At 69.8% G+C, this 54709-nt stretch carries 50 protein-coding genes; 24 read left to right on the forward strand and 26 right to left on the reverse strand.

Translation table 11 applies throughout. The features are described 5' to 3' along the window. On the forward strand, positions 1-1255 hold a 1255-nt coding region (locus M1M07_RS21310), incomplete at its 5' end, for a hypothetical protein (protein WP_248675475.1). Here M1M07_RS21310 and M1M07_RS21315 read toward each other — a convergent pair. The 3 genes from M1M07_RS21315 to M1M07_RS21325 all read right to left on the reverse strand — a co-directional run bounded on the left by M1M07_RS21315 (position 1178) and on the right by M1M07_RS21325 (position 4478). Then, positions 1178-2395 (reverse strand): glycosyltransferase family 4 protein, encoded by a 1218-nt coding sequence (locus M1M07_RS21315; RefSeq protein ID WP_197253536.1) that lies wholly within the window; start codon positions 2393-2395, stop codon positions 1178-1180. The genes M1M07_RS21310 and M1M07_RS21315 overlap by 78 nt on opposite strands. 125 nt (positions 2396-2520) lie before the next feature. Beyond that, positions 2521-3819: an MFS transporter gene (locus tag M1M07_RS21320; protein ID WP_248675476.1), complete on the reverse strand. Its 1299-nt coding sequence runs from the start codon at positions 3817-3819 to the stop codon at positions 2521-2523. Then, complete coding sequence (locus tag M1M07_RS21325; protein WP_248675477.1) at positions 3816-4478, reverse strand: GntR family transcriptional regulator; 663 nt, start codon at positions 4476-4478, stop codon at positions 3816-3818. Before M1M07_RS21325 ends, M1M07_RS21320 begins: the two co-directional genes overlap by 4 nt. A gap of 86 nt (positions 4479-4564) precedes the next feature. Here M1M07_RS21325 and M1M07_RS21330 point away from each other — a divergent pair, with 86 nt between their 5' ends. The 5 genes from M1M07_RS21330 (at position 4565) to M1M07_RS21350 (ending at position 9945) form a co-directional block, all read left to right on the forward strand. Further along, positions 4565-5344, forward strand: a complete 780-nt coding sequence (locus tag M1M07_RS21330; protein ID WP_197253441.1) for a class I SAM-dependent methyltransferase — start codon at positions 4565-4567, stop codon at positions 5342-5344. A gap of 53 nt (positions 5345-5397) precedes the next feature. After that, positions 5398-6282, forward strand: coding sequence for an ROK family protein (locus tag M1M07_RS21335; protein WP_197253443.1), 885 nt, complete (start codon positions 5398-5400; stop codon positions 6280-6282). A gap of 56 nt (positions 6283-6338) precedes the next feature. Next, positions 6339-7238 (forward strand): dienelactone hydrolase family protein, encoded by a 900-nt coding sequence (locus M1M07_RS21340; RefSeq protein ID WP_197253444.1) that lies wholly within the window; start codon positions 6339-6341, stop codon positions 7236-7238. Positions 7239-7325: 87 nt separating this feature from the next. Further along, positions 7326-8465 carry a phosphotransferase family protein gene (locus M1M07_RS21345; protein WP_197253447.1) on the forward strand — a complete coding sequence of 380 codons (1140 nt, stop codon included), beginning with the start codon at positions 7326-7328 and terminating at the stop codon, positions 8463-8465. Positions 8466-8496: 31 nt separating this feature from the next. Then, the gene (locus M1M07_RS21350; protein ID WP_197253449.1) at positions 8497-9945 is read left to right on the forward strand and encodes an aldehyde dehydrogenase; all 1449 of its coding nucleotides are present in this window, start codon (positions 8497-8499) and stop codon (positions 9943-9945) included. A 56-nt stretch (positions 9946-10001) separates the two neighbouring features. Here M1M07_RS21350 and katG read toward each other — a convergent pair whose 3' ends face one another. The 8 genes from katG to M1M07_RS21390 form a co-directional block, all read right to left on the reverse strand. Next, positions 10002-12182 (reverse strand): catalase/peroxidase HPI, encoded by a 2181-nt coding sequence (gene katG / locus M1M07_RS21355; protein WP_248675478.1) that lies wholly within the window; start codon positions 12180-12182, stop codon positions 10002-10004. A 39-nt stretch (positions 12183-12221) separates the two neighbouring features. Continuing rightward, positions 12222-12665 carry a Fur family transcriptional regulator gene (locus M1M07_RS21360; RefSeq protein WP_248675479.1) on the reverse strand — a complete coding sequence of 148 codons (444 nt, stop codon included), beginning with the start codon at positions 12663-12665 and terminating at the stop codon, positions 12222-12224. A 118-nt stretch (positions 12666-12783) separates the two neighbouring features. Beyond that, positions 12784-13368, reverse strand: a complete 585-nt coding sequence (gene epsC / locus M1M07_RS21365) for a serine O-acetyltransferase EpsC (RefSeq protein WP_197253455.1) — start codon at positions 13366-13368, stop codon at positions 12784-12786. A gap of 7 nt (positions 13369-13375) precedes the next feature. After that, entirely contained in the window at positions 13376-14311 is a 936-nt protein-coding gene (gene cysK, locus M1M07_RS21370; protein WP_197253456.1) for a cysteine synthase A, read from the reverse strand. A 218-nt stretch (positions 14312-14529) separates the two neighbouring features. Beyond that, on the reverse strand, positions 14530-16362 hold the full coding sequence (locus M1M07_RS21375) for a phosphoenolpyruvate carboxykinase (GTP) (protein ID WP_197253458.1): 1833 nt from the start codon (positions 16360-16362) through the stop codon (positions 14530-14532). 276 nt (positions 16363-16638) lie between these two features. Further along, positions 16639-16962, reverse strand: a complete 324-nt coding sequence (locus M1M07_RS21380; protein WP_248675480.1) for a DUF6802 family protein — start codon at positions 16960-16962, stop codon at positions 16639-16641. 93 nt (positions 16963-17055) lie between these two features. Continuing rightward, complete coding sequence (locus M1M07_RS21385; protein ID WP_248675481.1) at positions 17056-18483, reverse strand: hypothetical protein; 1428 nt, start codon at positions 18481-18483, stop codon at positions 17056-17058. Beyond that, positions 18480-19070: a hypothetical protein gene (locus tag M1M07_RS21390; protein ID WP_248675482.1), complete on the reverse strand. Its 591-nt coding sequence runs from the start codon at positions 19068-19070 to the stop codon at positions 18480-18482. The genes M1M07_RS21385 and M1M07_RS21390 overlap by 4 nt, the downstream gene beginning before the upstream one ends. Before the next feature lie 134 nt (positions 19071-19204). On the opposite strand from M1M07_RS21390, the gene trmB reads away from it, so the two are divergent. The 3 genes from trmB to M1M07_RS21405 are packed head-to-tail and all read left to right on the forward strand — an operon-like array spanning position 19205 to position 24067. Next, positions 19205-19960 carry a tRNA (guanosine(46)-N7)-methyltransferase TrmB gene (trmB, locus tag M1M07_RS21395; protein ID WP_248675483.1) on the forward strand — a complete coding sequence of 252 codons (756 nt, stop codon included), beginning with the start codon at positions 19205-19207 and terminating at the stop codon, positions 19958-19960. Further along, positions 19957-20649, forward strand: coding sequence for an NYN domain-containing protein (locus M1M07_RS21400; protein ID WP_248675484.1), 693 nt, complete (start codon positions 19957-19959; stop codon positions 20647-20649). Before trmB ends, M1M07_RS21400 begins: the two co-directional genes overlap by 4 nt. Positions 20650-20659: 10 nt before the next feature. Further along, positions 20660-24067, forward strand: coding sequence for an MMPL family transporter (locus M1M07_RS21405; RefSeq protein ID WP_248675485.1), 3408 nt, complete (start codon positions 20660-20662; stop codon positions 24065-24067). Between the two features lie 73 nt (positions 24068-24140). Here M1M07_RS21405 and M1M07_RS21410 read toward each other — a convergent pair whose 3' ends face one another. After that, the gene (locus M1M07_RS21410) at positions 24141-24785 is read right to left on the reverse strand and encodes a DUF1707 domain-containing protein (protein WP_197253472.1); all 645 of its coding nucleotides are present in this window, start codon (positions 24783-24785) and stop codon (positions 24141-24143) included. Positions 24786-24975: 190 nt separating this feature from the next. Here M1M07_RS21410 and M1M07_RS21415 point away from each other — a divergent pair, with 190 nt between their 5' ends. Both M1M07_RS21415 and M1M07_RS21420 read left to right on the forward strand, forming a co-directional pair. Further along, positions 24976-25353, forward strand: a complete 378-nt coding sequence (locus tag M1M07_RS21415) for a YciI family protein (RefSeq protein WP_248675486.1) — start codon at positions 24976-24978, stop codon at positions 25351-25353. Continuing rightward, on the forward strand, positions 25350-26558 hold the full coding sequence (locus M1M07_RS21420; RefSeq protein WP_248675487.1) for an RNA polymerase sigma factor: 1209 nt from the start codon (positions 25350-25352) through the stop codon (positions 26556-26558). Before M1M07_RS21415 ends, M1M07_RS21420 begins: the two co-directional genes overlap by 4 nt. Before the next feature lies 1 nt (position 26559). On the opposite strand, the gene M1M07_RS21425 is transcribed toward M1M07_RS21420, so the two are convergent. Both M1M07_RS21425 and macS read right to left on the reverse strand, forming a co-directional pair. After that, positions 26560-27189 carry a response regulator transcription factor gene (locus M1M07_RS21425; protein ID WP_197253538.1) on the reverse strand — a complete coding sequence of 210 codons (630 nt, stop codon included), beginning with the start codon at positions 27187-27189 and terminating at the stop codon, positions 26560-26562. 25 nt (positions 27190-27214) lie between these two features. Beyond that, a complete protein-coding gene (gene macS, locus M1M07_RS21430) occupies positions 27215-28369 on the reverse strand; it encodes a MacS family sensor histidine kinase (protein ID WP_248675488.1) in 1155 nt (384 codons plus the stop codon). A gap of 167 nt (positions 28370-28536) precedes the next feature. Here macS and M1M07_RS21435 point away from each other — a divergent pair, with 167 nt between their 5' ends. From M1M07_RS21435 to M1M07_RS21455, 5 genes are all read left to right on the forward strand, one after another. Further along, positions 28537-29994, forward strand: coding sequence for an adenylate/guanylate cyclase domain-containing protein (locus M1M07_RS21435; protein ID WP_197253480.1), 1458 nt, complete (start codon positions 28537-28539; stop codon positions 29992-29994). Positions 29995-30027: 33 nt separating this feature from the next. Further along, complete coding sequence (locus M1M07_RS21440; RefSeq protein ID WP_197253540.1) at positions 30028-31185, forward strand: YbhN family protein; 1158 nt, start codon at positions 30028-30030, stop codon at positions 31183-31185. A gap of 94 nt (positions 31186-31279) precedes the next feature. Then, positions 31280-31837, forward strand: a complete 558-nt coding sequence (locus M1M07_RS21445) for a YceI family protein (protein ID WP_197253482.1) — start codon at positions 31280-31282, stop codon at positions 31835-31837. A gap of 100 nt (positions 31838-31937) precedes the next feature. Further along, positions 31938-32321 carry a DUF3054 domain-containing protein gene (locus tag M1M07_RS21450; protein WP_248675489.1) on the forward strand — a complete coding sequence of 128 codons (384 nt, stop codon included), beginning with the start codon at positions 31938-31940 and terminating at the stop codon, positions 32319-32321. A 62-nt stretch (positions 32322-32383) separates the two neighbouring features. Next, positions 32384-33850, forward strand: coding sequence for a peptide MFS transporter (locus tag M1M07_RS21455; protein WP_197253486.1), 1467 nt, complete (start codon positions 32384-32386; stop codon positions 33848-33850). A 32-nt stretch (positions 33851-33882) separates the two neighbouring features. On the opposite strand, the gene M1M07_RS21460 is transcribed toward M1M07_RS21455, so the two are convergent. The 4 genes from M1M07_RS21460 to M1M07_RS33065 all read right to left on the reverse strand — a co-directional run bounded on the left by M1M07_RS21460 (position 33883) and on the right by M1M07_RS33065 (position 39807). After that, on the reverse strand, positions 33883-34620 hold the full coding sequence (locus tag M1M07_RS21460; protein WP_197253488.1) for a sulfite exporter TauE/SafE family protein: 738 nt from the start codon (positions 34618-34620) through the stop codon (positions 33883-33885). Positions 34621-34676: 56 nt separating this feature from the next. After that, complete coding sequence (locus M1M07_RS21465) at positions 34677-36353, reverse strand: NTF2-like N-terminal transpeptidase domain-containing protein (RefSeq protein WP_197253490.1); 1677 nt, start codon at positions 36351-36353, stop codon at positions 34677-34679. Between the two features lie 83 nt (positions 36354-36436). Further along, positions 36437-38257: a penicillin-binding transpeptidase domain-containing protein gene (locus tag M1M07_RS21470; protein WP_248675498.1), complete on the reverse strand. Its 1821-nt coding sequence runs from the start codon at positions 38255-38257 to the stop codon at positions 36437-36439. Positions 38258-38442: 185 nt separating this feature from the next. Beyond that, the gene (locus M1M07_RS33065; RefSeq protein WP_248675490.1) at positions 38443-39807 is read right to left on the reverse strand and encodes a wax ester/triacylglycerol synthase domain-containing protein; all 1365 of its coding nucleotides are present in this window, start codon (positions 39805-39807) and stop codon (positions 38443-38445) included. 164 nt (positions 39808-39971) lie between these two features. Here M1M07_RS33065 and M1M07_RS21480 point away from each other — a divergent pair, with 164 nt between their 5' ends. Both M1M07_RS21480 and M1M07_RS21485 read left to right on the forward strand, forming a co-directional pair. Further along, on the forward strand, positions 39972-41510 hold the full coding sequence (locus M1M07_RS21480) for an ABC-F family ATP-binding cassette domain-containing protein (protein WP_197253494.1): 1539 nt from the start codon (positions 39972-39974) through the stop codon (positions 41508-41510). Continuing rightward, entirely contained in the window at positions 41507-42310 is an 804-nt protein-coding gene (locus M1M07_RS21485; RefSeq protein ID WP_197253502.1) for an alpha/beta fold hydrolase, read from the forward strand. Before M1M07_RS21480 ends, M1M07_RS21485 begins: the two co-directional genes overlap by 4 nt. 42 nt (positions 42311-42352) lie before the next feature. On the opposite strand, the gene M1M07_RS21490 is transcribed toward M1M07_RS21485, so the two are convergent. Continuing rightward, a complete protein-coding gene (locus tag M1M07_RS21490; protein ID WP_197253512.1) occupies positions 42353-42745 on the reverse strand; it encodes a VOC family protein in 393 nt (130 codons plus the stop codon). Between the two features lie 141 nt (positions 42746-42886). Here M1M07_RS21490 and M1M07_RS21495 point away from each other — a divergent pair, with 141 nt between their 5' ends. Continuing rightward, a complete protein-coding gene (locus tag M1M07_RS21495) occupies positions 42887-43963 on the forward strand; it encodes a trans-aconitate 2-methyltransferase (protein WP_248675491.1) in 1077 nt (358 codons plus the stop codon). Between the two features lie 51 nt (positions 43964-44014). Here the strand turns inward: M1M07_RS21495 and M1M07_RS21500 are convergent, their stop codons facing one another. Together M1M07_RS21500 and M1M07_RS21505 are read right to left on the reverse strand one after the other, a co-directional pair. Beyond that, a complete protein-coding gene (locus tag M1M07_RS21500) occupies positions 44015-44653 on the reverse strand; it encodes a carboxymuconolactone decarboxylase family protein (protein ID WP_197253516.1) in 639 nt (212 codons plus the stop codon). Between the two features lie 20 nt (positions 44654-44673). After that, a complete protein-coding gene (locus M1M07_RS21505) occupies positions 44674-45240 on the reverse strand; it encodes a VOC family protein (RefSeq protein ID WP_197253542.1) in 567 nt (188 codons plus the stop codon). 96 nt (positions 45241-45336) lie between these two features. Here M1M07_RS21505 and M1M07_RS21510 point away from each other — a divergent pair, with 96 nt between their 5' ends. Genes M1M07_RS21510 through M1M07_RS21530 form a run of 5 tightly spaced genes read left to right on the forward strand, consistent with a single transcriptional unit; the run spans position 45337 to position 49893 of the window. Then, complete coding sequence (locus M1M07_RS21510; RefSeq protein WP_197253518.1) at positions 45337-46005, forward strand: TetR/AcrR family transcriptional regulator; 669 nt, start codon at positions 45337-45339, stop codon at positions 46003-46005. 13 nt (positions 46006-46018) lie between these two features. Beyond that, positions 46019-46411 (forward strand): nuclear transport factor 2 family protein, encoded by a 393-nt coding sequence (locus M1M07_RS21515; RefSeq protein WP_197253520.1) that lies wholly within the window; start codon positions 46019-46021, stop codon positions 46409-46411. Positions 46412-46430: 19 nt separating this feature from the next. Continuing rightward, on the forward strand, positions 46431-47615 hold the full coding sequence (locus M1M07_RS21520) for an acyl-CoA dehydrogenase family protein (protein ID WP_248675492.1): 1185 nt from the start codon (positions 46431-46433) through the stop codon (positions 47613-47615). Beyond that, the gene (locus tag M1M07_RS21525) at positions 47612-48982 is read left to right on the forward strand and encodes a phosphotransferase family protein (protein WP_248675493.1); all 1371 of its coding nucleotides are present in this window, start codon (positions 47612-47614) and stop codon (positions 48980-48982) included. The genes M1M07_RS21520 and M1M07_RS21525 overlap by 4 nt, the downstream gene beginning before the upstream one ends. Before the next feature lie 17 nt (positions 48983-48999). Further along, positions 49000-49893, forward strand: coding sequence for an oxaloacetate decarboxylase (locus M1M07_RS21530; protein WP_248675494.1), 894 nt, complete (start codon positions 49000-49002; stop codon positions 49891-49893). Positions 49894-49972: 79 nt separating this feature from the next. Here the strand turns inward: M1M07_RS21530 and M1M07_RS21535 are convergent, their stop codons facing one another. The 5 genes from M1M07_RS21535 to M1M07_RS21555 form a co-directional block, all read right to left on the reverse strand. After that, positions 49973-51052, reverse strand: a complete 1080-nt coding sequence (locus M1M07_RS21535) for a branched-chain amino acid ABC transporter permease (RefSeq protein ID WP_248675495.1) — start codon at positions 51050-51052, stop codon at positions 49973-49975. Continuing rightward, the gene (locus M1M07_RS21540; protein ID WP_197253530.1) at positions 51049-51933 is read right to left on the reverse strand and encodes a branched-chain amino acid ABC transporter permease; all 885 of its coding nucleotides are present in this window, start codon (positions 51931-51933) and stop codon (positions 51049-51051) included. The genes M1M07_RS21535 and M1M07_RS21540 overlap by 4 nt, the downstream gene beginning before the upstream one ends. A 15-nt stretch (positions 51934-51948) precedes the next feature. Beyond that, positions 51949-52656 (reverse strand): ABC transporter ATP-binding protein, encoded by a 708-nt coding sequence (locus tag M1M07_RS21545; RefSeq protein ID WP_197253533.1) that lies wholly within the window; start codon positions 52654-52656, stop codon positions 51949-51951. Further along, positions 52653-53459: an ABC transporter ATP-binding protein gene (locus M1M07_RS21550; protein WP_248675496.1), complete on the reverse strand. Its 807-nt coding sequence runs from the start codon at positions 53457-53459 to the stop codon at positions 52653-52655. Before M1M07_RS21550 ends, M1M07_RS21545 begins: the two co-directional genes overlap by 4 nt. Then, positions 53456-54709: ABC transporter substrate-binding protein (locus M1M07_RS21555; RefSeq protein WP_248675497.1), on the reverse strand; the 1254-nt coding region annotated here is incomplete at its 5' end. The genes M1M07_RS21550 and M1M07_RS21555, both read right to left, overlap by 4 nt.

Raw genomic sequence — 54709 nt, forward strand, 5'->3', positions numbered from 1 at the left:
CTGGGGGTGGTGGGTTCTCGGGGCGTGGCTCGCGGCGGCGGGTCTGACCCCGACCGGGGCGGTTCTCGCGGCGATCACGGCGCTGGCCGTGCTCGCGGCGCCGGGTGGCACCCCCGCGCGCGGGCCGCGGATCGCGGGCGGGGCGGCGCTGAGCGTCGTCGCGTCGGCGCCGTGGCTGGTCGCGACGGCGGTCTCGGGTGGCGGGTCCGGCGCCGACCCCGCCGGGGTCGCGGCGTTCGCGGCGCGCGCCGAACCGTGGCTCGGCACGCTCGGGTCCCTCGCGGGTCTGGGCGGGATCTGGAACGCGGACGCGGTGCCCGGTTCCCGGACGACCCCGTGGGCGTTCGTCGGGACCGCGGCACTGTTGCTGGTGGTCGCGTGCGGGCTGCCGGCGCTGTGGCGGCGCCGGGAGCCGGTCACGGTGACGCTGGGGCTGCTCGCCGCGGTCGCGGTGCTGGCCCCGGCGCTCGCGGCGACTCCGGTGGGGCTGCAGGCCGGTGAGTGGTCGATGCTGCACGTGCCCGGTGCCGGCCTGCTGCGCGACACCCAGAAGTGGGTGGCGCTGGCGTTGCCGCTGTACGTGTTGGCCGCCGGTGCGGGTGTCGGGTGGCTGCGGGACCGGTTCGGTGGCCGCGACACGGTGTGGGCGACCGTGGCGGTTCTCGTCGTGCTGGTTGCCACCCCCGATCTGGTGTGGGGTGTCGGCGGCCGGGTGCAGCCCGTGCAGTACCCGGCAGGGTGGCAGCAGGTCGCCGGGATCGTGACCGCCGACGAGGGGGACGTCGCGGTGCTCCCGGCGGGAATGTTCCGGCGGTTCGGGTTCAGTGGCCGTGCGGCCGTGCTGGATCCGGCGCCGCGGATGCTGCGCGCGGACGTGCTGCAGACCGGGCAGCTCGTCGTCGCGGGCGGCACGGTCGCCGGGGAGGGCCGCCGCGCCGCCGACGTCGAAGCATTGCTGCTGGCCGGTGCGCACCCGGACGAGCTGGCCGCCCTCGGCGTCGGCTGGGTGCTCGTCGAACACGGCACGCCGGGAGAGCTCGGCGCATCGCAGCGCACCCTGGACGCGCTGGAACTCGTCCACGACGACCCCGACCTGAGCCTGTACCGGGTGCCCGGTGCGAGCGCGCAGCCCGGCGATCGGGGCGCGGCGGTCGCCGCGCACGTGCTGTGGGCGCTGCTACCGGTCGGCGGCGCTGCCGGCGCGCTCGCGATCCGGATGCGTCGGCAGACCGGCGCTGCGCGGGAACAGTCCTGAGACCCGGCGACCTTCCGCGGTCGCGGTGAGCACGTCGAGCACCCCCTCGCCGGTTGCCGCCCAAGAGAATTCGCCGGCGCGGACGCGGGCCTTGCGACCGAGGTCGCGGCGACGGTCGGCGTCGCCGAGCAGTTCGGCGACCGCCTCGGTGAGTTCGGTCGCGGAATCGACGAGCAGACCGGTGACCCCGTCGATCACCGAGTCGGTCAGGCCCTTCGAACTGCGGTAGCCGATCGTCGGCACGCCGTGCTGGGCGGCTTCGACGACGGCGAGCCCCCACCCCTCCTTGCGGGACGGCATCACGTGCACCCAGGCACGGGCGAGCAGTTCGTGCTTGCGCTCCTCGGAGACGTGCCCGTGGAAGGTGACGGCGTCGGTGATGCCGAGGTCGGCGGCGGCGTCACGCAGGTTCTGTTCCCACCAGCCGCCGCCGATCACATCCAGGTGCAGGCCGGGCACATCGCCGCGCAGCGCGGCGACCGCGGCGAGGGCGTCCTCGATCTGCTTGTGCGGCACCAGCCGGGACAGCACGCACACGCTCGGGTGGGCGGTGCGGGTGTGGTCGTCGCCGGGTTCGACGGTGTCGGGGATCGGGTCGATGCCGTTGCGCACGACGGCGATGCGGTCGTGCTCGACCCCGAGGGCACGCAGTTCGTCGGCGGACGGCAGCGACACGGTCAGGTACTGGTCGCGGCGGTGCACGCGCGGCGAGAGGGTCGATTCGATCCACCAGCCGATGCGGGCCATCACCCGTCCCGCGACCGGCCACTGTTCGCGGTGACAGTGGTGCACCAGCACCGTGGATGGTGCGCCGGCGACGAGCCCGGCGAAGAAGGGGATGCCGTTCTGGGTGTCGATCACCGCGTCGGGGCGCAGGCCCCGCAGCGGACCGAAGCCGAGGCGACCGGCGGCGATCGCCGCGAGCGCCCGCGGATAGACGGTGAGGCGGCCGCCGCCGCGGCTGATGGTGATGCCGTCGACGACTTCGCGTTTCGGGGCGCCCGGGTAGGCGGCGGTGCGGAACGTGACGGCGACGCCGCGGGCCGCGAGCTGGGCGCCGACCTGTTCGAGGTAGCGCTCACTGCCACCTCCCTGCGGGTGCCCGCTGTCACGCCAGCAGAGCAGCAGAACCTCCCGCACGTGGCGACCCCCCTCGGATTCCGGTTCGCCCGCGACCCGGGCGAACATGCGTGCTGCGACTGTATCGGGGAACACACTAACGGTGGGATCGCTCCGGAACCGGCGGGGGTTACTGCCGGGTACCGTCAGGCCGCGGTCGCAGCCGAGTCCGACGGCTCGGGTTCGCTGCCGTTGCCGGGCAGGTCCGTGCGGCTGTTGCCGAGCACCAGGATCAGGGTAGCCGCGGCGACGGCCGCACCCGCCAGGAACAGCACCGGATAGCCGACGCCGGGCACGGTCTGCACGACGACCGCGAGGACCGCGGGCACCGCGAAACCGAGGTAGGTCAGCGAGTAGAACACCGCGGTCAGCCCGGCGAGGTCGTCGGGACCGGCGATGCGCTGGATCTCCTGCAGGCCCGACACCAGTGCCAGTCCGTAGCCGCAGCCCAGGACCGCGGCTCCCGCGAGCGCGAAGGGCACGGTCAGCCGGTCCGCAGCGACCGCGCCGGCCACCATCCCGGCGACCAGGACGATCAGCGCGACGACGAGCGCGCGGGCGCTGCGCGGGGTGTCGATGCGCCGGCCCAGCGCCTGGATCCCGAAACCGCATCCGAGCGCGACGACGCACAGCAACGCCGAGAAGGCGACCGGTTTTCCGCCGGAATGCTCCGTCATCAGCGCCGGCATCACCGCGTAGGCGCAGCTCGCGGCCCCGAACACCCACGGCGCGACCGGGGCGATCACCGTCCGGAACCGCCGGTGCGCGGCGGCCGGGATCTTCAGGTCCTCGACCAGCGGCCGCCGTTCGTCGACCGGGGTGGCGGCACGGGTTTCGGGAGCCGTCGCGACCGCGAGACCGGCGCCGAGCGTGATCACGAGGTGCGTGGCGTAGGCGAGGCCGCTCGGCCACGGCGCCCACTGGGCGAGCACTCCGGCGACACCGGCGCCGAGCGCGAACCCGGCGGTCAGGCTCATCGCCGCGCGGCGGGCGCCCGCGCCGGCACCGGCCCGCGCGTCCCACGGCTGCTGGGACAGTTCCTTGACCCAGCTGCCGCCGACGGCCATGCCCAGCCCGAGCGCGATGCCGCTGAGGATGCGGCCGACGACGAGCAGCGGCGCGCTGTCCGCGCCGAACGCGAGCACGATCGAGCCCGCGGCCGCGACGAACGGTGCGGGCAGCATGAGCGGGCGGCGGCCGAGCCGGTCCGAGAGCGGTCCACCGAGCAGCAGCGCGGGCACGATGCCGAGCACGTACGCGAACAGGAAGACGTCGACGACGACGGGCGAGTATCCGTGGTCGAGCCGGTACATCACCAGCAGCGGCGTGAATTCGTTGCCGCCCCACGCGACCGCGAACATGGCGGCCGCGACCAGCGCCCAGGGCGCGATCCGTCGCCGGACGGGCGCCGGGACTTCGGTGACGGTGGCCGTCTCGACGCTCATCGTGCATCTCCTCCGGTGGCGCGCGGCAGTCCGTGGACGCGGCGCATGTGGATGTCGTCGGCGGTGGCGAAGCCCTCGGCGTCGCCCGCGTCGACGAAGTCGGCGAGCCGTGTGTGCTCGTCGATGATCGAGTTCAGTTGCAGGGGATCGCGGATCAGCGAGCGCGCGGTCATGCGCCGCTGCCGTTCGCGCAGTCCCAGGTAGAAGTCGACGAGCAGCGGATTTCCCCCGGCCCGGACGATCAGGCCGTGGAAATCCGCGTCCAGCCCGCTGAACGCGGCGACGTCGCCGGAGTCCGCGGCATCGTGCTGGGCCCCGAGGTTGGCGCGCAGAGCGCGGACCAGTTCGGCGCGCGCATTTTCGGGGCCGGCGACCACCACGCGGACGGCGTCCGCTTCGAGGAGCAGCCGCGCGGCGACCACGTGTTCGGCTTCGCCGTCGGCGACGGGCACGACGAGCGCGCCGCGTTTCGGATACAGCCGCATCCAGCCCTCGGTCTCGAGACGCAGGAACGCCTCGCGGACCGGGGTCCGGCTGGTCCCCATCTCGGCGGCGATCTCGCCTTCGCTGATCAGTTCGCCGCCGGGCAGGGTGCCGGACAGGATCCGCTCCTTCACCTCGCGGTAGGCCTGCTCCGCCGCTGAATGCAACTTAGACACAAGATGTATTTATACGCGGTGCGAACGAGTTCGTCGCCCGCAGGGGGTGATCGGGGCCGTCCGCGCTCCCATTAAGCTGGCCTCTCGTGTCCGACACTCGCCCGCCCCGCGTCGCCGGGCGTTTCGCCCGCCGCGCGACGCTGCGCCGCTCCGTCGGCCTGCTCGGGAGCTTCCGGTACGAACAGACCGCTCCCGAGGTGTTCTACGGCGGGGTCGCCCGCGACACCGTCGACCTGATCGGCGACCTCTACACCGGCCTGACCGGCCGCGACCTGACCGGCACCACCGTCGTCGACGTCGGCGGCGGACCCGGCTACTTCGCCGAGGCGTTCGACGGCGTCGGCGCCCGGTACGTGCCGATCGAGCCGGATCCGGCGGAGATGCACGCCGCCGGCCTGCAGGTGGGCGGCTCGATCCGCGGATCCGGGCTGGCGTTGCCGGTGCGGACCGGTTCGGTGGACGTGTGCTTCTCGTCGAACGTCGCCGAGCACGTCCCCCGGCCCTGGGTGATGGCCGACGAAATGCTCCGCGTGACCAAGCCCGGCGGCCTGATGGTGCTGTCCTACACGCTGTGGTGGGGACCGTTCGGCGGCCACGAGACCGGGCCGTGGCACGCCTTCGGCGGCGAATACGCGGCCCGGCGGTACGCCCGCAAACACGGCCGCGACCCGAAGAACCGCTACGGCGTCTCGCTGTTCGACGTGGGCTGCGCGGACGGACTGCGCTGGGCCCGCAACACCCGCGACGGCGAGCTGCTCGCCGCGTTCCCCCGCTACCACCCGCGCTGGGCGTGGTGGCTCGTGAAGGTCCCGGTGGTCCGGGAGTTCCTGGTCAGCAACCTCGTGCTGGTGTTGCGCCGCACCTGAGGCGGAGATCTACGGTCCGCCCGCGCGAGCTCCACGCGCTACTGTCATGCGCCATGACCGCACTCGCTTTCGACGTCGGCGGCACCAAACTCGCAGCATCCACCGTCGGCGACAACGGCATCCCGCTCGCTCCGCTGAGCGTCCCCACCCCTACGACGGGCGTGTGGGACGCCGCGGCCACGTTGCTGCGGCACGCCGCGGGCGACCGGGCGATCACGACTGTCGGGATCGCGAGCGCAGGCCCGATCGACACCACCGCAGGCACGGTCGCACCCGTCAACATCGCCGAATGGGCGACCGGGTTCGCGCTGGTCGACGCGGTGCAGACGCTGTTCCCGGCCGCGCGGATCCGGCTCGTCGGGGACGGCGCGGCCGCCGCGCTCGCCGAGCACCGGCACGGCGCGGGCCGCGGCACCGCGGATCTGCTGAGCGTGGTCCTGTCGACCGGCATCGGCGGCGGCCTCGTGCTGAACGGCCGGATCGCCCCGGGCCGTTCCGGCAATGCGGGCCACATCGGGCACATGACCTCGGCATACGGCGTCGACCAGTGCGCGTGCGGCGCGACCGGCTGCATCGAGACCGTCGCGAGCGGCCCGGCGACCGTGCGCTGGGCGCGCAGCCACGGCTGGGCCGGCGACGACGCGATGGCGTTGTGCGCGGACGCAGCCGCCGGGAACCGGACGGCGGCCACGGCACTCGAACGGGCGGGTACCGCGCTCGGCCAGATCCTCGCGTCGGCGGCGGCCCTGACCGACGTCGGCCTGGTGGTCGTCGGGGGCGGATTCGCGCAGGCCGGACCGCCGCTGTGGCGTCCGATGCTGGCGGCGGCCGCGCGCTACGGCCGATTGTCCTTCCTCCGGGATCTGCGGATCGTGCCGGCCGAACTCGGCCCACTCGGCACACTCACCGGTGCCGGAGTGCTCGCAATCGAGCCCTGACCGCCGTCCGGATGCGAAATACTTCTCGGAAGGTCGCAACCCGGGCGGGGGCAGAGATGACACCGTTCCAGCGTTACATCGCCGAGGAGATCGCCGTCGATCACGCCGACGGCCTGCTCACGCGCCGAGAGGCACTGCGCCGGCTGGGCCTGCTCGGCATCGGTCTGGCCGCCGCGTCGTCGCTGCTCGCCGCGTGCGCGCGGGAGGACGAGCCGACGCCGGCGAGCCCCGCGCCCGAGACTCCGGCATCACCGCCACCGGGGGCCGCCGAGGCCGTCCCGACCGAGGAGGTCACCTTCCCGGGCCCGGACGGCCGCACCCTGCAGGGTGCCTGGGCCGGCGCCACCGACCCGCGCGGCGGCGTCCTGGTGATTCACGAGAACAAGGGACTCAACGATCACATCCGCTCGGTCGCCGGGCGCTTCGCCGGTGCCGGCTATTCGGCGCTGGCGATCGACCTGCTGTCCGAGGAGGGTGGCACGGCGTCGTTCGCCGATCCGGCCGCGGCGACCGCGGCGCTGAGCAACGTGCCGACGGAGCGGTTCACCGCGGACATGAAGGAGGGGGTCGACGAACTGTCCCGACGGCTCCCCGGCCTGCCGATCGAGGCGGTCGGCTTCTGTTTCGGCGGGGGCATGACCTGGCTGCTGCTCGCCTCCGGCGAACCGCGCCTGGCCAACGCGGTCCCGTTCTACGGGCCGCTGCCCGAGGGAGCGGACTTCTCCGGGTCGCGGGCGGCGGTGCTGGCGATCTACGCGGAGAAGGACCAGCGGGTCGACGCGACCCGCGATGCCGCGACCGCGGCGCTCGAGCGGGCCGGGCTCACGCACGAGGTGGTGACGTTCGCCGGCGCCGACCACGCGTTCTTCAACGACACCGGGCCGCGGTACGACCCGGCCGCCGCGGCCGAGGCCTGGCAGATGATGCTCGAGTGGTTCGAGCAGCATCCGGGCTGATCCCCGATACCGGGAGCTCCCTTCCGTAAAGATGAAACGTGTTCTAGTGTTCGAGGTCACAGCACGAGAACACGGGAGGAGTCGCGGGTGATCATCGATCCGGAGGACACCGCACACCACGCCGAAGTCGCCCGCCCCCACGATTCCCGTCGCGACCCCGAACAGATCCGCGCCGACCTGCAGCGGTGGCTCGCCGAACGGGTTCCGGATCCCCGGGTGGACAACGTGCACTCCCCCGACGCGACCGGGATGTCCAGCGAAACCCTGCTGTTCGACGCAACCTGGGACGGCCGCACCCACCGGCTCGTGGCGCGCATCGCGCCCGCGGCGACCGCCGTGCCCGTGTTCCCCACCTACGACCTCGACTCCCAGTTCCGGATCATGCGCGCCGTCGCCGAGCACACCGACGTGCCGGTTCCGGCGGTCCTGTGGTCCGAACCCGACGCCGGTCCGCTCGGCGCCCCGTTCTTCGTCATGTCCCGCATCGACGGTGTCGTCCCACCGGACGTCATGCCCTACAACTTCGGTTCGTGGGTCACCGAGGCCGACGACGCGCAGCGAGCCGCGATGCAGGACTCCGCGGTCGGCATTCTCGCCCGTATCCACGAATTACCGCTCGACGCAGTCGATCCCGGCATCGCCGATCTCGACACCCCACCCGACGCGACCGCGGCGGTGCGCGCCCACATCGACCGGCAGCGCGCCTACTACGAGTGGACCACACGGACCGGGCCGCGCTCGCCGCTCATCGAACGTGCCTTCGCGTGGCTCGACGAACACGTACCGGACGATCCGTCCCCGGCCGTGGTGTGCTGGGGCGACGCCCGCATCGGCAACATCCTGTTCGACGACTTCGAGCCCGTCGCCGTCCTCGACTGGGAACTCGCCACCATCGGTGCCCGCGAGATGGACCTGGCGTGGATGACGTTCCTGCACAGGTTCTTCGAGGACATCGCCGCGGCGGCGAACCTGCCCGGGCTGCCCGGCTTCCTGCGCCGCGACGACCTCGCCGCCGCGTACGCCGCCCGCACCGGGCACACCCCGCAGCACCTGGACTTCCACACCTGCTACGCCGCACTGCAGCACGCGATCATCATGCTGCGCATCCAGACTCGCGCCGTCCACTTCGGGCAGGCCGAGCAACCCGACGACCCGGACTCGATGATCCTGCACCGCGCGACCCTCGAGGCAATGCTCGACGGCACCTACTGGCAAGCCCTGACGTGAGTTCGCAGAACAAGTTACGAGGAAGAGGAACATGACCGACTACGACAAGCTCTTCATCGGCGGCCGGTGGGTCGCACCGTCGACGGACGAGAAGCTCGAGGTGTTCTCCCCCGCGACGGAGGAACGCGTCGGCTCGGTCCCCGTCGCCGGGCCGAAGGACATCGACGCCGCGATCGCGGCGGCGCGCACCGCGTTCGACGACGGGCCGTGGCCCCGCACCTCGCCCGCCGAACGCGCGCAGGTGATCGCCAAGGCCGCCAAACTGATCGAGGAGCGCTCCGCGGAGATCACCGCGAAGCTCACCGCCGAGATGGGCCAGCCCCCGGCGTCGGTGCAGATGATGCAGATGACCTCGGCGCTGGGCACGCTGAACTACTACGCGAGCGCCGCCGAGACGTTCCCGTGGGTCGACGAGCGGTCCGGTTCGTTCGGCCGCACCCGCGTCACCCGCGAGCCCGTCGGTGTGGTCGCCGCGGTCGTCGCGTGGAACGTGCCGCTGTTCCTGGCGGCGAACAAGCTGGGTCCGGCGCTGCTCGCGGGCTGCTCGGTCGTGCTCAAGCCGGCGCCCGAGGCGCCGTTGACGATCAACATGGTCGCCGAGATCTTCGCCGAGGCCGGCCTGCCCGAGGGTGTGCTGTCGATCGTGCAGGGCGGCGCCGAGACCGGTGAGTACCTGGTCTCGCACCCCGACATCGACAAGGTCACGTTCACCGGGTCCACCGCGGTCGGCAAGCACATCGGTGCGATCGCCGCGCAGAACCTCAAGCGCTGTTCGCTCGAACTCGGCGGCAAGTCCGCCGCGATCGTGCTCGAGGACGCCGATCTCGATTCGACGATCGCGATGCTCGTGATGTCCGGCCTGATGAACACCGGGCAGGCGTGCGTCGGCCAGACCCGCATCCTGGCGCCGCGCTCGCGCTACGACGAGGTCGTCGAGAAGGTCGTCGCGACCGCCGCATTCTTCCCCGTCGGCCTGCCCGACGATCCGGCCGCGCAGCTGGGCCCGCTGATCTCGGCGAAGCAGCGCGACCGCGTCGAGGGGTACATCGAGCAGGGCAAGAAGGAAGGCGCCCGCCTGGTGCTCGGCGGCGGCCGCCCGGCCGGCATCGAGACCGGCTACTACGTCGAGCCGACCGTGTTCGCGGACGTCGACAACTCGATGACGATCGCCCGCGAGGAGATCTTCGGTCCGGTGCTGTCCATCCTCCCGTACGACTCGGTCGACGAGGCGATCAAGATCGCCAACGACTCGGACTACGGCCTGGCCGGTTCGGTGTACACCACCGACATCGAGAAGGGACTCGAGGTCGCCGCGCAGGTCCGCACCGGCACCTACGGCATCAACTGGTACGCCTTCGACCCGGGCTCGCCGTTCGGCGGCTACAAGAACTCCGGCATCGGCCGCGAGAACGGCCCCGAGGGTATCGAGGCGTTCTGCGAGCTCAAGTCCGTGCTCTACCCGCCCGGCTACCAGGGCTGACACGCACAACGAGTGGGGCACCCCGGCCCTGGCCGGGGTGCCCCACTCGTGCCGGTCTACTTCTTCTTGATCTCGAACCGGTCGAGGTTCATCACCTTCGTCCACGCGGCGACGAAGTCCTCGGCGAACTTGGTCTGCGCGTCGTCGGCGCCGTAGACCTCCGCCAGGCCCCGCAGCACCGAGTTGGCGCCGAAGACCAGATCGACGGCGGTGGCCGTCCACTTCAGCTCACCCGACGCGCGGTCGCGGCCCTCGTAGACGTTCTCCGTCGACTCGGACGTCTTCCATTCCGTGCCCATGTCGAGCAGGTTGACGAAGAAGTCGTTGGTCAACGCCTCCGGCCGGTCGGTGAGCACGCCGTGGGCGGTGCCGCCGTGATTGGCGTTCAGCGCCCGCAGCCCGCCGACGAGCACCGTCAGCTCCGATGCGGTCAGCGACAGCAGATTGGCACGCTCGACGAACAGCTTCTCCGGCTGGCGCTTCTCCCCGGCGGGCAGGTAGTTGCGGAACCCGTCGGCGGGCGGCTCGAGGACCGCGAACGAGTCGACGTCCGTCGTCTCCTGCGTCGCGTCCGTCCGGCCCGGAGTGAACGGCACCTCGAGGTCGAGACCCGCGTTCTTCGCGGCCTTCTTGATCGCCGCACCACCCGCGAGCACGATGAGGTCGGCGAGCGAGATCTTCTTGCCGCCGCTCTCGAAGTCCTGACGGATCGATTCGAGCTTCGCGAGCACCTCGGCGAGCTGCGCGGGTTCGTTGACCTCCCAGTCCTTCTGCGGGGCGAGCCGGATGCGTGCCCCGTTCGCACCGCCACGCTTGTCGGTGCCGCGGAAGCTCGACGCCGACGCCCACGCGGTCGCGACCAGCTGCGGAATCGTCAGTCCCGACTCGAGGACCTTCTGCTCGAGCGCGGCGACGTCGTCCGCACCGACCAGTTCGTGGTCGACGGGCGGAACCGGGTCCTGCCAGAGCTGCGGTTCCGGAACCCACGGACCGAGATACCGCGAGACCGGTCCCATGTCACGGTGCAGCAGCTTGTACCAGGCCTTGGCGAACTCCTCGTTGAGTTCCTCCGGATGGTCGAGCCACCGGCGGGTGATCGGCCCGTAGATCGGGTCGAAGCGCAGCGACAGGTCGGTGGTGAGCATCGTCGGGGCGTGCCGCTTCGACGGATCGTGGGCGTCCGGGACGAGGTCGGCGCCGGCACCGTCCTTCGGCACCCACTGCCAGGCCCCGGCCGGGCTCTTGGTCTTCTCCCACTCGAAGCCGTACAGCGTCTCGAGGAAGCTGTTGTCCCACTTCGTCGGCGTGGGGGTCCAGATGCCTTCGAGACCACTGGTGATCGCGTCGCCGCCGACCCCGGTTCCGTGGGTGTTCTTCCAACCCAGACCCTGCTGCTCGAGCGGTGCGGCCTCGGGTTCCGGTCCGACGTGATCGGCCGGAGCGGCACCGTGGGTCTTCCCGACGGTGTGACCGCCGACGATGAGCGCCGCGGTCTCGACGTCGTTCATCGCCATCCGGCCGAACGTCTCACGGATGTCGCGGGCCGCCTCGATCGGATCCGGATTGCCGTTGGGGCCTTCCGGATTCACGTAGATCAGGCCCATCTGCACGGCACCCAGCGGGCCTTGCAGTTCGCGCTCGCCGGCGTAGCGTGCGTCCCCGAGCCAGGTGTCCTCCGGCCCCCAGAAGACCTCCTCGGGTTCGAAGATGTCCTCGCGGCCGAACGCGAAACCGAACGTGGGAAAGCCCATCGACTCGTAGGCGACGTTGCCCGCGTAGATGATCAGGTCGGCCCACGAGATGCTGTTCCCGTACTTCTTCTTGATCGGCCACAGGAGCCGGCGGGCCTTGTCGAGGCTCGCGTTGTCCGGCCAGCTGTTGAGCGGCGCGAACCGCTGCGCGCCCTGGCCACCACCCCCGCGGCCGTCGGCGATGCGGTAGGTGCCCGCCGCATGCCAGCTCATGCGGATGAACAGCGGGCCGTAGTGACCGAAGTCCGCGGGCCACCAGGGCTGGGAGGTGGTCATCACCTCGACGAGGTCGCGTTTCAGCGCGTCGAGGTCGAGTTTCGCGAATTCGGTCGGGTAGTCGAAGTCTGCACCCAGAGGCGAGGTGCGCTCCGAATTATGTTGCAGGACACTGAGATCTATCTGATCCGGCCACCAGTCCCGGTTGGTGAGCGGACGGTGCGCCTTGGGCGTCGGCGATTCGATGACCGGATTTTCGCTTTCGGACACTTGGCCCTTCCTTCCAGATGTGGGTGACGCGAACCTTGCTCACGGTCGTGGCCGTGAAGTCGGCGGAGGAGAACAGTCGGGGCACAGACCCCAGTAAACGACCTCGGCCTCGTCGACGAGATAGCCGTTCGAGTCCGAAGCGGTCAGGCACGGGGCGGCGCCGACGGCGCAGTCGACGTCGGTGATGGCGCCACACGAGCGGCACACGAGATGGTGATGGTTGTCGCCGACCCGCGATTCGTAACGGGCGACCGAACCGGCAGGCTGGATCCGGCGGATCAGACCCGCCTCGGTCAGCGCGTGCAGCACGTCGTAGACGGCCTGACGGGACACGTCGGGCAGCACGGTGCGCACCTTCACGAAGATCGTGTCGGTATCGGCGTGGGGGTTCTCGTGCACCGCGTCGAGCACCGCGACCCGGGGTCGGGTCACGCGTAGCGCTGCGGTACGTAGTTGCTCTACGTACTCCGGCGTAGAGGGCACGTCACCACTATGACGCACTTTTCTGGAATGAGTCGCAAAATCGGGTGATGGGAATCGACATCCGGTCGGACCGGATACCGATTCCCGTCACCCGAGGAAGGGAGCGGCCGAAGGCGGCTCAGATGTACATCGCGGGATCGATGTAGCTCGTCGGATCGACCAGCGGTTCGTGTTGCTTCTGCGTCCGGGACCGGATCGTCGCGGGGATGCCCGTCGCGATCGAGTCCGGTGGAACGTCCCGGGTGACAACGGCGTTCGCCCCGACCGCGCTGTCGTCGCCGATGGTGATCGGGCCGAGCACCTTCGCGCCGGCACCGATCGTGACGCGATGGCCGATCGTGGGGTGGCGCTTCTCCTTCGCCATCGACCGACCGCCGAGGGTGACGCCGTGATAGAGCATCACGTCGTCACCGATCTCGGCGGTCTCGCCGATCACGACACCCATGCCGTGGTCGATGAAGAACCGGCGGCCGATGGTGGCACCGGGGTGGATCTCGATGCCGGTGAGGAATCGGGTGAACTGCGCGAGGATCCGGGCCGGACCGCGCAGCGCGGGTTTGCCCCACATCCGGTGCGCGAGCCGATGCGACCAGATCGCGTGCAGTCCCGAGTAGACGATCGCGTTCTCGACGTCACTGCGCGCGGCCGGGTCGTGCCCACGCGCAGCGCCGAGATCCTCCCGGAGGGTTCGCAGCAGGTTCACCGTGCACTCAGTCCCGGATGTGCTCGAACAGCGGGGTCGAGATGTAGCGCTCGCCGAAGTCGGGAACGACCACGACGATCAGCTTGCCGGCGTTCTCGGGACGCTTCGCGACCTCGAGTGCCGCCCACACGTTCGCACCGGCGGAGATGCCGCCGAGGATGCCCTCGTCGGTGCCGAGACGACGCGCGACGTCGATCGCGTCGTCGAACTTGACGTCGATGATCTCGTCGTAGATCTCGCGGTCGAGGACCTCGGGCACGAAGTTCGCGCCGATGCCCTGGATCTTGTGGGGGCCGGGCTCGCCGCCGGTGAGGATCGGGGAGTCCGCGGGCTCGACACCGATGATCTTCACGCCGGGCTTGCGGGACTTGAGGTTGCGGCCGACACCGGTGAGGGTGCCGCCGGTGCCGATACCCGCGACGAAGATGTCGATCTCGCCGGCGGTGTCCTCCCAGACCTCTTCACCGGTGGTGCGCTCGTGGATCTCGGGGTTGGCCGGGTTGCCGAACTGGCGCGCGAGGATCGCGTTCTCGGTGTTCGCCACGATCTCCTCGGCCTTCGTGACCGCGCCCTTCATGCCCTCGGCGCCCGGGGTGAGGACGATCTCGGCGCCGTAGGCGCGGAGCATGACGCGACGCTCGGTCGACATCGTCTCCGGCATCGTCAGGATGACCTTGTAGCCGCGAGCGGCGCCGACCATCGCGAGGGCGATGCCGGTGTTGCCGCTGGTGCCCTCGACGATCGTGCCGCCGGGCTTCAGCTCACCGGACTTCTCGGCGGCGTCGATGATCGCGACACCGATCCGGTCCTTGACGCTGTTGGCCGGGTTGTAGAACTCGAGTTTGGCCGCGACGGTCGCGCCGAGACCGTCGGTCAGCCGGTTGAGCTTGACGATGGGGGTGCGCCCCACCAACTCGGTGACATTGTTGTAGATCCCGCTCATAGCTGGTCCTCCTCCCGGCCGTCGAGCGACCGGCTGTCGTGTGCGATGCACCTATTGCACCATCCGGTCCCGGGTCCGCTTCACCTGGGGAGTTCGAATCACCGTGAGCAAAAGTCTACGCAGGTCAGAGCGCCGTGATTCCCGCTGCCGCAGGTAGGTGCCGGAAACGGGGAAGGCCGCCCCGGCGAATCGGGGCGGCCTTCCGTAGACGTGCGATGTCAGCCGAGGCGCTGCTTGAGTGCCTCGAACTCGTCGCGGATGCCCGAGGGCACCTTCTCGCCGAGGAACTCGAACCACTCTGCGATGCCCTCGATCTCGGCCTTCCACTCGTCGACGTCGACCTTCAGGGCCTCGTCGACGTCGGCGGGATCGACGTCCAGGCCGTCGAGCGTGAGGTCGGCGGCGGTCGGGACGTACCCGATCGGGGTGGTCTGCGCGTCGGCCTTGTGCTCGATGCGGTCGACGATCCACTTCAGCACGCGCGAGTTCTCGCCGAAGCCCGGCCACAGGAAGCGGCCGTCCTCGCCGCGACGGAACCAGTTCACGTAGAAGATCTTCGGCAGCTTCGCCGAGTCGGCGTTCTTGCCGAGCGTGATCCAGTGGGCGAGGTAGTCGCCGGCGTTGTAGCCGAGGAACGGCAGCATCGCCATCGGGTCGCGACGGACGTTGCCGACCTTGCCCTCGGCCGCGGCGGTCTGCTCGGACGACAGCGTCGCACCGAGGAAGGTGCCGTGCTGCCAGTCGAAGGACTCGCTGACCAGCGGAACCGTCGTCTTGCGGCGGCCACCGAACAGGATCGCGGAGATCGGCACACCCTGCGGGTCGTCCCACTCGGGCGCGAGGATCGGGCACTGCGACATCGGGGTGCAGTACCGCGAGTTCGGGTGCGCGGCGTTGGTGCCGGACTCGGGGGTCCAGTCGTTGCCCAGCCAGTCGGTCAGGTGCGCCGGCTTCTCGCCGCCGATGCCCTCCCACCAGATGTCGCCGTCGTCGGTCTTCGCGACGTTGGTGTAGATGGTGTTGCCGGCCTCGATGGTCGCCATCGCGTTCGGGTTCGAATCCGCGCTGGTGCCCGGTGCGACGCCGAAGAAGCCGAACTCGGGGTTCACGGCGTACAGGCGGCCGTCCTCACCGAAACGCATCCACGCGATGTCGTCGCCGAGGGTCTCGGCACGCCAGCCCGGGATGGTCGGCTGGATCATCGCGAGGTTGGTCTTGCCACACGCGGACGGGAACGCCGCCGCGATGTAGTAGGCCTTGTCCTCGGGCGAGATCAGCTTGAGGATCAGCATGTGCTCGGCGAGCCAGCCCTCGTCGTGGGCCATCGCCGACGCGATACGCAGCGAGTAGCACTTCTTGCCGAGCAGAGCGTTGCCGCCGTAGCCGGAACCGAAGCTCCAGATCTCGCGGTCCTCGGGGAAGTGGGTGATGTACTTGGTGTCGCTGCACGGCCACGGCACATCCTTCTGGCCGGGTTCGAGCGGCGCGCCGACCGAGTGCAGAGCCTTCACGAACGGGCGGTCCGTGCCCAGCTTCTCGAGGGCGGCGGTACCCATGCGGGTCATGATGCGCATCGACACGACCACGTACTCGGAGTCGGTGAGCTCCACACCGAGCTTCGGGTCCTCGGCGCCGAGGGGACCCATGCAGAACGGCACGACGTAGAGCGTGCGGCCGCGCATGCTGCCGCGGTACAGCTCGGTCATGGTGGCGCGCATCTCGTCCGGGTCGACCCAGTTGTTCGTCGGACCGGCGTCGATCTCGTTCTTCGAGCAGATGAAGGTGCGGGACTCGACGCGCGCGACGTCCGACGGATCGGAGCTGGCGAGGAACGAGTTCGGCTTCTTCTCGTCGTTCAGGCGCGTGAACGTCCCGGCCTCCACCAGCTGGGTGGTCAGCCGATCCCATTCCTCGTCGGAACCGTCGGCCCAGACAACGCGATCCGGCTCGGTGAGCTCGGCAATCTCCTGGACCCAGGCAAGCAACTCGGCGTGCTGGGTCGGGGGCTTGTCGTCGGTTCCGTTGAGACCGGGAATGGTCGCTGAGGTCATCAAACTCTCCTGGGGTGTGCCCGGAACCGGATCCAGCCTCCGACCTGCACAAATGTACGCAGAAACCAGTGGCGGACCCGAGATTCCCCTCTCGGCAGGGGTACCACCCGCTTACCACCGTGGCCGAACGGAGGAAACGAGCGCCGGAAGTCCTATTCATAGAGGTTAACGCCGGACTTCCGATCGGGGGGAATCGGGTCCGGTCGGAAATGTCACAGAAACGATTCAGAGGGCGCATCCTACCGAAACCGTCGTAGTCCGGCCGAGCGATTCATCTCACTCGACGCCCAGCCTTCCGGCGTCCACACGCAGCCAACGCGGTGTGCCGTCGGGCTCGCGATGGAACTCCCACACCCCGAACTCGCCGTCGTCGGCGATCGCGGTGAGCCGGTCGGTGCTGCCGTCGGCGTCGAGGTCCGTGGCGACGACCAGCGCAGACGGCGACGACCACGTGACCGTGTCGAACGCGCCGTCGCCGTCGAGGTCCACGGACGGATCGGCGGCGTCGGCCAGCGCGGCGGCGGAAACCGGGTCGAACGACGCGCCCGAGGCGAAACCCTCGGGCTCGGGCAGCGAATCGGGAATCGGGTAGGTCTCCACCTGTGTGCCTCCTCGAACGGTCGCATCTACATGTTTCGGGGTTCTCCGCACCCGTGGTTTCGGGGTTCTCCGCACCCGTGTGTTTCCGGGTTCTCACAGGATTGGACGCGCCGACGTCACCCGCGGTTCCCCCGGACGGGCCGGCGTCGGACGGTCCAGCACCGCCAGATCCCGCCGGCACGCCTCGATGCGGGCATTGCGTTCCCCGAGATGCCGGCGCAGTTCCTCGTCGATCGCGGTGACCCGGTCGTGCAGGGACGACACCCGGGCGGCGTGTTCCGCCGCGGCGGTCGCGGCGGCCCGGGCCTCGGCGTCGACGATCCTGGTGAGCACCCAGGCGTCCAGATCGGCGCGGATCTCGGTGAGCTCGTCGGTCACCCACCGGCGCGCGCGGTCCCGGGCGGCGAGTCGTCGGCGGGCCCGGACGAGCCACCACGCCGCGCCCACGCCCCCGGCGACGGTGACGGGCACCGCCGCCAGGTGCCCGGCAGGCAGGGCGTCGAACGGCAGGGCCGCCAACCGGCCCAGCCCGGCCCCTGCGGAGGCGCCGAGCACCACGGTGAGCCGGTCCTCGATCGTCCCGGTGGTCGGCGACATCGGCGCGGCGGTCCTCCGCGGCACGGTGTCCGATGCGCCCGGCACGGCGTCGCTCTCCCCCAGCCGGGCGACGACGACGGCCGACACCCGGGCATTCAGTGTTCCCACCGCCGCGTCGAGCAGTTCCGGGGCGCGCATCGGGTCGGCGTCCACGGCCTCGCGCACCGCGGCGGCGGTGGACCGCACGCTCGCGGCGACCTCCTGCAGCAGTTCGAGCCGGGCCCGCTGCAGGGCACTGCGGCCGCGACCGCCCGGATCCGCGGGAGCCGCCGCCTGCTGCACGAGCCGGGTGCGCTCGGCGCGTAGCGCTGCGCCGTCGTCCGCGCGCAGGTCGTCGATGGTCTCGGTGATCATCGTGCGGGTCCGGGCGATCTCCGCGGACCGAGCGACGGTCGTGGTGGGCGCGGCCGCGGCGGCCCGCAGCATCTCGAGCAGGTCGACGATGCCCGATTCGAGCCGCAGCACGTGCCCGGCGTCGCCTCCCAGCTCCCGGGCGCGAGCCGCGGCAGTCGTGGCGACCGGCACGATCGTCCCGTCGAACCGGCCGGCGTGCCGCCGGAGCAGCGCGACATCGGTGTCGAGAACACGCCGCCACCCCGGGCAGCGGTCGATACCGGTCAGTGCGCACACCACGCGTGTGGCCCCCTGGGCGGCGGCCTCGAGCACGTCCAGTTCGGTGCGGCCGACGAACGCGGACGCCTCGAGCACCATGAGCACGACCGGGGCGGATCCCTCGCGCACGAACTGGACGTCCTCTCCCCCGGAGGCCCCACGGAGCTCGCCGAGTTCCGCGACGAGCTCGTCCTCCCCCGAGCCGGGAACCGCCGCGACCCGGACCCGCGGCGCGGGCGGATCGCCGTGCAGGCGCGCCCAGCCCTCGGGATTCCAGCGGCGCAGCACGTCGTCGACGGCCGGCTCCGTCACGGCGCTCGCCCCGGGGCGAGCACATCGAGTGCGTCCTCGATCGCGTCCCGGGCCGGCGGAGTCGCGGCGAGCCCCGCGACCGTCGCGGCCAGGACGTCGTCGCGGCGACGACGCGCCCGGTGCAGCCGCGCCGCGATCGCACCTGCGAGGGCGTCGGTGTCGGAGAACGGGAGCACCGGCGTGCGCAGTCGTTCGGCAACCGCTCCGATCGCCGCGTCGTCGGCAGGGTCGGTGCCGGTGAGGATCACGATCACGCGCCCGGCCTCGACCCGGTCGATCAGCGCTCGGTCCGCCGGGTGGATCGCGTGCGGCGGGCGGCGGACGGCTGTCACGAGAATCACGACGTCGCCGTCGACGATCGGATCGGCTCGGCCGGGCACGTCCGTCTCGAGGTGTTCGACCGTGTATTCCTCCGGCGCCTCGGGGACGGCGAGTGTCTCGGCGCCGCTGCCGGCGCGCTCGACGATCTGCACGGTCGGCGGACGATCACGCGTGCGCAGAGCCGCATGCAGGGCACGTCCCGCCTCCGCGTCGAGCCGTTCGACGCGGTGGGCGAGCTCGCGCCACGCGTCGTCCGAATTCCCCATCAGAAACATCCCCCCGAATGCCCCCGGCAACAGTGGACGGATTGTCGCAGAGGAGGCGGCGCGCGGCAGCGGTCCTGAGAAAACCCTGTGGTCACACGAGTCCCTCCTGTCACGCACTCCCGAGATACGCGACAATGGGTGCCGTGAACGAAGCCGATCAGCACACGACCGAGACGCCGGAACAGCGCCCGACGCGAGGAAACCGCCTCTACCCGCGGGTGACGAGTTTCCGGTCCCGCCGGGGCTCGCTGACCGACCCGCAGCAGGAATGCTGGGACCGTCGGTGGCCCGAGCTCGGCCGTGACGTCGGCGACGAACTGCTCGACATAGACGGCTGGTTCGGCCGCAGCGCACCCACCGTCCTGGAGATCGGCTCCGGTACCGGGACCGCCGCGGTCGCGATGGCCCAGGACGAGCCCCACGTCAACCTGATCGCGATCGAGGTCTACAAGCCGGGCATCGCCCAGACGCTGCAGCGCATCGAACGCACCTACGACACCGACCGGCCGGTGCACAACCTCCGCATCCTGCGCGGCGATGCCGTCGAGGTGCTCGAGCACATGGTGGCGCCGGAGTCGCTCACCGGCGTGCGGGTGTTCTTCCCGGACCCGTGGCCCAAGGCCCGCCACCACAAGCGCCGTCTGCTGCAGGCGCCGACGTTCGCGCTGATCGCGAGCCGCCTGAAGCCCGGCGGGGTGCTGCACGTGGCCACCGACCACGCCGAATACGCCGTTGCCATCGAAGAGGCCGGAAACGCCGAGCCCCTTCTCACCCCCCTCGACTGGGACTCGCCGATCAGCCACGAACGGCCCGTCACCAAGTTCGAGGACAAGGCTCACCAGGTGGGCAGCGCCATCACCGAGCTGATCTGGGGGAAGATCGGAGCATGAGCCTCGACGAAGATATGTCCGCGACGTCCGATTCGGTGACGGGTGCGGCCGGCAACCCACACCGGCGTGTGCTGCTCGTGTGGGATGCGCCGAACCTCGACATGGGGCTCGGGGCGATTCTCGGCGGCCGGCCCACCGCGGCCTACCGCCCCCGGTTCGACGCCCTCGGCCGCTGGCTGCTCGCCCGCACCGCCGAACTCTCCCGGTCCTCCTCCACGACCCTCGAACCCGAGGCGACGGTGTTCACGAACATCGCGCCGGGCAGCGCCGACGTCGTCCGGCCGTGGGTCGAGGCGCTGCGCAACGTCGGCTTCGCCGTGTTCGCCAAGCCCAAGATCGACGAGGACAGCGACGTCGACTCCGATATGCTGCACCACATCGAGCTGCGGCGCAGCGAGGGCCTCGCCGGTGTGATGGTGGCTTCCGCGGACGGTCAGGCCTTCCGGGAACCCCTCGAGGAACTCGCGAACGCCGGCATCGCGGTACAGGTACTCGGATTCCGCGAACATGCCAGCTGGGCGGTGACGTCCGAGATCCTCGACTTCGTCGATCTCGAGGACATCCCCGGCGTGTTCCGTGAGCCGCTGCCGCGGGTCAGCCTGGACATGCTCCCCGACGAGGGTGCCTGGCTGCAGCCGTTCCGACCGCTTTCCGCCTTGCTCGTCGGACGCAAGAGCGTCGCCGAATAGGAGACTTCACGTGTTCGACCGCTGGGGAGAGCTCGTCTTCCGCGCCCGTTTCACGGTGATCGCGGTGATGGTCGCCGCCTTGCTGGGGCTGGCCGGATACGGGCTGAGCCTGAACGACCATCTCAGCCAGAGCGGCTGGGATGATCCCGGCTCGCAGTCGTCGCAGGCCGCACGGCTCGCGGACGGCACCTTCGGTCGCGACACCGCCGGCGACGTCCTGGTGCTGTACACGGCACCCGAGGGCAAGACGGTCGACGATCCCGCCATAGCAGCGAAGGTCAAGGACAGCCTCAACACCCTGGTCGCGAACCATCCCGACGAGATCCTCAAGATCAACGGCGCCTACTGGCCCACGAACGGGGCACCCGCGCTTCCCGCACTCGCCGACGAGTCACGACAGCACGCGGTCGCGTCGATCGCGATCGCCGGTGACGACGACACCGCGCTGACCAACAACTTCCGTGTCATCAAGGACGAGTTCGCGATCGACGGCGTCGACGTGCAACTCGCCGGGCTGCAGCCGATCGCCGGTGCCCTCAACGACACGATGGCCAACGACATCCACCGCATGGAGATCCTCGCGATCCCCGCCGTCGGCATCCTGTTGTTCTTCGTCTTCGGTGGCGTCGTCGCCGCGTCGCTGCCACTGATCACCGGTGGCCTCACGATCGTCGCCGCGAACGGCATCGTCCGGTTCATCACCAACTTCGCCGAGGTCAACTCGTTCGTCGCACCCGTCGTGTCCCTCATCGGCCTGGGGCTGGCGATCGACTACGGGCTGTTCATGGTTTCCCGGTTCCGGGAGGAACTCGCCGAGGGATACGAGACCGCCGCGGCGGTCCGGCGCACGGTCGTCACAGCAGGCCGCACCGTCGTGTTCTCCGCGACCATGGTCGTCAGCAGTCTCGGCGGTCTGCTGCTGTTCCCGCAGGCATTCCTCAAGTCCGTCGCCTACGGCGCGATCGCCGCGGTGTCCCTGGCAGCGTTCACGTCGATCACCCTGCTCCCGGCGATCCTGAGCATCCTCGGCAAGCGCATCGACAAGTTCGGTCTCAAGCGTTTCGGCCAGATCCAGTCGAACGAGCAGATCGAGAACAGTCTCATCGGCCGCCTCACCCGCTGGGTGATGCGCAATCCGCTCAAGGTCACGATCCCCACCGTCGTCGGGCTGCTGCTGCTCATCATGCCGCTGACCGGCATCAAGTTCGGCGGCATCAACGAGACCTATCTCCCGCCGGACCACCCCACGCGCGTCGCACAGGAGCAGTTCGACGAACTGTTCCCCGGCCAGCGCGCCGAGCCCGTGCGCATCGTCATCCGCGGCGCCGAGGGCGGCGACCTCAACGAGATCATCAAGACCGCGAGTGCCGCCCCCGGCCTCGTTGAGAAGTTCGCCATCGAAGGCCCCGCCAAGGACGGGGTCCGCGTCATCAAGGCCGGCCTGGTCGACCGCAACGCGTCCGCCGACACGATCGACTACCTGCATTCGGCGTCGTGGCCCGACGGTGTCGAGGTACTCGTCGGCGGAACCCCGGCGATCGAGCAGGACTCGATCGCGGCGCTGCTCGACACCCTGCCGCTGATGGTGACGGTGGTCGTACTGCTGACCACCATCCTGATGTTCCTGGCGTTCGGTTCACTGGTGCTGCCGGTCAAGGCCGCACTCATGAGCGCGCTCGGCCTCGGCGCCACCCTCGGCATCCTCACCTGGATCTTCATCGACGGACACGGCTCCGGGCCGCTCAACTTCACGCCCGGCCCGATCATGTCGCCCGTGCTCGTGCTGATCATCGCGATCATCTACGGCCTGTCCACCGACTACGAGGTGTTCCTGCTCTCCCGGATGGTCGAAGCCCGCTCCCAGGGCGCGAGCACCACCGAGTCGATCCGCATCGGCACCGCACACACCGGTCGCATCATCACCGCCGCCGCGCTGATCCTCATCGTCGTCACCGGTGCGTTCGGATTCTCCGAACTGGTGATGATGAAATACATCGCGTTCGGCATGATCGCCGCGCTGATCCTCGACGCGACCGTCATCCGCATGTTCCTCGTCCCCGCCACCATGAAACTGCTCGGTGACGACTGCTGGTGGGCGCCGGCATGGATGAAGCGCATCCAGGAGAAGATCGGCCTCGCCGAACCCATCCTCGCGGACGAACTGATGCCCGAGGACGTGCCCGAACTCATCACCGTCGGCATGTTCGGACCGGCCACCGTCGCCGCGACCGGGGCACATCGCCTCCCGCCGATGGTTCCCGGCATCGGCCCGTCGGACATGACTCAGCCGCTGCCCAAGATCGCAGCGCCCCGCTCGTCCGCCGAACAGCGCCGCGCACGGGAGTTCCCGCCCGCGCCGCGCCGCCCCTCGCCGTCTCGTGCCGGACGCGTGCCCGTGCCCGCTCCGGAGCGTCGCCCGGACCCGCGCAACGTCGGCCAACCTCCGGCCGCGCACGGACTCGCCAGGCCGCAGCAGTCCAACCAGCCGCAGCCCGACCAGCAGTCCGCACCGCTGCAGCGCGGACAGGCGGCACCCCGGCAGGCCCCGCCGGTTCGGAACGACAGCACCGGCCTCGTGCGCAACCCGCAGGCCGCACCGCCGCAGCAGGCACCAGCGGCACCGCCGCAGGTGTCGCAGCCGGTACGCCGCGACAGCGCGCCGGTGCAGCGCAACGCGCAGGCACCGGTGGAACGACCGATGCGTCCCACTCCCCCGATGCCTCCGCAGCCCCGTCCGGCAGCACCGCTGCCGCAGCGGGCTGCCGCCGAACCGCTTCCACAGCGGCCTGTCGCAGAGCCGCTCCCCCAGCGGACCGGGGCCGACCGGCAGCCGCCGCTGCCGCCTCGTGCCGCGCCGGATGCGCGTCCCGGCGGGGATCCGCAGGCGCGGACCGCGGTGCCCCCGTTGCCGCCGACGACCGCGTCGCCGCAGCCCGCCACGGCGCTGCCGCCGGTGACGGCCACGTTCGCCCCGCCGCTGCCGCGTCGTGACGCTCAGGGTTCCGGCCCCGCACAGGACCCGCAGTCCCCGACCGCGATCCCGCCGTTGCCGCGACGTCAGCGCGGGACCGTGCCGCCGCCGTTGCCGCATCCCTTCGTCCGTCCGCAGGTCCCGCCGCAGCCGCCCGCCCGTCCGGCCCCGGCACCGCGCCCGGAAGCGGGCCGGGCTCGCGACCCTCAGGCCATCGAGAACTGGCTGTCCCAGTTGCGGCGTACCGCGCCGGGCGTCGATCAACCGCGTCCCGCGCGCCCGGCGCCGGATCAGGCTCCGGCGCCGCGGGAGCAGGATCCGCGTCTCGGCCGGTATCGCGACCCGGATCCGGAGCGGTCCGGTCCGACGACGGGCCGGCACGGTGACGAGGACAACGCGGGCGGAATCAGCGTCAGCGAGCTGATCGCCCGCCAGCGCCGGACGTAGCTCGGCCGGAGAACTGCGCGATCAGCGCAGGAACTGGCACCGCGCGATCAGCGCAGAAACTGGCGCAGCGCGATCAGCGCAGAAACTGGCGCAGTGCGGTGCCGAGAGGATGCCGGACCGTCAGTGCGCTGAAACGCAGCCGGCCGGTGACCACGAGGTGCAGCGGGCCGAACGGCGGACCGGACCGTACCTTCGAGTTCGTGCTCGACGCGACCGGGTCGATGCCGTTGACGTCCGCGGTCGCTTCCGGCGGGACGACGAGCGTGATGGAACCCAGGTAGTCGTTCACCTGGATGTTCACGACCTGGGTCTGCATCACCGCTTCGGTGAAGTCGAGGACCACGGTCGACATCCGCGTGTCGATCTGCAGCGTCGGCGGCACCTCCCAGCGACCCTTGCGTGCGATGTTCGACATGCGGCCGCGGATCACCGGCGCACCCGCAACCGGCGCACCCGCGACCGGCGGCGGCGCCGTCATCGGGGGTTGCGCCGGCGCGTACTGCGCCTGCATCTGCCGAAGGTATTCGGGACGCAGCTGGATGCCCGGCAGGTCGATGAGAACCTGGTTGACGTCGGCACGGGTCTTGGCCGCCAGCACGGTGTCCATCCGTTCGGTGAACTCACCGAGCGAGAGCATGCCCTGACCGACCGCCCGCTGCAGCAATTGACCGACGTGTTCCCGTTCCGCGTCCGAAACGCGCAGATCCCGCGAGTCCATGGCCACCACAGTAGGTGGAAGATCGCGCCTCGTCGCGTGGCCGGAGCCGATACCTGTCGATCCGCAGCAGCTTCGATCGTCATCACTGTGGCGGGCCACATCCGCGCCCGTCGAAATTCACCGAGCCGCAGTGCGCGGACGGACGACTCGGCAGGATCGAGTCGGAGCGATCGGAGAAGAGGCGATTCCCGTGCGATACACGATTCTGATGCACTACTCGGAGGAGACCGGCGAGTCGATCGGTGAGGAGACGATCGCTGCCGGCCGGCAGGCGTTCGCCGCCTACACAGCCGCGTTGGAGCAGGCCGGCGTCCTGATCGGCGCGGAGGTTCTCGCCCCGTCCGAGCTGACGACCACCCTCAGGATGGTCGACGGCGAACTTCGCGTGCAGGACGGGCCGTTCGCCGATACGAAGGAGCAGCTGGGCGGAACCGTCGTCATCGACGTGCCGGACCTCGATGCGGCGATCGAGTGGGCGCGGCAGGCGCCGCCGATCCACTGGGGTGCGGTCGAGGTCCGGCCGGGCGCGACCCACACGGTCGAGGGTGTCTGGACGCCGAACCGATGACGCGGTCCGGGGCGTGGGCCGCGGCCGAGCATGCGGCACGCGCCTCACGCGCCCGGTTGGTTGCGCTGCTCGCGTCGAACTCCGGCGACCTCGCGCTCGCCGAGGACGCCGTGGCGGCGGCATTCGAGCAGGCGCTGGTGGTCTGGCCGGAGCGGGGTGTTCCCGCGAATCCGGACGGCTGGCTGCTCACCGTCGCCCGGAACCGGCAGCGTGACGTGTGGAAGTCCGCCGCGCACCGCACCGCGGCTCCGCTCGAGCAGGTGCCCGACAATGTCGGCTCGGTGGCGACGCTCGACGAGGTCGACCCGGATGCGATCCCGGACCGGCGGCTCGCGCTGTTGTTCGTGTGCGCGCATCCTGCGATCGCCGAGTCCGCGCGTACCCCGCTGATGCTGCAGGCGGTGCTGGGTTTCGATGCGGCACAGGTTGCTTCGGTGTTCGCGGTCTCGTCGTCCGCGATGGCGGGGCGGCTCGTCCGCGCGAAGCGGCGCATCCGCGACGCCCGGATCCCGTTCGTCGTCCCGGACCGCACCGTGATGCCCGAGCGGCTTCCCGCGGTCCTCGAAGCGGTCTACGGATGTTTCACGATCGCCCGCGGCCCCGGGGTGACCCCGATGGCGTCCGAATCGCTTTATCTGGCAACTGTTCTCGCGGAGTCCGTCGACGAACCGGAAGCCTGGGGGCTGGCGTCCCTGATCGCGCTGTCGCTGAGCCGGGCCGGCGCGACCGGCGCCGACTTCGTCCCGCTCGACGAGCAGGACCCGGCGTCGTGGGACGCGGAACTCGCGGAACGGGGCGAGCGCATGCTCCGCCGGGCCTCGGCCGGCGGGCGCATCGGGCGTTTCCAGCTCGAAGCCGCGATGCAGGCGGTCCATGCCGCCCGCCGACACACGGGGGTCACGGATTGGCCTGCGCTCGATACACTTTCGCGGGCGCTGGTGCACACGGCGCCGACCCTGGGGTCGCGGGTCGCACGCGCCGCGATCGCCGGCCGCGTCGACGGCCCGGAGGCGGGCCTCGACGTACTCGACGCGGTCGCCCGCGATCACCCCGCCGCAACCTCGTATCAGCCGTTCCACGCGGTGCGCGCCGACCTGCTCGCGCGCGCGGGCCGGACCGCCGACGCCCGCGCGGCGTTCGACCGCGCGGCGGAACTCGCGACCGACGACGCGGTCCGCGCCTGGCTGCGGAACCGGTCGCCGTGACCTATTCCAGACCCTGCTCGATGGCGTAGCGGGTCAGTTCGACCCGATTGGCGAGCTGCAGCTTCCGTAAGGTCGCCTGGACGTGGTTCTCCACCGTCCGATGGCTGAGGGTGAGCTTCGCGGCGATCTGCTTGGCGGACAGTCCTTTCGCGACGAACCGGAGCACCTCGGTCTCCCGATCGGTGAGCGTCGGCGGTGCGGGCGAGCGCCGGTCCACGGTCGCCGACATCCGCCGGTATTCGCCGAGCACGAGGCCGGCCAGGCCGGGCGTGAACACCGCCTGACCGGCCGCGGTGGCCGCGACCGCCTCCACCAGTTCGGCCGCCGACGCGCTCTTGACGAGATACCCCGACGCACCGGCCTTCACCGCGCCGAGCACGTCGTCGCGTTCGGACGACGCGGACAGCACCAGCACCCGGGTCCCCGGGGAGGCACGCAGAACTGCGACGGTCGCGTCGGTGCCGCTGCCGTCGGGCAGTGACATGTCCATGAGCACGACGTCCGGGCGCACCGCCGCCGCGCGCCGTCCCGCCGACCCGACGCTGTCGGCAGCGGCGACGACGCGGAAGCCGGCGGCGTCGAGGTCGCGGGAGACGGCGTCGCGCCAGATGGGGTGGTCGTCGACGACCATCACCGTGACGGGTTCCGAAGTGTGGTCACGCACGGGGCGCCTCCCGCGGTACTCGGATCTCCCATTCGGTGCCCTCGCCGGGAGCGCTGTCGAGGACCGCGACACCGCCCAGCCATTCGGCGCGCCCGACGATCGACTTGGACACGCCCATCCGGCCCTGCGCCTCCGCCTCGGCGAGCCGCCCGTCGGGGATGCCGCTGCCGTCGTCTCGGATGCTGAGGATCACCTCGTCGCCGAGGTCCTCGAGCAGGACGTAGGCCTTGGCACCGGGACCGGCGTGCAGCGCGGTGTTGTCCAGGGCCGTGGCCGCGGCGGCGGCGAGTTCGGTGGCGCGACCCCGCTCGAGCAGGACGGGATCGGCCGGGGCGGCGACCGTCACGTTCGTTCCGGCCCGGGCGCGCAGCAGCGCGCGCAGATCCACCTGTTCCTCGCCGCGGTCGACCCGGGTGCCCTGTTCGGAGATGAGCATCCGCAACGCGGCTTCCTGCTCGCCGGCCAGACGGGCCAGCTCGGCTGCCGGTCCCCCGAGTTCGTTCCCGCGCCGCTGGACGAGGGCCAGCACCTGCAGCACCCCGTCGTGCACCTGCCGGGCGAGCCGGTCGCGTTCCTCGGTGGCGGCGGCCATCCGCACCGCCTGTGCGAGCTGCCGGTGGGCGTGGCGCGCGGTCACGGTCGCGAAGCCCATCGCGACGCCGACGGCGACGAGCACGGGGGCGGTCGCGTCCCGCCACAGGTCGAGGTTGATCTGGTCGCGCACGACGGCGCTGACGGTGGCCATCACGAGGGCCGAGCACGTCCCGGCGACCGGGCCGCCGAGCACCGCGGCGGACAGCACCGCGTTGGCGACCCACAGTGTGGTCGGCATCGTCTGGTGGTTGCTGTACCAGTCGTGGTCGGCGACCAGCCGGGTCGCACCCATGAGGGCGATCGCGACGATCTGGTCGAGTGCGACGACCTTCCACCGTTGCGTTCCGCGCGACAGCAGGACCGCCGAGAGCACCGACCACGCCGCGAGGAGGGCGATGAAGAACCAGCCCAGGCCGGGCCGGGTGTAGTGCGGGACGGTCGAGATGTGGGAGCTGACCGCGTAGGCGAGGGTGACGAGGCGGAACACCTGCGAAGCTCGCCACAGCGGCGCATCCGGATCGGCATCGTGCCGTCCTCGTGCGGTTCCTCCCATTGCCGACGTTCCCCCGATTCGTGTCGATCGGGGAGATCGTAGGGTTCGGTGACGCGTTTTATGGACCACGCCGTGCTGTGACGGTCGTTACAGTGGTTTGATTTGAAGTCGTGTTGAGGTCATATCGGGCTGTCGCGACGACTCTACGTAGTCGCTGGCCCCTCTATATGGTCTCGATGGGTGCGTCCAACCTGTTCGGCGCCCTGCTGGTCTTCGCGTTCGTCCGCTACGGCATCCCGATCTCGGAATCGGAGAACATCATCGCGGACCGGGTCCGCAACTTCGCGGTGTTCGCCGTGTACCTCGCGTTCGCCGGTGTCGTCAGTCTCACGGCCGCGGCGGTGATGCTGCGGTCGGTGGTCCGGTGGCAGTTGCGCGGGGGCCCGCCGACGCGATCGGAACAGATGGCGGCGCTGCACGCACCGCTGCGGCAGGCCATCGTGCATCTCGGGCTGTGGATTCTCGGCGGCGTGTTGTTCGTGTTCCTCACCGCGGAGGAGATGCCGTCGCTGGCCGCGGCGGTGGCGATCACCGTGGCGATGGCGGCGACGAGCACCTTCGGCTTCACCTACATGCTCGGCGAGCGGATCCTGCGGCCGGTGGCGGCCCAGGCACTCAGCGAGGGCCGGTTCGACCGGACCATGGCGCCGGGGGTCGGCACCCGGCTGGCGATGACGTGGGGGCTGGGCACCCTGATGCCGGTGGCCGGCATCGTGCTGTTGTGCGTCACGCAGCTCACGTCGGACATGGAATTCTCGTCCGATTCGCTGTCGTGGGCGATCCTCGCGCTGTCGATCATGGCGATCGGGCTGGCGCTGGTCCTGTCGATGCTCACCTCGGCGCAGATCTCCGATCCGGTCAAACAGCTGCGCTGGGCGATCGAGCGGGTGCAGCGCGGCGCGACCGGTGTGCAGGTCGAGGTGTTCGACGGCAGCGAGATGGGTCGCCTGCAGGTCGGCTTCAACCGGATGATGGCCGAGTCCGACGAGCGGCGGCGGCTGCGTGAACTGTTCGGTCAGCACGTCGGCGAGGACGTCGCGCGCCGCGCGCTGCAGTACGGCACCGAACTGGGCGGCGAGACCCGGTACGTGGCGGTGCTGTTCGTCGACATGGTCGGCTCCACGGCGACCGCCGCGGAACGGCCGCCGAACGAGGTCGTGGACCTGCTCAACGAGTTCTTCCGGGTCGTGGTCGACGTCGTCGACCGGCATCACGGGTTCGTCAACAAGTTCATGGGTGATGCGGCGCTGGCGATCTTCGGGGCACCGCTGGACCGCCCGGATGCACCCACCGCGGCGCTGGCCGCGGCACGGGAACTGCGGTTCGCGCTCGACGAGATCACCGGCCTCGACATCGGTATCGGGGTGTCGGCGGGGCTCGCGGTGGCCGGCAACATCGGCGCGGCCGAGCGGTTCGAGTACACGGTGATCGGTGATCCGGTGAACGAGGCGTCGCGCCTGACCGAGCTCGCGAAGATGCGTCCGAGCCGGGTGCTGGCGTCGTCGAGCGCGTTGTACTTCGCCGACGACGAGGAGCGCGCGCAGTGGGAGCTGGGCGACGAGGTGCAGCTGCGGGGTCGCCGACGGCTGACCCACCTGGCCTCGCCGATCAAATATCCCGAGTGAAGTGAGGCCGGTCGCATCGGGGCGTTGGCTACGCTGATCCGCGTGGCGCCGCCTCGCGATGAACCACCCCGTCCCGGCGCAGCGCCGCGTCGGGGCGCCTTCGCATGGGTGAAATGGCTGCTCGGCGTCGCACTCGTGGTGCTGCTGACCGTCGAAGGTGTCTACCTGTGGCCGTCGCTGAGCGATTCCTGGCGGGCCCTGACGGAGTTGCACTGGGGCTGGTTCGCGGCGTGTATCGCGGCCCAGGCCGCGGCGCTGAGCGGCTTCGCCGGTGTCCAGCAACGCCTGCTTCGTGCCGGCGGGGTCACCGTCGGGCACTTCCGGTCGGCGTCGGTGGTCTACGCGAGCACGGCGATGTCGGTGACCTTGCCCGCCGGGCCGGTGTTCTCCACGGCCTTCACGTACAAGGAGACGCGCCGCTGGGGTGCGACGCCGGTCGTCGCGTCCTGGCAGCTGGCGGTGTCCGGGGTGATCGCGACGGCGACCCTCGCCGCGGTGGGGGTGGCCGGGGCGCTGGCGGTCGGGTCGCGGGTCAGCCCGGTCACGCTGGTGCTGGCCGTCGCCGGGGTGTTCGCCCTCTTCTTCGGGTTGCGTCACGTCGCGAGGAATCCGTCGTCGATCGAGGCGCTGGGTCTGTGGGTGATCCACCGCGTCAACCGGCTGACGAAGAAGCCCGCCGAGACCGGTGTCGAGTCGTTCGAGCGGATCCTGGGCCAGCTCGAGTCGGTGGACCTGGGCCGGCGGGATGCCCTGACGGCGCTGGGCTGGTCCGGCGTGCACCGGGTGTTCGACGTCGCGTGCCTGGGTCTCGCGTGCTGGACGGTCGGTGGGGATCCGTCGCTGCCGGGGTTGCTGATCGCGTTCACCGCGGCCAAGGCGGTGGCGAGTGTGCCGCTGGCGCCGGGCGGGCTCGGTTTCGTCGACGGCACGTTGATCGCGACGCTGACGGCGGCGGGGATGAGTGCGTCGCAGTCGCTGGCGGCGGTGTTCGTGTATCGCGTGGTCAGCTTCGTGATCGTCGCGGTCGTGGGCTGGATCGTGATCGCGGTGCTGTATCGGTCGCATCGCATCGACGAGGCCGAGCTGGATCTGGAACGGGAGCACCAGGCCCGGTCGCTGTTCACGCGCCGGCACGCTTCCCCTCCCCCGGCCGAGGTCGATCCCGGCCCGGATCCCGACCGCGTTCGATAGTGATCCGCATCACACAATAGTTGCGCAATCAACCATCTGGTGCCATGGTGGAACACATCGGAAGTTGAATCTTTGATCAGTACGAGGAGTTGCCATGACCACCGCCACCACCGCGACGTTCCCGGGCCTGACCGCCGGCACCTGGGCCATCGACCCCGTCCACTCGACCGTCGGCTTCACCGTCCGCCACCTCGTGGTCAGCAAGGTTCGCGGTAACTTCACGAACTTCTCCGGCGCCGTGGCCGTCGCCGAGGACGGCACCGCCGCCGTGTCCGCCGAGATCGCCGTCGACTCGATCGACACCCGGAACAGCGACCGCGACGCGCACCTGAAGTCCGCCGACTTCTTCGAGGCCGAGAAGTTCCCCACCGCGACATTCACCTCCACCGGCATCCGCAGCACCGGCAAGGGCTACGTCGTCGACGGAGAGTTCACCCTCCGCGGCGTCACCAAGCCCGTCGAGCTCGAACTCGAGTTCAACGGCGTCAACCCGGGCATGGGCAACGGCCCGGTCGCCGGCTTCGAAGCCACCACCGTCATCAACCGCAAGGACTTCGGCATCAGCATCGACATGCCGCTCGAGGGTGGCGGCGCCGTCGTCGGCGACAAGATCACCATCAACCTCGAGATCGAGGCGGCTCTCCAGGCCTGACCCACCTCTCCCGAACGAGCGCCCTCCGTCCCCGGAGGGCGCTCGTTCCCGTCCGGGGCCGACGGATGCGCATCCGCACCGCCGACCTACCCTTGAACCCGTGAGAAAGTACGCGCCGGCGCTGGTGATCGATATCGTCCTCGTAGTCGTCTTCGCCGCTCTCGGGCGCTCGAGCCACGACGAAACCCTCGACATTCCGGGTATCGCGACCACCGCGTGGCCGTTCCTCGCCGGATTGACCGTCGGCTGGTTCGCGACCGCGGGGCTCTACCGCGACAAATTCGACGCCCGCGCCGCCGTCCCGACCGGGATCCTCGTGTGGCTGTGCACCCTCGTCGTCGGCATGCTGCTGCGCGCGGTGACCGGGCAGGGCACGGCGACCGCGTTCATCGTGGTCGCGACCATCTTCCTCGGGTTGTTCCTGGTCGGCTGGCGTGTGATCGCCCGCGTGTGGGACCGTCGCCGCGACGTCGCGACCCGGTGACGCCGACGCGCTGACCCTCGAAATATCCCCGCGGGTGTGTGCCCGGTGGGAAAGTGACTTTCATGAGTGACACCGCGGCACGTCCGGATTCGCAGTCGGACCACCGGTTCTTCGGCCAGCCGCTCGCGCTGGCCAACCTGTTCGGTGTCGAGATGTGGGAACGCTTCTCCTTCTACGGCATGCAGGGAATCCTGATCTACTACCTGTACTACTCGGCCGAAGAGGGCGGGCTGGGGATCAGCAAGGCGGCCGCGACGTCGATCGTCGGCGCCTACGGCGGCACCGTCTACCTGTCGACGATCCTCGGCGCCTGGATCGCCGACCGGCTGCTCGGCTCCGAACGAACCCTGTTCTACAGCGCCGTGATGATCATGTGCGGCCACATCGCGCTGGCGCTCATCCCCGGGCTCGCCGGGGTCGGGGTGGGTCTCGTGCTCGTCGCGGTCGGCAGCGGCGGCCTCAAGGCGAACGCGACGTCGCTGGTCGGCGACCTCTACGACGAACACGACGAACGCCGCGACGCGGGCTTCTCGATCTTCTACATGGGCATCAACCTCGGTGCCCTCGTCGGTCCGCTGCTCACCGGCTGGGTGCAGACCAACATGGGCTTCCACTACGGCTTCGGGCTCGCCGCGATCGGCATGGCCATCGGCCTGATCCAGTACTCGATCGGCCGCAAGCGGCTCGCCGGCATCGGCGCGACGCCTCCGCATCCGCTCCCGGACACGCTGCGCATGCGCGTCGCGGCCATCGCGGCCCTCGCGGTGGTGATCATCGCCGTGGCCTCGCTGACCGGCCTGATCACCAGCGACAACATGTCGGACATCGTCGTGACACTGACGATCGTCGCGGCGGTCGTCTATTTCGTGATCATCCTGTCGAGCCGGGCGATCACACCGGTCGAGCGCAAACGCGTCATCTCGTTCATCCCGATGTTCCTGGCGAGCGCCGCGTTCTGGTCGCTGTTCCAGCAGCAGTTCACGATGGTCGCGGTGTACTCGGACACGCGGCTGGACCGGAACCTGTTCGGCTGGGACTTCCCACCGTCCTGGGTGCAGTCCATCAACCCGGTGTTCATCATCATCTTCGCGGGTGTGTTCGCCGCCGCGTGGACGAAGCTCGGACCGCGGCAGCCCTCGTCGCCGATGAAGTTCTCGATCGGCACGATCATCATGGGCATCGCGTTCCTGTGCTTCATCCCGATGTCCGGTGGCGGGCCGAACAGCGCGCCGCTGCTCGGCCTGGCGGGCATCCTGCTGCTGTTCACGTTCGCCGAACTGTTCCTGTCCCCGGTGGGCCTGTCGCTGTCGACGAAGCTGGCTCCGCAGAACTTCCACACCCAGATGGTGGCGTTGTTCTTCCTGTCGGTGGCCCTGGGCACGGCGATGGCCGGCACCCTCGCCAAGTACTACGACGAGAACAACGAGGTGCCCTACTACCTGTGGATCGGCGGGGCGTCGATCGGTGTGGGCATCGTGCTGATGGCGATCTCGCCGTGGATCCGCAAGATGATGCAGGGCGTGCACTGAACCCAGCCCCGCCTTGCGGCCCTGCCCCGCGGCTACCGCAGGGCGAGCCACGCGGCCAGCCCGAAACCGGCGATCGCCACACCGACCCGCAGCACGCCCGGCGGGATGCGCTTGACGACCGGCGGGCCGCACCAGCCGCCCGCGACGGTCCCGATCGCCATCGCGACGGCCGCGGGCCAGTGCACCGGACCGAACGCGGCGAAGCCGATCGCGGCGACCAGGTTCGCGACGCCGAGCAGGTAACTCTTGAGGATGCTCGCCCGCCAGATCGTCTCCGACGAACACACGAGGATGAGCGCCAGGAAGATCACGCCGGCGCCGGCACCGAAGTATCCGCCGTACACGGCGACGAGGAACACCGCCGTCGAGAACGTGCGCGGCAGGTCGCGGCCCCCGGCGAACGCGCGGATCCGGGGCTGGAACAGCAACGCGAGCGCGGCGAGCGCCACCAGATACGGGACGATCGCCTCGAACGACCCTTCCGGCGCCGCGAGCAGCACGATCGCACCGACCACGCCGCCGACCGCCGCGTAGGCGGTCCATCGCCACACCCGCGGTCCGGTGTCGACGACCTCGCGCGCCGAGTTCGACAACGCGCCGACTCCGACACCGACCATCGCGACCGTGTTGGTGACGTTCGCCGCGACCGGCGACAGGCCGACCGCGAGGAGCGCGGGATAGGACACGATCGAGGCGAGTCCGGTGACGAAGCCGATGAGCCCGGCGAAGAAGCCCGCAACGACGAGCAGCAGCAGGTCGAAGAGGGTCACGACGGACAAACGTACCGGGGTCCGCTTTCACCCGCGAACGCTGGGGCCGTTTCCGGTCAGAACGCCTCGGTGGGCTTCCCGAGTTCGCGCAGGAACATGTCGGCCATCTTGATCGCGCGGTCGCCGCCGTCGGCGTTCGCGACGAACACCGCGAACGCCATGTCGCCGCTCACCCCGTAGAACCAGCGGTCGTCGCCGTTGTCCCCCGCGATGCCCGTCAGGCCCGCATGTCCCTTGAGGAACGACGCCGGTCCGTTCTGGACGTTGTCGACCATCATCGCGCGCAAGGCGTCGATCGTCTCGGCCGGCAGCGGCTCGGCCGGGTCCGCGACGGTCGCCGGCTGCCCCTGCACGATCATCGGCATCGCCGCATCGCCGCGCGCGACCGACGCCGCGAGCATCGCGGCCCCCAGCGGGCTGAGCAGTGCTTCGCTGTCGGACGGGGAACCCGTGAACTGCACGACGCCGCTGCGGTTCTGCCCGAACTGCGCGGTCTCGAATTCGAAACCGGGCACGGAGTAGTCGAGACCGAGACCGAGGCTGCGTGCGACGTCGCCGAGTTCGGCGGTGCTGACCTGCGACGGGTCCTTCCCCAGCGCCATACCCGCCGCGACACGGACCGGGTCCATCGCCGACCCCGCCGGGTACAGCCCGCGGGTCGCGACGGCCCCGAGTTCCATCGCCTGGTTGTTCACGTCGACTGCGAGGATGCCGCCGGTGGACGGCTGGATCGCGACGATCGCGGCGGGTGTTCCGACGCTGACGACGGCCTCCTTCGCGGCGAGCTGCACGTGCGAGTCGAGGGTCGAGACGAGATCCGGCGGTGGCGGACCCTGGAATCCGGCGACCTGGATGGGGCCGGCCTGCGGATCCTCGAGGGTCACGGCCCAGCCGGCGGTGCGGTCGCGCTCGAGCTGCCACGCGCTGCGCAACGAGTCGAGCAGCGGGCTCGAGATCCGGCGATCGGCGCTGATGAGCGTCGGGGTCTTCACCACTTCGACGCCGGGAATGGAAACGATGTCGTCCTCGAGGAACTGGTAGTCCTGGTCGCGCAGCTTGACGGCGGCGATCCGCTCACCGGGCTGTTCCGCGAGGCGCTGTTGCATCGACTCGGCCGTGATGACCGGTGCGACCGGCTCGAGGACGTCACCGAGCATCGTGGTCGTCAGCACCGGATCGGGCATCTTCGCGGGATCGAGCACGACCGTGTTGATCGTCTGCTCGGCCATCAGCAACTGCCCGTTGCGATCGAAGATCTTCGGGGGTGCCGCGTCGGTGCGTACGTGGTGCACGGTGCGTCCGCCGCCGAGATCGGGTACGACGACGTCGGGGCTCCACGACACACGCCAGCCGACGGCGAGCTTCTTGACGGAACCGTCGACCTGATAGGACCAGTCCTTGTCCGGTCCGAAGTTCCAGTTCCCCTCGAGCGTGAAGTAACCGGACTCGCCGGAAAGCTCGACCAGCTGGGTGATCTCGTACTCGACCGTGCCGTCGGACAGTCCGTCGAACATCTGGGTCAGCGTCGCGGACGCCGCGTTCGGGTAGGACGTCAGAGCTGCGGCGCCCTCGGCGTCACGTTCGTTCAATTCGGCTACGAAATCGTCGACGAGGCGCTCCACATCGCTGCGTGAGTCGGCGATCGTGAACGCCACGATGCCGGCCGTCACACAGATCACGATCGCGGAGATGAGGGCGACCACTCGCACTCGTCGCCGTTCCCGAGAACCCATAAAGATCAACCTTCACTTCAGTCACTTGAGCCTCAAGCACAGCTTGCCTACGATGCTGTCACAGTTGGACTACGAGGTCCGAATCACCTCCTGAGCATGCGCCCGGCCACGTCCAGCGCAGGAGCCGAACTCCCTGCTCCCGCAACGAAAACCGCGAACGCGAGATCGTTCTGCGCTCCGATGAACCATCCGTGCGCCTCGTTCGTGCCACCGTACTCTGCGGTCCCCGTTTTGCCGATCAGTTCCGGAATGTCGTTCAAAACGGTTGCGGTCCCGTCGGTCACGGTCTCGCGCATCATAGTTCGTAACGCCGCGGTCACCGGTGCAGGCGCGGCGTCCACGGTCCGATCCGCGGTCGCCGGCTCGTCCTGCACGATCATCGGAAGCGGGGTCGACCCGCGCACGATCGACGCCGCAACCATCGCCATCCCGAACGGCGACGCGGTCACCGCGCCCTGGCCGATCGCCGACTCGACGCGCTGCGCCGCCGAATCCGCGACCGGGACGCTTCCGGTCACGGTCACCAACCCCGGTGTCACATAGTCGATGCCGAGTCCGAACCGGGCCGCGGCGTCGGTCAGCGCATCCGGCGGCAGATTCACCGCCAACTGGGCCATCGTCGTGTTGCAGGAACGCGCGAACGCCGTGTGCAGGGGCACCGACCCGAGATCGAAACTGTCGTCGTTCGGTATCGTGCGATCCTCGATCGTCGCGACACCCGGGCACGGCAGCACCGTGTCCGGCGCCGCCGCCCCCGCCTGCAACGCCGCGGACGTCGTCACCGTTTTGAACGTCGACCCCGGCGGGTAGAGACCGGTCAGCGCGACCGGGCCTTCCGCGTCCGCGGCGGCGTTCTGCGCGACCGCGCGCACCGCTCCGGTCGACGGTTCCACAGCCACGACGACGGCCGGCTGCGGCACCGCGGCGACCGCAGCCTCCGCGCGCACCTGCAAGCCGAGATCGATCGTCGTGCGGATGTCCGGCGCGTCCGTCCCGTCGACCCCGGTCACCCGCTGCGCCGACCCGTCCGGATCCACCGACTGCACGACCCAGCCCGCGGCCGCGTCCTGCCCGTCCTGCCACATCTCGGCCAGACCCGACCACACCGGCGACGCCAGCGCCCGGTCGACGGTCAGCAGCCGTGTCTGCGGGGCCAGCGACACCCCGGGCAACGCTGCGAGCTGTGCTTCGACCCGGGCCAGGTCCTCGTCGCGCAAGGTCACCGCCGTCACCGGTCCGCCCCCGGCCTCCGCGAGATCCGCCGCCAGTGATTCCGCCGTGATCGTCGGCACGACCGTCGCCAGCACCGGCGCGACCGCAGCGGGGTCGGCGGTCGGGTCGAGGTTCACCAAGGTGACGACCCGCTGTTCCATCAGCGGCTGCCCGTTGCGGTCCAGCACCGACGCGGGAGTGCCCTCGGCCCGGAGGTACCGCAGGGACGTGTCCGCGGTCAGCCCGGGCGCGAGCACGGCGGGATCCCAGCGGATGCGCCAGCCGGCGTCGCCGTCGACCGCGGACCCCGACGTGCGATAGGACCACTCGCCCACGCTCGGTGCGGGCTCCGGGGCGGCCGGCGTCGCCGAAGTCTCCCCGGCGTCGGTCTCCCCGGCCTCGTCTTCGGCCGGGTCGGGTCCCAACCGCCACGCCACGTCGAGTTCGAAGGTGTCCTCGTCCCCGGTACCAGCGAGCGTGACGTCGGGCGAGTCGGAGCCGAGTCCTTCGAACAACCCGTCGATGGTCTCGGCTGCGGCTGTGGGATCGGTGGTCAGCGCTGCCGCGGCCTGCACGTCTCCCGCCTCGAGTGCCTCCGCGAACTGCTGGGCGACGGTCTCCGGCTGATCGGGTCCGGTGGAGCAACCGGCCACCACGAGCGCACCCACCGTCAGCACCACCGGCAGGACCATTCGTCGTCGAAGAGTGCGCACTCACTCGATCATGCCCGAGTTCGTTCACCGGCGCCCGTCACCACGCGGCGTGCCGGATGCACGTAACGGAAACCACGCGGCGGTTCGGAATCCGCTCCGGTAACAGCACGGGCGGATTCCGAATCATGAGGCGGATCCCGGCGCGCAGCCGGAAGCGGCCGCGCTCACGCTCCGGGACGGAGTGCGGTCGCCACCTCCTCGAAGGCGGTTTCGAGGTGCGCGGCATAGCGCTGTGGAACCCGGATGATCTCCGGGGACGTCAGCACCGTCAGGGTCAGGTCGTCGCCGAGACCGATCAGCCCGTGGGTGACGGTGGCCTCCGAGGTCAACGGCGGGCAGAGGGTTCCGAACAGCATCGGCCGACCGGCCAGCGCCCACGGACCGTCGCCGCCGATCCGGATGCTGGTCAGCATCGTGTGCATGCGCGGACCAAGACGGGCATCGACGCGACGCCGGTGCGCGGCCAGTTCCACGGGGAGCAGGAACGACGGAATCGCGTTCGTGTCGGTCAGGCGCCGCACGGACGCGGCTTCTCTGCGTTCTACCAGCGACGCCAGCACCGCCGCGGCGCGTTCCCGGATCGAGTCGATGTCGGGGCGCAGCGCGACATCCGCCCAGTCGATGCTGTTGATACCGACTGCCTGCACCTCATCGGCGAACGCGATCGTCACGAACGCTGTCAGGTCCGGCGGGCACTGTCCGGCGACGTCGGTGAGATACCGCTCGAGCGCAACCGACATCGCCGTCAGCGCGAGCGCGGTGACCGTGAACCCCGTCGGGAGCGACCCGGCGCGACCGAGACGCAGCACGAGCAGCGTGCGCCGGTCGCCGGGTTCGGAGTTCAGCACGGTCCGGGTGAGGCTCGCCGGTGGAGCAGAACCCTGGGCAGCGGTCCGGGCATCGCGCAGCGCGGCACCCATCGTCCGCAGATAGTGCACCGTCGCGCGCGGAGCCCGGGTGATCCCACGCGCCGCGGCGAGCGCACGGTTCACGCGCGGGACGACCGGATCCAGTCCCGGGAAGTGCACCGGCTCGGTCCTGTCGCCGAACAGCGCCTCCGACAAGGGATTCAAGATCGGTCCCGTGATCAGTGAATGGTTCCCGCGCAACACCACGACGGTCCCGGGCGTGGTCGTGCCGGGGACGTTCCGGACGTCGTGGAACACGTCGATTCGCCAGGCCGTGGCGCGGACGTCGAGCGGGGTGGCGGCGAGCTGTTCGAGTACCCGGATCAGCGCCTGCCAGTCGAGTCCTGTCCGCCGATCGTGGACCACCCGGTCCTCCACCGGCCGGTCGTCGGCCACCCAGTACGCGTGGTCCAGGTGTCCGGGAACGCCGACGAAACGACGGTTCATCGGCGCCCAGAACCCCGCACGTCGCCGGAAGTGTTCGGTGATCTCCGCGGCGGTCGGGGGCGTCCCGGTCCCCGAGTCGAAAACCCAGAAGAGGAGTGTGTCGAGGTGATGACCGCGATCGGCTTCGAGAACATAGGTGGCGTCGATCGGCCGAACCTGCGATGTCGGTCCCACTGCACTCCTTCGTAGCGTGTCGCGAAAACCGGTTGCGCGTTCCGAACCGTGTGCATACCGTAGTCACGTCACGTTGTCGCCGATCGGAGAAGGCCCTTGCTCCTGTAGAGGTTTCGCACCCCGCACGTTCCCCGTGCGATCCGTCGCTACCTCCAGGAGTTCTCATGTCCTCTCCCATCGGCATTTCTCTTTCCGACCTGCACTACGAGCATCCCGACGGCGATCCCGTGTTCGACGGGCTCGACGCGACGTTCCCGCTCGGCCGCACCGGTCTCGTCGGACGGAACGGATCCGGAAAATCGACTCTGCTGCAGATCGTTTCGGGGAACCGCAAGGCAACGCGCGGATCGGTCACGACACGCGGGCGTGTCGGTTACCTCCCGCAGGACATCACCCTGGACCCGGATCTGCGAGTCGAGACGGTCCTGGGGATCGGCGAGGTCCGGGCCGCGCTGCGACGCATCGAATCCGGCGACGGAACCGCCGCGGACTTCGACACCGTCGGCGATCGCTGGGACATCGAGGAACGCGCGATCGCGACCGTGCACAGGCTCGGTCTCGACCGGATCCTGCAGGACCGGAACGACTTCGATCGCACCGTCGGAACCCTGTCGGGCGGTGAGACCGTTCTGCTCGCGCTCACGGCGCGACTGCTCGACGATCCGCAGGTGCTGTTGCTCGACGAGCCGACCAACAACCTCGACACCGCCGCGCGGGGCAGGTTGTACGAGGCGTTGCGGCAGTTCACCGGAACTCTCGTCGTGGTCTCCCACGACCGCGACCTGCTCGAATCGGTGGATGCGATCGCCGAGCTGCGCGACGGCGCTCTGCGGCTGTTCGGCGGCAATTACAGCGAGTACGAGCGGATCGTCGCGGCGGAACAGGAGGCCGCGCAGGCGGCGGTCCGCGACGCCCGCAACGACGTGCGCCGGCAGGCCCGTGAGCTGTCCGCCGCGCACATCATCCTGGATCGCCGAGAACGCTACGGGCGCAAGATGTTCGAGAACAAGCGGGAACCCAAGATCATCATGGGGGCCCGCAAGCGTGCGGCGCAGGAGTCCGCGGGTCGCCTGCGTCGCGAGCACGAGGGCAATCTCGAGCAGGCCCGGGAGCAGCTCACCCGCGCCCAGGAGGCGGTGCGGGACGATCGGGAGATCCGGGTGGACCTCCCGGCCACCGTGGTGCACCCGGGCCAGCGGGTTCTCGACGAGCCGCTCGAGATCGTCGGGCCCGAACGCATCGCGCTGCGAGGGCCGAACGGTTCCGGGAAGACGACGCTGCTGCATCGCATTGCGGACGCCGGGCCCCGAGTGCCGTTCGCGTTGCTTCCGCAGCGGCTCGACGTGTTCGACGACGACCTGTCCGTCGCGCAGAACGCGGCGCTGCGCGCACCCCATCGCACCCCGCAGGACATCCGGGCGCGCCTGGCGCGCTTCCTGTTCCGCGGCGCCGACGCCGACCGGCCCGTCGGGGCGTTGTCGGGAGGCGAGCGTTTGCGGGCGGCGCTGGCGATCCTCCTCGCGGCCGATCCGGCACCGCGGTTGCTGATGCTCGACGAGCCGACGAACAATCTCGATCTGCCGAGTCTCGGACATCTCACGCAGGCGCTGCTGGCGTTCGAGGGTGCGCTCGTGGTGGTGTCGCACGACGAACGGTTCCTCGCGGAGATCGGCGTGACCCGATCGGTCACACTCGGAGGATGAGTCGAGCGATCAATCCTGTCGACGGCACCGCCGTCGCGTACGCGGCGGTGGGTCCGGCGGACGCTCCCGCGCTGCTGCTCGCGCACGGGAGCGCCCTGTCGTCGGCGATCTGGCGGGGCTTCGGGTACATGGCGGCGCTGCGTCAGCGATACCGGCTGCTCCTGCCGGATCTGCGCGGGCACGGCCGCAGCGACAAGCCCACCGATCCCGATTGCTACGCAATGGATCTCGTCGTCGGCGACCTGCTCGCGGTGCTGGACGACGCCGGCGTCGAGCGGGCTCACGTCATGGGCTATTCGTTCGGGGCACGGTCGGTGCTGTCGCTCGCGGTCGCAGCCGAGGACCGGGTGCGGTCGTTGATCGTGGGCGGTGGCAGTGCCCGCCCGCAGGCCGGGGCGTTCGACCGGTTGTTCTTCCCCGGCTGTGTCGACGTTCTCGAACGCGACGGCATGGAGGCGTTCCTCGACGCCTGGTCCGCGCACCGGCAGTGGCCGGTCGACGCCGCGACCCGCGCGGCGTTCCGTGCGAACGACGACCGCGCCTTGGCCGCCTATTTCCGCAGGTCCGAGCAGGAACCGGGCATCGCCGACGAGGCACTCACGGCGCTGCGGGTGCCGACCCTGGCGTTCGTCGGATCGGAGGATCTCCTTCGGGTGCCGGACACGCGGGCGCTGGCGCGGACGATTCCCGGCGCGCGGCTCGCGGTCCTGCGCGGATTCGACCACGCCACCACGATCGCCGCGAGTCGCGAGGTGCTGTCGGTGGTCGAGCCCTTCCTGGCCGCTGCCCCTCGTGCGTGATTTCGGTAGCGGCCGCTACCGAAATCACGCACGGGGCCCGGACTACCCGTCGGTGCCGTCGACCCACTGCACGAGCTGGAACACGACGCCGTTGGGATCGAGCATCTGGAAGTAGCGCTCCCCCCACGGCTCGGTCTCGATCGGGGTGACGATGCGGGCGCCTTCGCCTCGGAGCCGCTCGTATTCGGCGTCGATGTCGTCGACGACGAACGCCACGAGCGTCCCCTGCCCGGCGGCACCGGCATGGCTGGCCGGTTTGAAGGTGCCGAGCCCGGTACGCAGGAAGATCAAGTTGAATCCGGCGTCCTCGCGGGCGAGGGACACGAAACCGTCGGCGGACATCTCCGGAGCGAAACCCAGGTGCCGGATCGCGAACTCCGCCGACGCCTCGACGTCCGCGACATTGAGGGACAGGGCACTGCCGGTGATCTGCACGAGAACTCTCCTTCTTGTGGGATGCCGTCGGTTAACGTACACCGTACGGCAATTGTTCCCGGAGGTCCGGCAGGTTGTCGCGTGCACGCCCGGCAGGCACCATGAAAATGCCCCGAACACCCGCTCCCCTCGGAGGCACCCATGACCGACATCGATACCGCCCCCACGGTCGAGTCCCTCGCACAACGCGTCCTCGACGCGTCGCTGGGAACGATCGACCTGATCTCGATGTACATCGGCGACCGACTCGGCTGGTACCGCAGTCTCGCCACGGACGGGCCGGCCACCCCGGAGGAACTGGCGGCCCGCACCGGCACCGATACCCGTTATGCACGCGAATGGCTCGAACAGCAGGCCGCGACCGGGCTGCTCGTCGCGAGCGACGGCGATCCGCGGACATACACCCTCCTGGACACCGCGGCCGAGGTCCTCACCGACGAGCACAGCCTCAACTACCTAGGCCCGCTCGCACGTATGCTGTGCGGTTTCGCCGTCCATCTGCCCGAACTGCTCGACGCCTACCGCACCGGCGGCGGCGTGAGCTGGGCGGACCTCGGCGCGGACGCGCGGGAATCCCAGGCCGCGATGAACCGGCCGTGGTTCGAGAAGGCCCTGCCGTCGGCGCTGGCGTCGGTGCCGGAACTCCACGACAGGCTGCGGAAACCGGGGATCGAGATCGCCGACATCGGTTGTGGTGGAGCATGGTCGACGATCGCCCTGGCGCGAGCGTACCCGCAGGCCCGGGTGACCGGCTACGACATCGATCCGGCGACCGTAGCCCTCGCCACGTCCAATGTCGCCGAACACCCGGATGTTTCGGATCGCGTCACGATCATCGAAGCGGATGCCCAGGAACTTCCGGAAGGACGATGCTCGGCCGCGTTCGCGTTCGAGTGCATTCACGACATGCCCCGGCCCGTGGAAGTGCTCGGTGCGATGCGACGGGCACTGACCGACGACGGCGTGGTCGTCGTGATGGACGAAGCGGTCGCGGACGAGTTCACCGCACCCGCAAACGAAATCGACCGCCTCATGTACGGGTTCAGCCTGACGTGCTGCCTGCCCGACAGCATGAGCCACCCCGGCTCGGTCGGGACCGGAACGGTGATGCGCATGTCGACGTTGCGCCGCTACGCGCTCGAAGCCGGGTTCGCCGACGTCTCGGTCCTGCCGATCGAGAACTTCGATCTGTGGCGCTTCTACCTGCTCACCACGTAGCGATCGTGCGGCCGCCCCGACCGCGGCCGCACGATCCGTTCCGACTCCTCGCTACTCTCCCGCGAGGTCGGCCGACAAGTCCGCGACCACGACGCCCTCAGGCACCTGGACCTCCTCGATCGGTTCCGGCCGGTCGTCGAACTCGAGCTTCAGCGCCCGGCACATGGTGGCGTGCATGTCGTACATGCAGGTGATGTACGTCAGTTCGAGGATCTCGGAGTCGGAGAGCTCGGCCTGCAGGGCGGCGAACACCTCGTCCGGTACGCGGCCCCCGTCGTGGACGAGTCCGTCGGTGTAGGCGAGCACGGCACGTTCGAGCGGGGAGAACAGGTCGCTGATCTGCCAGGACGGGATCGCGGCGATCTTCTCCTCCGGCATGCCGAGCGACCGCATCTGCTTGCAGTGCTGCGAGAAGACGAACTGGCTTCCGCGGGCGTACCCGGCGCGTCCCTGGCCCAGTTCCCGCAGGAGGGGATCCAGTTTCGCGTTCCGGTAGAGCGCGAACCCGCGCACCGCGTGCCGGAACACCGCGGGCGACTGGGCGAAGACCGTCCACCAGTCACCCGGGGTGGCGTGGATGGTGCCGTGATCGACGGCGGGATCCTTGTCCGGGCCGAAGAGCCTGTCGTAGAAGAACAGGATCTTCTCGTCGGTCACCTCGGCGCGCGGGACCTCACGAAGTCGGGGCATGGCGGTTCCTTTCGGGGTTGTCAGCGGACGCTCGTCGCGCGCCGGTCGGCGGCGGTCTTCGGCTCGTGCCGGACGTCCTCCGCTGTGAACTCTCGTGTCCAGCACGCGAATTCCAGAAGAGCACCGTCCGGATCCTGGAAGTAGAACGATCGGACGAAGGTGCCGGCATGCACCTCCCGGGACACCCCCGCGGGGCTGTCGTCGTGGTTGAGGACACGGCTGACCGCGATGCCCTCGGCCTTCAGCCGGGTGCGGTACTCGTCGAACTTCTCCGGCGGCACCGCGAAGGCGACATGGTTCATGGAGCCGACGGCGCTGGCGAGTTCACCCTGGTCCGGCAGGCCCTTGGGTGCGGCGATACCCGGTGCCGCGTCGGGGGCATCCGCGAGCCAGAAGAACGCGAGGGTGTTCCCTCCTCCGCAGTCGAAGAAGAAGTGCTGGCCGAGTCCGTCGGGCAGGTCGAGTGTCTTGACGAGCGGCATGCCCAGCACACCCGAGTAGAAGTCGATGGTGCGTCGCATGTCGGAGCACACGAGCGCGAGGTGGTTGATTCCGCGGAATTCGAACTTCGGATCCGAGTTGTCCATTGCGATCCCTTTCGGCGCGATGACGAGGAAGAATGTGTCGTGGCTGTGGCCGAAAAATGACTTGACAGTCATGTCATCTTCTTGGATAGTTTGACCGTGGCCAAGTCATCTGTCAACACCCCGTCCGTCCCTGCACCGGTCGACACCCTGACCGCACGCGGCCGCAAGACCCGCGATGCACTGCTCGACGCTGCCCGCACCGTGTTCGAGACCGTCGGCTTCCCCGACACGCGGGTCGAACAGATCTCACAGGAGGCCAAGGTCTCCTACGGAACGTTCTACCGCTACTTCGAATCCAAGGAAGACATCTTCCGCGAACTCAGCACCCGCCTGTTCGAGGACGTGCACCGTCGCGAACCCGCGGATTCCGACCTGTCCCCCGCCGCCCGTCTCGTCGCGTCCAACCGCTCCTACTACCAGGCGTACCGGCGCAACGCGCGACTGATGGCGATCGTCGAGCAGGTCGCGACGTTCAACGACGAGTTCCGCGCGCTGCGTCAGCAGCACCGCCAGCAACTGGTCGAACGGACGTCGCGGGCGATCGCCCGCTGGCAGGCCGACGGGCTCGTCCGCTCCTCGCTCGACCCGGTGTTCGCGGCCCGCGCCATGGCCGCGATGGTCGACCACACCCTCTACCTCTGGCTCGTCCAGGGCGACGAGGCCGACGAGGAACGGCTGCTGGACACCCTGGACCAGATGTGCCTCGGTGCACTGGGACTCGACCCCGACACCGCACAAAGCCGCGAGGAGAACCCTGCCCCATGAACGGTATGTCCCCATGAACGACCTCGCCGATCGCTTCTTCGCCGCCGTCGAACGCGGCGACGAGGCGACACTCACCGAGCTGTACGCGCCCGACGCGCGTATCTGGCACAACGACGACGGCCTCGAGCAGACCGTTTCCGCGAACCTTCGAGTACTGCGGTGGCTCGCGCGCACGCTCGAGGACTTCCGTTACGAAGACATCCGCCGGCACATCCTGCCCGACGGATTCGCTCAGCAACACGTGGTCCGCGGCGTCCTACCGGGGCACGGCCCCCTGGAGATTCCCGCCGGCCTGTTCGTCCGCGTCGAGGACGGACACATCTCCCGCATCGACGAGTACGTCGACTCCGCCGCGATCCGCCCCCTTCGCGAAATCGGTTCCCGCAACCGAGCATCGCGCACATAACACGAGAGGCAGCACTGGAATGATGGTGAACCAGCCCGACGGCGAGATCGCCGACCTGCGCGCCCGGATGCGCGCCTTCATCGACGGCGAGGTCATCCCCACCGAACCGGTCCTCACCCGTGAGGGTGACGACGCCCGGAAGACGCTCGACGGATTGCGGTCCCGCGCCAAGGAACTCGGGCTCTGGGCTCTCGGACACCCGGCCGACATCGGTGGCGGGGGCGTGCCGTTCCTCGACTTCGTCTACCTCAACGAGATCATCGGACGCTCCGAATTCGGCCAGCTCGCAGTGGGTTCGGTGTCCATGCAGGACACGCTGATGCTGCGCAAACACGGCACCGAGGAGCAGAAGAAGCGGTGGATCCCGCCGCTGGTCGCCGGGGACTTCCTGCCGTCCGTCGGCCTGACCGAACCCGACGTCGCCGGCTCGGACCCCACCCTGATCGAGACCCGGGCGGAACTCGACGGCGACACCTGGGTCATCAACGGCCACAAGTGGTTCACCACCGGTGTCGCCGACGCCGGATACTGCTCCGTCTTCGCCCGCACCGAGCCCGAGTCCGCGCCGCGCCACTCGCGGATCAGCGCGATCATCGTGCCCACCGACACCCCCGGATTCGAGATCGTCCGCTCGATCCCGACCATGGGCCACGACCCGAGCGACCACTACGAGGTCCGGCTCACCGACGTCCGCGTCCCGGCCGCCAACCTCCTCGGGGAGCGCGGCAAGGGGTTCGTCGTCGCCCAGGATCGTCTCGGACCCGGCCGGATCTTCCACTGCATGCGCTGGCTCGGCCAGGCACAGCGGGCATTCGAGCTGATGTGCGAGCGCGCAAACAGCCGCTACGTGCACGGCACGCTCCTCGCCGAGAAGGGCGAGATCCACCGCTACGTGGCGGAATCGGCAGCCGAGATCCACGCGGCGCGGCTGATGACCCTCGATGCGGCCCGTGCCATGGACGCCGGCGAGGACGCGCGGGTCCAGATCGGCCTGATCAAGTTCTGGGGAGCCCGGATGCTCCACAACGTCGTCGATCGTGCGATCCAGGTCCACGGGGCGCTGGGCCTGACCGGCGACACCCCGCTCGAGGAGATGTACCGCCGCGCCCGGTACGCGCGGATCTACGACGGCCCCGACGAAGTGCACCGCATGTCGACGGCGCGTCGTCTCCTGCGCGACCCCGAGGCGGCACCGTGGCGATGACCGAATCCCCCACCACCACACTCGCCGACGGCATCGCCGACGTCCTGACCGATGCCCGGGGCGAAACCGTCACGGTCGCGGACGTGCACCGGCTCACCGGCGGGGCGAGCAGGCAGGTGTGGTCTGTCGAGGCCCACATCTCGGACGGCAGTCCCCTGCCGGTCGTGCTGCGCCGCGACCCGCCCGGCCACGGCGACGCCGACCGCATGCGCGCGGAGGCCGCGTGCCTGCGCGCCGCGGCCGCGGCCGGCGTCCCGGTCCCCCAGGTCCTCGCGGCCGGCGACACCGCACCGGGGATCGACGCGCCCTATCTGCTGATGAACAGGGTCGACGGTGAATCGCTCCCGCGCAAACTGCAGCGGGACCCGGAACTCGCCACCGTCCGGGCCGAGCTCGCCGAGCAGATGGGGTACGTCCTGGGCCTGATCCACCGCAGCGACGTCGCCGAGGTGGCGATGCTCGATTCCGGGGATCCGCTCGACGCGATCGAAGCGGTGTACCGGGAATTCGACGAGCCGCGCCCTGCCGTCGAGATGGGATTGCGCTGGCTTCGTGACCATCGACCACCGGTGCGGCCGAAAGCGCTGGTACACGGTGATTTCCGGATGGGCAATCTGCTCGTCGACCGAACCGGGATCCGCGGCGTCCTGGACTGGGAACTCGCCCACCTCGGCGACCCCATCGAGGACCTGGGCTGGTTGTGCGTCCGCGCCTGGCGGTTCGGTGCCGAGTTGCCGGTCGGTGGCATCGGCACCCGCGAGCAACTCGTCGACGGATACGAACGCGCCACCGGGATCCGCCCGTCGGACGCCGAACTGCACTGGTGGGAGGCCTACGGCACCCTGCGCTGGCTCGTCCTGAGCCGATTCCAGGCGCAGCGGCACCTCAGCGGCGAGGAGTTCTCCCTCGAACTGGCGTCCATCGGACGCCGGGTGTGCGAATCCGAGTACGACCTCCTGCTCGTGCTCGGACTCCTCGACGACCCGGGCGAGGCGCCCGAACGGCGTTCCGCGACCGCCACGGTTCACGACCGGCCGACGACGAACGAGATCGTCGATCTCGTCGCCACCACACTCACCGACGAGATCGCGCCCGCTCTGGCCGACGATTCCGACCAGCAGCGCTACCTCTTGCGGATCTGCGTGAACCTCCTGCGCATCGCCGGCCGGGAACTTGCCGCCGGGGACGACGCCGCGAACGCCCTGCGCGCTCGCCTCGGCGAACTCGGCTGCGGTACCGAGGCCGACCTCGCCACCGAAATCCGCTCGGGTGCTCTCGATTACGACGACGTCGCCGTCCGCAGGGCCGTCTCGAGCGCTGTCCTCACCAGGCTGCGGGTCGCGAACCCGCGGCACCTGGTTCCCTGAAATTCGAAAGGCATTCCATGTCCGACCTGCTCGGCGCCCGGACCGCGACGCGGCCACAGTTGCGCCGCCTGCTCGACGCCGGATCCCCGGTTCTCGCTCCCGGCGCCTACGACGCACTCACCGCGCGGCTGGCCGAAGCCGCCGGATTCTCCACCGTGTACATGACCGGATTCGGCACCGCCGCATCACTGTTGGGACGGCCGGACGTCGGCCTGCTCACCGCGACGGAGATGGCGGACCACGCCCGCCGGATGGTTGCGGCCGTCGACGTACCCGTCGTGGCCGACGCCGATACCGGCTACGGGAATCCGATCAACGTGATCCGCACCGTTCGCGACTACGAAAACGCCGGCGTCGCAGCGCTTCAGCTCGAGGATCAGGTCTCGCCCAAGCGGTGCGGCCACATGGCCGGAAAGGCGGTGATTCCCGCCGGGGAGATGGTCGCCAAACTGGAGGCGGCGACCGCGGCACGCACCGACCCGGATCTGCTCGTCATCGCCCGCACCGACGCGGCGGCGGTCGAGGGTATCGATGCGGCGATCGAGCGCGCGAAGCGTTACGCCGATGCGGGCGCGGATCTGCTGTTCGTCGAGGCTCCCGCGAGCGCCGACGACGTGCGCAAGGTCGCGTCCCGGCTGAAGGGCCACCGCCTGGTGTTCAACTGGGTGGAGGGTGGCCGGACCCCGGGTCTCCCCCTGGACGAGCTCACCGACCTCGGGTTCGCCCTGGTGCTGTTCCCGATCGGTGCGCTCCTCGCGGCGACCCGGTCGGTGCGCGAGTTCTATGGGGCGATCCTCCGGGACGGAACGCCGCGCGCGGTGCTCGGCGAGCTGCCGCCGTTCGACGAGTTCACCTCGTTCATGGGTCTTCCCGAGATCGACGACCTCGGGCAGCGTTTCGCCGAACGGTGATCGGACTCCTACCGGTTCCACGACGAAGGCCCTCGGCTACGAGCCGAGGGCCTTCTCGTGGGATCGAACAACCGCGAGATCAGGCCGTCGTGGATCGGGCGACGGTGGCGAGATCGGGTGCGGTGTCGCGGCCGTCCGCCACCGGCCGGGTGTCCCGGCGGCGGCCCGGAATCCGGGCGACGACGGGACCGAGAAGACCCCGGATCACGCTGATGACGCCGTACGGCAGCACGAAGATGAACAGGATCAGCGCCGCACCGTAGGTGATGCCCGCGGCGGACTGGTTGATGTCCGCGGTCCATTGCGGCACGTACACGACGAACAGAGCACCGAACACGACACCGGGGACCGTGCCCAGTCCGCCGACGACGATCATCGTGATGAACGCGATCGCGAGCGGCAGCCCGAACGCTTCCGGGCCGACGTACTGGACAACGAAGCTATAGAGCACGCCGCCGGTGCCGGCGAGGGCGGCACTGAGGGCGAACACCGTCGTCTTCGTCCGGGTGGCCGGAACACCGAGTGTGGTGGCGACCGCTTCGTAGTCGCGAATCGCGATGAGCGAGCGGCCGATCCGGCCGGTCGAAAGCCTGCGGACCACCAGGTACGCGACCAGCGCGACCACGAGGCACAGGTAGTACACCCACTGGTCCCGCTCGAGGCCGGTGAACCCGGGCGCGTCGGCAGCGGAGATGTTGATGCCGGCGTGACCGTCCGTGACGTGCTCGAACCGCTTGATGACCGCGGGGGTCACCAGCGCCAGACCCAATGTGGCCAAGGCGAGTTGGAGACCGCGTAGCCGCAGCGCCGGCAACCCGAAGACGTACCCCACGAGGTAGCACACGACGAAGGCGAGCGGCAGCAGCAGCAGGTACGGCACACCGTGGTTCTCGACGAGGACCCCGCTGAGGTAGGCCCCCACGGCGAAGAAGAAGCCGTGGCCCAGCGAGATCTGACCGGTGTTGCCGGTCAACAGGTTCAGGCCGAGCCCGACGACGATGTACACCAGGACCATCGACCGGTCGAAGTTCACGTACGGCGCGGACACGAGGGGGGCGACGACGGCGACGAGGACGACGGCCACGACCGTGACGCGTGAGAGCCACAGCGGCGCATCGAGCTCGGCTCGCGGTCGGCGGAGTGAATCGAGGAATGTCATACCCGTGCAACCTTTCTGGTCCCGAACAGGCCCTCGGGCCGTAGCAGCAGGACCCCGAGGATCAGGGCGAGTGCCACCGCCTGTTTGAAGTCGTGCCCGATCCACGAGATGTAGGTGCCGGCAAGGTTTTCGGCGACCCCGACGCACAGTCCGCCGACGATCGCGCCGACCGGGCTGTCGAGTCCTCCGAGCACGGCGGCGGCGAACGCGTAGATCAGGGAGGCGACCAGCATGTTCGGCTGGAGGAACAACTGCGGAGCCGCGAGCGAGGCGGCGAGCGCACCGATGGCGGCGGCGAGCCCCCAGCCGATGGTGAGCATCGACCCGACCGGGACACCGATCAGCTTCGCGGACTCCGGATTCCCGGCGGCAGCGCGCATCGCCAACCCGATCCGGGTGCGCTGGAAGAGGACGAACAGCAATGCCGCGACCACGACGACCGCGCCGACGATCACCACCGACTGACGGGACATCGCGACCGGCCCCAGGGTGATCGCCGGGCCGGACACGATCGAGGGGAACTCCTTGCTCTGCACGCCCCAGATCCAGCCCGCCGCACTGTTGAGCACGAGCATGAGACCGAGCGTGATGATCACGAGCGGCATGTGGTTCGGGGACGAGGCGAGCGGCCGGATGAGCACCCGTTCGGTGAGGGCGCCGAACAGGAAGGCCACCACCATCGCACCGGCGATCGCGAGATAGAGCGGGGCGCCCCACTGGTGGAACTGCCAGGCGCAGAACGCCGAGATCATCGCCATCTCGCCCTGCGCGAAGTTCACGATTCCGGATGCCCGGTAGACGAGGACGATGCTCAGGGCGAACGCCGCGTACAGCGCCCCCCAGGTCAGGCCGTCCACGACTTGCTGAAGAAACACCTGCATGACTGAAACTCCTCCTCAGTAGCCGAGGTAGGCGCGGCGCACCGCGTCGTCGTGGGCGAGAGCCGCGGCGGGGCGCTGGGCGACGACGCGCCCGGCGTCGACCAGGACCGCCGAGGATCCGATCTCGAGTGCCAGGTGGGCGTTCTGTTCGACGACGAGAATGGTTGTGCCCGTGTCCTCGTTGATCTGCCCCAGCGCGCGGAACACCTCCTGGGTGATGCGGGGGGCGAGTCCCAGCGACGGTTCGTCGAGCAGGAGCAGCCGCGGTTCGGGGACGAGGGCGCGGGCGATCGCGAGCATCTGCTGTTCGCCGCCGCTGAGGCCGGCGGCGAGCTGGGTGCGGCGTTCGCGCAGGCGCGGGAAGAACTCGTACCACCGCTCGATGGACCGCGTCGTGGCGGCCTGCGACGTCGTGTACCCGCCGATGAGAAGGTTCTCCTCGACGGTGAGATCACCGAAGGTGCCCCGCCCCTGCGGAACGTGGGCGATACCGAGACGTGCGATGCGGTCGGTCCGCATGCCGCTGATGTCGCGGCCGTCGAACACGATCCGCCCGCTGGTGTGCACCATCGCGCAGATCGATCGGAGGATGGTCGTCTTGCCGGCACCGTTGGCGCCGAGGACCACCGTGACCTCACCGGCCGGAACGTCGAAGTCGATGCCGTGCAGGACTTCTGCGTTCCCGTATCGCGCGTGGAGATCGTGGACGGCGAGCAGGCTCATGCCGCACCTCCCAGATAGGCCTCGACGACCTCCGGGTGTGCCGCGACCTCGGCGGGGTCGCCCTCGGTGATCTTCCGTCCGAAGTTGAGCACGACGATCCGGTCGGAGATGGACATGACCATCGCCATGTGATGTTCGACGAGCAGCACGGAGAAGCCGCGTTCGTCGCGGAGGTCGCGGACGGTCTCGGCGAGTTCGAGGACCTCCTCGTGGATGAGGCCGTTCGCCGGTTCGTCGAGCATGAGCAGCTTCGGCCGCTGCATGAGGGCCCGGGCCAGTTCGACGCGTTTGAGCGTCCCGTACGGCAGGTTGCCGGCCGGTTCGAGCCCGACGTGGGCGAGGTTCATTGCCTCGAGCAGCGCCCACGCCTCGTCGCGTTCGTACCGCTCCTCGCGCCGTGCGGCCGGCGAACCCAGTGCGGTACGCACGAATCCGGCGCGGGTGCGCGAGTATGCGCCGCTGAGGACGTTCTCGACGACCGTCATGGTGGGAAAGAGCCCGATGTTCTGGAAGGTGCGCGCGATGCCTGCCGCGGCGATGCCGTCGGCGGGCAACTCCAGCAGGTTCGTGTCGCCGAACGTGATCCGGCCCGAATCGGGCTGGTAGAGCCGCGAGATGCAGTTGAAGAGCGTCGTCTTACCCGCGCCGTTCGGTCCGATCAGTCCCATGATGGTTCCGGGGGCGATCGAGAACGACGGACCGTCCAGGGCGACGACGCCGCCGAAGCGCAGCCGCACGTCCTCGACCCGCAGTTCCGGCACGGCTGCGGTGTTGCCGACCGCCGCGCCGGTGTGCACCGTCACCGGTCCTCGCCGCGGGTGACCACGGCGTCGTAGTGCCAGCTGCCGTCCCGGAAGGTCATCGGGGCCATCGACGTGATCGCGTACGGGTAGTCGGGGGTGGTGTCGAAGGTGATGCCCTCGATGGACAGGTCCGTCGTCACCCCGTCGAGGTTCCGGACCGCGTCGAGCAGATCCGTTCGGCTGCAGCCGTCCATCTGCTCGAGAGCGGTGACGAGAAGCTGTGCGGTGTTGTAGCCGGTTGCCGCGATCGTGTCGGTGCTTGCGAAATCGCGCGCGTGCCGGGCGGCGAATTCACGCCACTTCGCCACACCGGGCCTGTCGTCGTGTTCGGGGCTGCTCACGTCGTAGATCCAGTAGAACGAGTGGATTCCCTCCGCGGCTTCCAGGCCCGCGGGTGCGAGCACGAAGTTCGTGTCGGTCGCGCCCGAGTAGATGTATGTGTCCGGATCCCAGCGCAGTTCGTGGGCCTTCTTCAGTGACTGGGTCACGAAGCTCGCGGTCGCGAAGTTCATGAAGACGTCGGCGCCCGAGTTGGCGAGGTTGACGACCTGCGAATCCACCGACGGCGTGGTCGGTTCGTACGACTGCCGTGCGACGATCTGCGCGCCGCTGCCCTCGAGAGCGGCTTCGAGTGCGGCGAGGCTGCCGCTGCCGAGGCTGTCGTTCGGGTAGAGCACCGCGATCTTCGCGTTCGGATGTCGAGCCAGCATCTGCTCGGCGTGGGCCGAAACTTCCCATCCGGTCTGAGGATTCACGGCGCCGGCGACGACGGGACGATCGGCGGCGGAGGCGAGCAGTTCGTCGCTGCCGGTCATGGGGAAGACCAGCGGGACGTTCTTCGACGACAGGTAGTCGACGACCGCGAGGGTCGACGGCGTCCCGACGAGGTTGTGGATGGCGAAGACCTGTTCCTGTTCGACCAGGGAGCGCACGTTGCCGACGGTGCGTGCGGGGTCGTAGCCGTCGTCGAGGGCGGTGTAGACGATCCGGCGGGTCCTACCGTCACCCATCGTGACGCCGCCGTCCTGGTTGATGTCCTCGAACAGGGCGGTCGCGGCCTTCGCCTGCGGACCGGCGACGGACTGCATCAGGCTCGAACCGAACCGGATCTCGGTGTCGGTGATGCCGGGATCGCATTCGCCGGCTTCGATCGTGGTGCCGCGACCGGAACAGGCGGTCAGCACGGCGGCTGCGGACAGGGCGGTCAGGCCCACGGCGAGAGTACGTTTCATGATCGCTCCGGGGAGGGT

Origin of the sequence: Rhodococcus sp. HM1 (assembly GCF_023218075.1) — a bacterium.
GTDB lineage: Bacteria > Actinomycetota > Actinomycetes > Mycobacteriales > Mycobacteriaceae > Rhodococcus.

What these genes read in the sequence shown, in the direction of transcription:
- M1M07_RS21545 (WP_197253533.1), bottom strand. Translation starts at nt 52,656, where the DNA reads ATGAGCCTGCTCGCCGTCCACGATCTCCACGCGCGATACGGGAACGCA.
- M1M07_RS21340 (WP_197253444.1), top strand. Translation starts at nt 6,339, where the DNA reads ATGACACCGTTCCAGCGTTACATCGCCGAGGAGATCGCCGTCGATCAC.
- M1M07_RS21465 (WP_197253490.1), bottom strand. Translation starts at nt 36,353, where the DNA reads ATGGGTTCTCGGGAACGGCGACGAGTGCGAGTGGTCGCCCTCATCTCC.
- M1M07_RS21400 (WP_248675484.1), top strand. Translation starts at nt 19,957, where the DNA reads ATGAGCCTCGACGAAGATATGTCCGCGACGTCCGATTCGGTGACGGGT.
- M1M07_RS21435 (WP_197253480.1), top strand. Translation starts at nt 28,537, where the DNA reads ATGGTCTCGATGGGTGCGTCCAACCTGTTCGGCGCCCTGCTGGTCTTC.
- M1M07_RS21390 (WP_248675482.1), bottom strand. Translation starts at nt 19,070, where the DNA reads ATGGGGAATTCGGACGACGCGTGGCGCGAGCTCGCCCACCGCGTCGAA.
- M1M07_RS21320 (WP_248675476.1), bottom strand. Translation starts at nt 3,819, where the DNA reads ATGAGCGTCGAGACGGCCACCGTCACCGAAGTCCCGGCGCCCGTCCGG.
- M1M07_RS21420 (WP_248675487.1), top strand. Translation starts at nt 25,350, where the DNA reads ATGACGCGGTCCGGGGCGTGGGCCGCGGCCGAGCATGCGGCACGCGCC.
- M1M07_RS21455 (WP_197253486.1), top strand. Translation starts at nt 32,384, where the DNA reads ATGAGTGACACCGCGGCACGTCCGGATTCGCAGTCGGACCACCGGTTC.
- M1M07_RS21515 (WP_197253520.1), top strand. Translation starts at nt 46,019, where the DNA reads ATGAACGACCTCGCCGATCGCTTCTTCGCCGCCGTCGAACGCGGCGAC.
- M1M07_RS21505 (WP_197253542.1), bottom strand. Translation starts at nt 45,240, where the DNA reads ATGGACAACTCGGATCCGAAGTTCGAATTCCGCGGAATCAACCACCTC.
- M1M07_RS21500 (WP_197253516.1), bottom strand. Translation starts at nt 44,653, where the DNA reads ATGCCCCGACTTCGTGAGGTCCCGCGCGCCGAGGTGACCGACGAGAAG.
- M1M07_RS21445 (WP_197253482.1), top strand. Translation starts at nt 31,280, where the DNA reads ATGACCACCGCCACCACCGCGACGTTCCCGGGCCTGACCGCCGGCACC.
- trmB (WP_248675483.1), top strand. Translation starts at nt 19,205, where the DNA reads ATGGGTGCCGTGAACGAAGCCGATCAGCACACGACCGAGACGCCGGAA.
- M1M07_RS21535 (WP_248675495.1), bottom strand. Translation starts at nt 51,052, where the DNA reads ATGACATTCCTCGATTCACTCCGCCGACCGCGAGCCGAGCTCGATGCG.
- M1M07_RS21480 (WP_197253494.1), top strand. Translation starts at nt 39,972, where the DNA reads ATGTCCTCTCCCATCGGCATTTCTCTTTCCGACCTGCACTACGAGCAT.
- M1M07_RS21525 (WP_248675493.1), top strand. Translation starts at nt 47,612, where the DNA reads ATGACCGAATCCCCCACCACCACACTCGCCGACGGCATCGCCGACGTC.
- M1M07_RS21540 (WP_197253530.1), bottom strand. Translation starts at nt 51,933, where the DNA reads ATGCAGGTGTTTCTTCAGCAAGTCGTGGACGGCCTGACCTGGGGGGCG.
- M1M07_RS21335 (WP_197253443.1), top strand. Translation starts at nt 5,398, where the DNA reads ATGACCGCACTCGCTTTCGACGTCGGCGGCACCAAACTCGCAGCATCC.
- cysK (WP_197253456.1), bottom strand. Translation starts at nt 14,311, where the DNA reads ATGAGCGGGATCTACAACAATGTCACCGAGTTGGTGGGGCGCACCCCC.
- M1M07_RS21350 (WP_197253449.1), top strand. Translation starts at nt 8,497, where the DNA reads ATGACCGACTACGACAAGCTCTTCATCGGCGGCCGGTGGGTCGCACCG.
- M1M07_RS21485 (WP_197253502.1), top strand. Translation starts at nt 41,507, where the DNA reads ATGAGTCGAGCGATCAATCCTGTCGACGGCACCGCCGTCGCGTACGCG.
- M1M07_RS21495 (WP_248675491.1), top strand. Translation starts at nt 42,887, where the DNA reads ATGACCGACATCGATACCGCCCCCACGGTCGAGTCCCTCGCACAACGC.
- M1M07_RS21520 (WP_248675492.1), top strand. Translation starts at nt 46,431, where the DNA reads ATGATGGTGAACCAGCCCGACGGCGAGATCGCCGACCTGCGCGCCCGG.
- M1M07_RS21470 (WP_248675498.1), bottom strand. Translation starts at nt 38,257, where the DNA reads ATGGTCCTGCCGGTGGTGCTGACGGTGGGTGCGCTCGTGGTGGCCGGT.
- macS (WP_248675488.1), bottom strand. Translation starts at nt 28,369, where the DNA reads ATGGGAGGAACCGCACGAGGACGGCACGATGCCGATCCGGATGCGCCG.
- M1M07_RS21425 (WP_197253538.1), bottom strand. Translation starts at nt 27,189, where the DNA reads ATGGTCGTCGACGACCACCCCATCTGGCGCGACGCCGTCTCCCGCGAC.
- M1M07_RS21375 (WP_197253458.1), bottom strand. Translation starts at nt 16,362, where the DNA reads ATGACCTCAGCGACCATTCCCGGTCTCAACGGAACCGACGACAAGCCC.
- M1M07_RS21530 (WP_248675494.1), top strand. Translation starts at nt 49,000, where the DNA reads ATGTCCGACCTGCTCGGCGCCCGGACCGCGACGCGGCCACAGTTGCGC.
- M1M07_RS21410 (WP_197253472.1), bottom strand. Translation starts at nt 24,785, where the DNA reads ATGGACTCGCGGGATCTGCGCGTTTCGGACGCGGAACGGGAACACGTC.